The sequence below is a fragment of the Caballeronia grimmiae genome (genome assembly GCF_000698555.1).
GTDB lineage: Bacteria > Pseudomonadota > Gammaproteobacteria > Burkholderiales > Burkholderiaceae > Caballeronia > Caballeronia grimmiae.
In genome coordinates this window covers 1-57,209 of the sequence record NZ_JFHE01000006.1, presented here as the reverse complement: position 1 = coordinate 57,209, position 57,209 = coordinate 1, and the positions used below count along the sequence as shown (strand labels likewise).

At 64.2% G+C, this 57,209-nt stretch carries 54 protein-coding genes (1 of these 54 running past the window's edge); 26 read left to right on the top strand and 28 right to left on the bottom strand.

The window, feature by feature from the left end; all coding sequences use genetic code 11:
• The 9 genes in view from BG57_RS09295 to BG57_RS09255 are tightly spaced (at most 46 nt apart) and all read left to right on the top strand, a layout consistent with a single transcriptional unit that may run on beyond the window.
• Positions 1-1,001, top strand: partial view of an ABC transporter substrate-binding protein gene (locus tag BG57_RS09295; protein WP_035962513.1) — the 3' portion only. The gene continues 55 nt to the left of window position 1, outside the view; only the last 1,001 of its 1,056 coding nucleotides appear in the window; its start codon lies off the left edge, out of view; the stop codon is at positions 999-1,001.
• A gap of 46 nt (positions 1,002-1,047) precedes the next feature.
• On the top strand, positions 1,048-2,127 hold the full coding sequence (locus BG57_RS09290) for an ABC transporter ATP-binding protein (protein ID WP_035962512.1): 1,080 nt from the start codon (positions 1,048-1,050) through the stop codon (positions 2,125-2,127).
• Entirely contained in the window at positions 2,114-2,986 is an 873-nt protein-coding gene (locus BG57_RS09285; protein ID WP_035962511.1) for an ABC transporter permease, read from the top strand. Before BG57_RS09290 ends, BG57_RS09285 begins: the two co-directional genes overlap by 14 nt.
• 16 nt (positions 2,987-3,002) lie before the next feature.
• Positions 3,003-3,800, top strand: a complete 798-nt coding sequence (locus tag BG57_RS09280) for an ABC transporter permease (protein WP_035962510.1) — start codon at positions 3,003-3,005, stop codon at positions 3,798-3,800.
• Positions 3,797-4,933 carry an NAD(P)/FAD-dependent oxidoreductase gene (locus tag BG57_RS09275; protein ID WP_035962509.1) on the top strand — a complete coding sequence of 379 codons (1,137 nt, stop codon included), beginning with the start codon at positions 3,797-3,799 and terminating at the stop codon, positions 4,931-4,933. Before BG57_RS09280 ends, BG57_RS09275 begins: the two co-directional genes overlap by 4 nt.
• Before the next feature lie 7 nt (positions 4,934-4,940).
• Positions 4,941-5,294, top strand: a complete 354-nt coding sequence (locus BG57_RS09270) for a (2Fe-2S)-binding protein (RefSeq protein WP_035962723.1) — start codon at positions 4,941-4,943, stop codon at positions 5,292-5,294.
• Entirely contained in the window at positions 5,284-6,690 is a 1,407-nt protein-coding gene (locus BG57_RS09265; RefSeq protein ID WP_035962507.1) for an NAD(P)/FAD-dependent oxidoreductase, read from the top strand. Before BG57_RS09270 ends, BG57_RS09265 begins: the two co-directional genes overlap by 11 nt.
• Positions 6,683-7,855 (top strand): NAD(P)/FAD-dependent oxidoreductase, encoded by a 1,173-nt coding sequence (locus BG57_RS09260; protein WP_035962506.1) that lies wholly within the window; start codon positions 6,683-6,685, stop codon positions 7,853-7,855. The genes BG57_RS09265 and BG57_RS09260 overlap by 8 nt, the downstream gene beginning before the upstream one ends.
• A 28-nt stretch (positions 7,856-7,883) precedes the next feature.
• The gene (locus tag BG57_RS09255; protein WP_035962505.1) at positions 7,884-8,237 is read left to right on the top strand and encodes a RidA family protein; all 354 of its coding nucleotides are present in this window, start codon (positions 7,884-7,886) and stop codon (positions 8,235-8,237) included.
• Between the two features lie 36 nt (positions 8,238-8,273).
• Here the strand turns inward: BG57_RS09255 and BG57_RS09250 are convergent, their stop codons facing one another.
• From BG57_RS09250 to BG57_RS09235, 4 genes are all read right to left on the bottom strand, one after another.
• Complete coding sequence (locus tag BG57_RS09250; RefSeq protein WP_052005684.1) at positions 8,274-9,227, bottom strand: TauD/TfdA dioxygenase family protein; 954 nt, start codon at positions 9,225-9,227, stop codon at positions 8,274-8,276.
• Positions 9,228-9,266: 39 nt separating this feature from the next.
• The gene (locus tag BG57_RS09245) at positions 9,267-10,283 is read right to left on the bottom strand and encodes an ABC transporter substrate-binding protein (protein WP_035962504.1); all 1,017 of its coding nucleotides are present in this window, start codon (positions 10,281-10,283) and stop codon (positions 9,267-9,269) included.
• A 115-nt stretch (positions 10,284-10,398) separates the two neighbouring features.
• Positions 10,399-11,172, bottom strand: coding sequence for a hypothetical protein (locus BG57_RS09240; RefSeq protein WP_035962503.1), 774 nt, complete (start codon positions 11,170-11,172; stop codon positions 10,399-10,401).
• A gap of 128 nt (positions 11,173-11,300) precedes the next feature.
• On the bottom strand, positions 11,301-11,894 hold the full coding sequence (locus BG57_RS09235) for a nitroreductase family protein (protein ID WP_035962720.1): 594 nt from the start codon (positions 11,892-11,894) through the stop codon (positions 11,301-11,303).
• Between the two features lie 252 nt (positions 11,895-12,146).
• Between BG57_RS09235 and BG57_RS09230 the strand changes: the two genes are divergently transcribed.
• The 4 genes from BG57_RS09230 (at position 12,147) to BG57_RS09215 (ending at position 16,488) form a co-directional block, all read left to right on the top strand.
• The gene (locus BG57_RS09230) at positions 12,147-12,788 is read left to right on the top strand and encodes an NADPH-dependent FMN reductase (protein ID WP_035962502.1); all 642 of its coding nucleotides are present in this window, start codon (positions 12,147-12,149) and stop codon (positions 12,786-12,788) included.
• Positions 12,789-12,793: 5 nt separating this feature from the next.
• Positions 12,794-14,398, top strand: coding sequence for a rhodanese-like domain-containing protein (locus BG57_RS09225; RefSeq protein ID WP_035962501.1), 1,605 nt, complete (start codon positions 12,794-12,796; stop codon positions 14,396-14,398).
• Positions 14,399-14,536: 138 nt separating this feature from the next.
• Positions 14,537-15,364, top strand: coding sequence for a MetQ/NlpA family lipoprotein (locus BG57_RS09220; RefSeq protein WP_035962499.1), 828 nt, complete (start codon positions 14,537-14,539; stop codon positions 15,362-15,364).
• A gap of 134 nt (positions 15,365-15,498) precedes the next feature.
• Entirely contained in the window at positions 15,499-16,488 is a 990-nt protein-coding gene (locus BG57_RS09215) for an aliphatic sulfonate ABC transporter substrate-binding protein (protein WP_035962498.1), read from the top strand.
• 40 nt (positions 16,489-16,528) lie between these two features.
• Here BG57_RS09215 and BG57_RS09210 read toward each other — a convergent pair whose 3' ends face one another.
• Genes BG57_RS09210 through ssuD form a run of 3 tightly spaced genes read right to left on the bottom strand, consistent with a single transcriptional unit; the run spans position 16,529 to position 19,359 of the window.
• Complete coding sequence (locus tag BG57_RS09210; RefSeq protein WP_081850858.1) at positions 16,529-17,320, bottom strand: ATP-binding cassette domain-containing protein; 792 nt, start codon at positions 17,318-17,320, stop codon at positions 16,529-16,531.
• Positions 17,317-18,159: an aliphatic sulfonate ABC transporter permease SsuC gene (gene ssuC / locus BG57_RS09205; protein ID WP_035962497.1), complete on the bottom strand. Its 843-nt coding sequence runs from the start codon at positions 18,157-18,159 to the stop codon at positions 17,317-17,319. Before ssuC ends, BG57_RS09210 begins: the two co-directional genes overlap by 4 nt.
• A gap of 36 nt (positions 18,160-18,195) precedes the next feature.
• Positions 18,196-19,359: an FMNH2-dependent alkanesulfonate monooxygenase gene (ssuD, locus tag BG57_RS09200; RefSeq protein WP_035962496.1), complete on the bottom strand. Its 1,164-nt coding sequence runs from the start codon at positions 19,357-19,359 to the stop codon at positions 18,196-18,198.
• Positions 19,360-19,642: 283 nt separating this feature from the next.
• Here ssuD and BG57_RS09195 point away from each other — a divergent pair, with 283 nt between their 5' ends.
• On the top strand, positions 19,643-20,599 hold the full coding sequence (locus BG57_RS09195) for a sulfonate ABC transporter substrate-binding protein (protein WP_035962495.1): 957 nt from the start codon (positions 19,643-19,645) through the stop codon (positions 20,597-20,599).
• Position 20,600: 1 nt separating this feature from the next.
• Here the strand turns inward: BG57_RS09195 and BG57_RS09190 are convergent, their stop codons facing one another.
• Both BG57_RS09190 and BG57_RS09185 read right to left on the bottom strand, forming a co-directional pair.
• Positions 20,601-21,800 (bottom strand): YbfB/YjiJ family MFS transporter, encoded by a 1,200-nt coding sequence (locus BG57_RS09190; RefSeq protein ID WP_035962716.1) that lies wholly within the window; start codon positions 21,798-21,800, stop codon positions 20,601-20,603.
• Positions 21,801-21,880: 80 nt separating this feature from the next.
• Positions 21,881-22,816 carry a LysR family transcriptional regulator gene (locus BG57_RS09185; protein WP_035962494.1) on the bottom strand — a complete coding sequence of 312 codons (936 nt, stop codon included), beginning with the start codon at positions 22,814-22,816 and terminating at the stop codon, positions 21,881-21,883.
• 111 nt (positions 22,817-22,927) lie between these two features.
• Between BG57_RS09185 and BG57_RS09180 the strand changes: the two genes are divergently transcribed.
• On the top strand, positions 22,928-23,668 hold the full coding sequence (locus BG57_RS09180; protein ID WP_035962492.1) for an alpha/beta fold hydrolase: 741 nt from the start codon (positions 22,928-22,930) through the stop codon (positions 23,666-23,668).
• A 78-nt stretch (positions 23,669-23,746) separates the two neighbouring features.
• Here the strand turns inward: BG57_RS09180 and BG57_RS09175 are convergent, their stop codons facing one another.
• From BG57_RS09175 to BG57_RS09150, 6 genes are all read right to left on the bottom strand, one after another.
• Positions 23,747-24,697 carry a hydroxymethylglutaryl-CoA lyase gene (locus BG57_RS09175; RefSeq protein WP_052005698.1) on the bottom strand — a complete coding sequence of 317 codons (951 nt, stop codon included), beginning with the start codon at positions 24,695-24,697 and terminating at the stop codon, positions 23,747-23,749.
• A gap of 13 nt (positions 24,698-24,710) precedes the next feature.
• A complete protein-coding gene (locus tag BG57_RS09170; RefSeq protein ID WP_035962490.1) occupies positions 24,711-26,072 on the bottom strand; it encodes an MFS transporter in 1,362 nt (453 codons plus the stop codon).
• A gap of 101 nt (positions 26,073-26,173) precedes the next feature.
• Positions 26,174-26,989: an enoyl-CoA hydratase-related protein gene (locus BG57_RS09165; protein ID WP_035962488.1), complete on the bottom strand. Its 816-nt coding sequence runs from the start codon at positions 26,987-26,989 to the stop codon at positions 26,174-26,176.
• Positions 26,986-28,155, bottom strand: a complete 1,170-nt coding sequence (locus tag BG57_RS09160) for a CaiB/BaiF CoA transferase family protein (RefSeq protein ID WP_035962487.1) — start codon at positions 28,153-28,155, stop codon at positions 26,986-26,988. Before BG57_RS09160 ends, BG57_RS09165 begins: the two co-directional genes overlap by 4 nt.
• On the bottom strand, positions 28,152-29,891 hold the full coding sequence (locus BG57_RS09155; RefSeq protein WP_035962485.1) for a hydantoinase B/oxoprolinase family protein: 1,740 nt from the start codon (positions 29,889-29,891) through the stop codon (positions 28,152-28,154). Before BG57_RS09155 ends, BG57_RS09160 begins: the two co-directional genes overlap by 4 nt.
• A gap of 3 nt (positions 29,892-29,894) precedes the next feature.
• Positions 29,895-31,940 carry a hydantoinase/oxoprolinase family protein gene (locus tag BG57_RS09150; protein ID WP_035962714.1) on the bottom strand — a complete coding sequence of 682 codons (2,046 nt, stop codon included), beginning with the start codon at positions 31,938-31,940 and terminating at the stop codon, positions 29,895-29,897.
• A gap of 161 nt (positions 31,941-32,101) precedes the next feature.
• Between BG57_RS09150 and BG57_RS09145 the strand changes: the two genes are divergently transcribed.
• A complete protein-coding gene (locus tag BG57_RS09145; RefSeq protein WP_035962483.1) occupies positions 32,102-33,040 on the top strand; it encodes a LysR family transcriptional regulator in 939 nt (312 codons plus the stop codon).
• Positions 33,041-33,073: 33 nt separating this feature from the next.
• Here the strand turns inward: BG57_RS09145 and BG57_RS09140 are convergent, their stop codons facing one another.
• The 3 genes from BG57_RS09140 to BG57_RS32470 form a co-directional block, all read right to left on the bottom strand.
• Complete coding sequence (locus BG57_RS09140; protein WP_052005683.1) at positions 33,074-33,970, bottom strand: ATP-grasp fold amidoligase family protein; 897 nt, start codon at positions 33,968-33,970, stop codon at positions 33,074-33,076.
• A 400-nt stretch (positions 33,971-34,370) separates the two neighbouring features.
• Positions 34,371-34,634, bottom strand: a complete 264-nt coding sequence (locus tag BG57_RS09135; RefSeq protein ID WP_035962481.1) for a hypothetical protein — start codon at positions 34,632-34,634, stop codon at positions 34,371-34,373.
• A 559-nt stretch (positions 34,635-35,193) separates the two neighbouring features.
• The gene (locus BG57_RS32470) at positions 35,194-35,571 is read right to left on the bottom strand and encodes a hypothetical protein (RefSeq protein WP_152562550.1); all 378 of its coding nucleotides are present in this window, start codon (positions 35,569-35,571) and stop codon (positions 35,194-35,196) included.
• Positions 35,572-36,054: 483 nt separating this feature from the next.
• Here BG57_RS32470 and BG57_RS09130 point away from each other — a divergent pair, with 483 nt between their 5' ends.
• Entirely contained in the window at positions 36,055-37,308 is a 1,254-nt protein-coding gene (locus BG57_RS09130; protein WP_081850857.1) for a glycosyltransferase family 4 protein, read from the top strand.
• 4 nt (positions 37,309-37,312) lie between these two features.
• Here the strand turns inward: BG57_RS09130 and BG57_RS09125 are convergent, their stop codons facing one another.
• Positions 37,313-38,422, bottom strand: coding sequence for a nucleoside hydrolase (locus tag BG57_RS09125; protein WP_035962479.1), 1,110 nt, complete (start codon positions 38,420-38,422; stop codon positions 37,313-37,315).
• Positions 38,423-38,573: 151 nt separating this feature from the next.
• On the opposite strand from BG57_RS09125, the gene BG57_RS09120 reads away from it, so the two are divergent.
• The gene (locus BG57_RS09120; RefSeq protein ID WP_035962710.1) at positions 38,574-38,930 is read left to right on the top strand and encodes a CidA/LrgA family protein; all 357 of its coding nucleotides are present in this window, start codon (positions 38,574-38,576) and stop codon (positions 38,928-38,930) included.
• Entirely contained in the window at positions 38,927-39,661 is a 735-nt protein-coding gene (locus tag BG57_RS09115) for an LrgB family protein (RefSeq protein WP_035962477.1), read from the top strand. Before BG57_RS09120 ends, BG57_RS09115 begins: the two co-directional genes overlap by 4 nt.
• 12 nt (positions 39,662-39,673) lie before the next feature.
• Here the strand turns inward: BG57_RS09115 and BG57_RS09110 are convergent, their stop codons facing one another.
• The gene (locus tag BG57_RS09110; protein ID WP_035962475.1) at positions 39,674-40,633 is read right to left on the bottom strand and encodes an alpha/beta fold hydrolase; all 960 of its coding nucleotides are present in this window, start codon (positions 40,631-40,633) and stop codon (positions 39,674-39,676) included.
• Between the two features lie 119 nt (positions 40,634-40,752).
• On the opposite strand from BG57_RS09110, the gene BG57_RS09105 reads away from it, so the two are divergent.
• Complete coding sequence (locus BG57_RS09105) at positions 40,753-40,956, top strand: hypothetical protein (RefSeq protein ID WP_035962472.1); 204 nt, start codon at positions 40,753-40,755, stop codon at positions 40,954-40,956.
• Between the two features lie 10 nt (positions 40,957-40,966).
• Here the strand turns inward: BG57_RS09105 and BG57_RS09100 are convergent, their stop codons facing one another.
• Positions 40,967-41,392, bottom strand: a complete 426-nt coding sequence (locus BG57_RS09100; protein WP_035962709.1) for a CBS domain-containing protein — start codon at positions 41,390-41,392, stop codon at positions 40,967-40,969.
• Between the two features lie 151 nt (positions 41,393-41,543).
• Between BG57_RS09100 and BG57_RS09095 the strand changes: the two genes are divergently transcribed.
• The 5 genes from BG57_RS09095 (at position 41,544) to BG57_RS09075 (ending at position 48,575) form a co-directional block, all read left to right on the top strand.
• Positions 41,544-42,638, top strand: coding sequence for a glycosyltransferase family 4 protein (locus tag BG57_RS09095; protein WP_035962470.1), 1,095 nt, complete (start codon positions 41,544-41,546; stop codon positions 42,636-42,638).
• A gap of 38 nt (positions 42,639-42,676) precedes the next feature.
• On the top strand, positions 42,677-43,750 hold the full coding sequence (locus tag BG57_RS09090; protein WP_052005682.1) for a glycosyltransferase family 4 protein: 1,074 nt from the start codon (positions 42,677-42,679) through the stop codon (positions 43,748-43,750).
• Positions 43,751-43,765: 15 nt separating this feature from the next.
• Positions 43,766-45,577, top strand: coding sequence for an HAD family hydrolase (locus BG57_RS09085; RefSeq protein ID WP_035962468.1), 1,812 nt, complete (start codon positions 43,766-43,768; stop codon positions 45,575-45,577).
• A gap of 160 nt (positions 45,578-45,737) precedes the next feature.
• Entirely contained in the window at positions 45,738-48,155 is a 2,418-nt protein-coding gene (locus BG57_RS09080) for a glucose/quinate/shikimate family membrane-bound PQQ-dependent dehydrogenase (protein ID WP_035962467.1), read from the top strand.
• Positions 48,156-48,392: 237 nt separating this feature from the next.
• Positions 48,393-48,575, top strand: coding sequence for a hypothetical protein (locus BG57_RS09075; protein WP_035962465.1), 183 nt, complete (start codon positions 48,393-48,395; stop codon positions 48,573-48,575).
• Between the two features lie 245 nt (positions 48,576-48,820).
• On the opposite strand, the gene BG57_RS09070 is transcribed toward BG57_RS09075, so the two are convergent.
• The 7 genes from BG57_RS09070 to BG57_RS09045 all read right to left on the bottom strand — a co-directional run bounded on the left by BG57_RS09070 (position 48,821) and on the right by BG57_RS09045 (position 56,011).
• Entirely contained in the window at positions 48,821-49,987 is a 1,167-nt protein-coding gene (locus BG57_RS09070) for a YihY/virulence factor BrkB family protein (RefSeq protein WP_035962464.1), read from the bottom strand.
• Positions 49,988-50,319: 332 nt separating this feature from the next.
• The gene (locus tag BG57_RS33320) at positions 50,320-50,487 is read right to left on the bottom strand and encodes a hypothetical protein (RefSeq protein WP_167569251.1); all 168 of its coding nucleotides are present in this window, start codon (positions 50,485-50,487) and stop codon (positions 50,320-50,322) included.
• Positions 50,488-50,715: 228 nt separating this feature from the next.
• Positions 50,716-51,750, bottom strand: a complete 1,035-nt coding sequence (locus tag BG57_RS09065) for a type VI secretion system protein TssA (protein ID WP_371875868.1) — start codon at positions 51,748-51,750, stop codon at positions 50,716-50,718.
• Between the two features lie 229 nt (positions 51,751-51,979).
• Positions 51,980-53,869, bottom strand: a complete 1,890-nt coding sequence (gene tssF / locus BG57_RS09060) for a type VI secretion system baseplate subunit TssF (RefSeq protein WP_035962461.1) — start codon at positions 53,867-53,869, stop codon at positions 51,980-51,982.
• A 47-nt stretch (positions 53,870-53,916) separates the two neighbouring features.
• The gene (gene tssE, locus BG57_RS09055) at positions 53,917-54,468 is read right to left on the bottom strand and encodes a type VI secretion system baseplate subunit TssE (protein WP_035962460.1); all 552 of its coding nucleotides are present in this window, start codon (positions 54,466-54,468) and stop codon (positions 53,917-53,919) included.
• Positions 54,465-55,340 carry a type VI secretion system accessory protein TagJ gene (locus BG57_RS09050; protein WP_035962459.1) on the bottom strand — a complete coding sequence of 292 codons (876 nt, stop codon included), beginning with the start codon at positions 55,338-55,340 and terminating at the stop codon, positions 54,465-54,467. Before BG57_RS09050 ends, tssE begins: the two co-directional genes overlap by 4 nt.
• Entirely contained in the window at positions 55,337-56,011 is a 675-nt protein-coding gene (locus BG57_RS09045) for a TagK domain-containing protein (protein ID WP_035962458.1), read from the bottom strand. Before BG57_RS09045 ends, BG57_RS09050 begins: the two co-directional genes overlap by 4 nt.
• Positions 56,012-56,479: 468 nt before the next feature.
• Here BG57_RS09045 and BG57_RS09040 point away from each other — a divergent pair.
• A partial coding sequence (locus tag BG57_RS09040) for a Clp protease N-terminal domain-containing protein (protein WP_035962456.1) occupies positions 56,480-57,209 on the top strand: 730 nt, incomplete at its 3' end.

Below are 57,209 nucleotides of genomic sequence, written 5' to 3'. Positions count from 1 at the left end.
CGCTTTCGCTGGCTGCCCCGCTTCTCGCACACGCCGAAACCACGCTCTACGTGGCGAACGTCGGCGGCTCGAACGAGCAGTTGTATCGGCAGAAGGTGATACCGCCGTTCGAGAAGGCGCATAACGTGAAGATCGTCTACGTCGCGGGCAATTCGAGCGATACGCTCGCGAAGCTGCAGGCGCAGAAAGGGCATCAGCAAATCAACGTCGCGGTGATGGACGACGGCCCCATGTATCAGGCGATGCAGCTCGGCCTGTGCGCGAAGGTCGAAGACGCGCCCGTGATGAACGATCTTTATCCGCTCGCGAAGCTCGGTCCGACGGCGGTCGGCGTCGGCATGGTGGCGACGGGCATCGGCTACAACGAGGAAGCGTTCAAGAAGGCGGGCCTGCCGCCGCCCGATTCGTGGAAGGTGCTGTCGGACGCGCGCATCAAGGGCAAGCTGGGCGTGCCGCCGATCACGAACACGTATGGCCTGCATACCCTCGTGATGCTCGCGCGCATGAACGGCGGCGGCGAAAAGAACATCGATCCCGGCTTCAGCGCGATGACGAAGCAAGTCGCGCCGAACGTGCTTTCGTGGGCCCCGACGCCCGGCGAAATGGACGGCCACATGCAATCGGGCGACGTGATCCTGGCGCCGTATGGCAGCGGCCGCGCGGTGGCCCTGCAAAACACGGGCTTTCCGCTCAAGTTCATCTACCCGAAGGAAGGCGCGGTCGCGTTGCAAGTGGCCGCATGCACGCTAGCCGAAAACGCGCAGCCGCAACTGTCGCAGCAATTCGTGCAATACCTGCTGACCCCGGAAGTGCAGACGATGCAGGCGCAAGCCATCGGCCTCGGTCCGGTCAACAAGACGGTCAAACTCACGCCGGAGATCGCGGCGCGCGTGCCTTACGGTCCCGAGCAGATCGCCAAGCTGACCGCGATGGACTGGACGAGCATCAACCAGCATCGCACGGAATGGACGGAGCGCTGGAATCGTTCGGTCGAACGCTGATTCCCCGCCCGCCTCGTGCACGTGACTCGATGAAGGAGCAAGGCGCATGGCCTTCCTGACTTTGCAGGGCATTTCGAAACGCTACGGCGATTTCACCGCGATCGAGCAGCTCGATCTTTCTGTCGAACGCGGCGAACTGTTGTCGCTGCTCGGGCCTTCGGGCTGCGGCAAGACGACGACGCTGCAAATGGTGGCGGGCTTCGTGACGCCGACCACGGGCCGCATTCTGCTCGATGGCCGCGACATCACGCACGAGCGTCCGGAGAAGCGCGGCATCGGCGTCGTGTTTCAGAGCTATGCGCTCTTTCCGCACATGACGGTGGCGGGCAACGTCGGCTTCGGACTCGAGATGCGCAAGGTCAAGCGCAAGGAGCGTGAAGCCCGCGTGGCCGAGGCGCTCGCGCTCGTGCGCCTCAACGGCCTGGGGCATCGCTATCCGAAGGAACTGTCGGGCGGTCAGCGGCAGCGCGTGGCCATTGCCCGCGCGATTGCGATGGAGCCGGAGCTGCTGCTGCTCGACGAGCCGATGTCGAACCTCGACGCGAAGCTGCGCGAAGAGATGCATATCGAGTTGCGCGGTATCCAGAAGCGCCTCGGCATCACGACGATCCTCGTCACGCACGATCAGGTCGAAGCGATGACCATGAGCGATCGCATCGCGGTGATGCATCGCGGCACCATCGCGCAACTGAGCACGCCCTACGACGCCTACGAACGCCCCGCGACGCCGTTCGCATCGACGTTTCTCGGCCGCACCAACGCGTTCGCCGGCGAAGTGCTGCGGCGCAATCCGCGTTGCGCGGAAGTATCGGTTGCGGGCGCGACGCTGCACGTTCCGCACGAAGGCCGTCATGTCGATGGCGCGGTGAACGTCTACATCCGCCCCGAAAAACTGCATCTCGCCAATGGCGATGCCCGCGTGCGCGGACGCATCGCGACGCGAGTGTTCGTCGGCAATCAATGGCTGCTCGAAGTGGAGACGCACCTCGGCAAGCTGCGTGTCGCGCAGCCGAATCACGGCGCGCCGCCGCCCGAGGAAGGCGATGAAGTCGGTCTCGACTGGACCGACGACGACTTGCGCGTGCTCACGCAAGACACGGCCGGAGGCGCTCATGGCCACGCTTGACGACGCCCGTCCGGGCGCCGCGCCCTGGCTGCTGTCCGGTCCCGCGCTGCTGCTCTTCATCGGCCTGCTGCTGGTGCCCCTGCTGCTCACGCTGATGCTCTCGTTTCGCGTGTTCAGCGATACCGCCGGCGTCCAGAGCGGCTTCACGCTGTCGAATTACTGGGAAGTCGTTAGCGATCCGTACTATGGGACGATCTTCCTGCGCACCGCCGGCCTCGCATTCGCCGTCACGTTGCTGTCGATCGTGCTCGGCGTGCCGGAGACTATCGTGCTTGCGCGCATGAGGCGGCCGTGGCAGTCGCTGTGCCTGCTCATCGTGCTTGGCCCGCTTCTGATCTCCGTCGTCGTGCGCACGCTCGGCTGGCAGATTCTGCTCGGCAACAGCGGCGTGCTCAACAACGTGTTGCAGGCGCTGCACATCACGGACGAACCGATCCGCCTCGTCTTCACGATGACCGGCATGATCATCGCCCTGACACATGTGCTGGTGCCGTTCATGGTGATGTCCGTGTGGGCGAACATGCAGAAGCTCGACAGTCAGGTCGAATGGGCCGGCCGCTCGCTCGGCGGCTCGTCTTTCGCGGTGTTCCGCCGCGTGGTGCTGCCGCAGATCATGCCGGGCGTGCTGTCGGGATCGATCATCGTGTTCGCGCTGTCGGCATCGGCTTTCGCGACGCCTGCGCTGATCGGCGGACGACGCCTGAAAGTGGTCGCCACCGCCGCGTACGACGAGTTCCTCGGCACGCTCAACTGGCCGCTCGGCGCGAGCATCGCGGTGCTGCTGCTGATCGCTAACGTGGCGATCGTGATGGGCTGCAGCCGTCTCGCGGAACGCCGCTTCAAGCACATCTTCGACTGAGCGCGAGAGGACTCCCATGAAACAGAACGGCATACTTGGCCTCGTCTATAACGCCTTCTTCCTCTCGTTCATCATTGCGCCGCTCGCGGTCGTGATGCTCGTCGCGTTCACCGACAAGGGCTTCATTTCGATGCCCTTCGAAGGCGCGTCGCTGCGCTGGTTCCGCGCGATCATCGAGAACGGCGACATCGTCGCGGCGTTCTGGCTCTCGGTGCGTCTCGCCTTCGCGGCGGCGACCATCGGCGTGCTGCTCGCGGTGCCCGCCGCGCTCGCCATCGCACGCTATCGCTTTCCGGGCCGCGCCGCGCTGACGAGCTTCTTTCTCTCGCCGATGATGATTCCAGCCGTCGTGCTCGGCATCGCGTTTCTGCGGTTTCTGTCGCTGCTGCACCTGTCGGGATCGTTCTGGTCGCTGGTCTGCGCGCACGTGATCATCGTGCTGCCGTATGCGCTGCGGCTCGCGTTGTCGTCGGCGGTCGGGCTGGATCGCGATGCCGAACGCGCCGCGCTGTCCTGTGGCGCGAGCCGCTTCACCGCGTTTCGCCGCGTGGTCCTGCCGATGATCCGCACCGGCGTGGCGGGCGGCTGGGTGCTGTCCTTCATCCAGAGTTTCGATGAACTGACGATGACCATCTTCGTCGCGACGCCTGGCACCACCACGCTGCCCGTCGCGATGTACAACCAGATCGCGCAGACCATCGATCCGCTGGTCGCCTCGGTATCAGCCGTGCTGATCGTCGGCACGGTGCTCCTGATGGTTCTGCTCGACCGCATGGTCGGACTCGACCGCATTCTGATCGGAGAAGCGCGATGACACACACAAGCACCGCCAGCGCCGACGTACTGGTTCTCGGCGGCGGCCTCGTCGGTTCGGCCGTGGCCTACGGGCTTGCCCGCGAAGGCGCACGCGTGACCGTGCTCGACGAGGACGACGGCGGCTTTCGCGCCTCGCGCGGCAACTTCGGTCTCGTCTGGATTCAGGGCAAGGGCTACGGGCTGTCGCCTTACGCACGCTGGTCGCGCAGTTCGGCCACGCGCTGGCCGGCGCTCGCCGAGGCGCTGTTGCGGGAGAGCGGCATCGACGTGGCGTTGAAGCAGCCGGGCGGCTTCCATTTCTGCTTTAGCGACGACGAACTCGCCGAACGCGAGAAGCGCCTCTCGACGCTGAAGGCCGAGCTTGGCGACTATCCCTACGAAATGCTCGACGCCGCCGATGTGCGCGCGCGCATCCCGCAAGTCGGCCCCGCTGTGCTCGGCGCAAGCTATACGCCGATGGACGGCCACGTGAACCCGCTCAAGCTCCTGCGTGGGCTGCATGCCGCGATGCAGGCGCGCGGTGTCAAGCTCATATCGGGCGAACGGGCGGAGCGCATCGAGCCGCAGGCTAACGGCTTCGTCGTGCACGGCAAGCGCGGCACGTATCGCGCGGCGCGCGTGGTGCTCGCGGCGGGCCTCGGCAATCGCACGCTCGCGCCGTTCGTCGGGATGAATGCGCCGGTCGCGCCGAATCGCGGGCAAGTGCTGGTCAGCGAACGCGTCGCGCCGTTCCTTCATTACCCGACGCTCAACGTGCGGCAGACCGACGAAGGCAGCTTGCAGTTCGGCGATTCGATGGAAGAAGTCGGCTTCGACGACTTCACGACGACGCACGTGCTCGCGGACATCGCGCGTCGCGGCGTGCGCGCCTTTCCGATGCTGCAAAACGTGCGGCTGGTCCGCATGTGGGCCGCGCTGCGCGTCTACAGCCCCGATGGCTTCCCGATCTACAACGAATCCGAAGCGCATCCCGGCGCGTTCGTCGTCACGTGCCATAGCGGCGTGACGCTCGCCGCCGCGCATGCGATGCGCATCGCGCCGTGGGTCATGGGCGCGCCGATGCCCGACGAACTGCCCACGTTCTCCGCGCGCCGTTTCGAAAGCGCCGAGCAGCTGACACTTGCACATTGATCCCGACATGACTTCACATACAACGTTGTTCAAGCCGCTGAACGCCGAAGGCGCGCCTATCGACATCTGGTTCAACGATCAGCGTTTGTCCGTGCCGGGCGGGCGCTCGGTGGCGGCCGCGTTGCTGGCGGCGGGCGTGTCGCGGTTTCGTGCGACGCCGGTCTCGGGCGCACCGCGCGCGCCGTACTGCATGATGGGCGCGTGCTTCGAATGCCTCGTCGAGATCGACGGCGTGCCGAGCCGCCAGAGCTGCATGGTGGAAGTGAAGGCCGGCATGCGGATTCGCTCGCAGGAAGGCGCACGCGATCTCCCGCCGATGGATCTGACCGATGCTCCACTGGAGAACGCGCATGGCCGCTGATTTCGCATCCGAAGCCGTCGATGTCGTCGTGATCGGCGCGGGCCCCGCTGGCATGAGCGCGGCGACCATCGCGGCGCGCGCAGGTCTGAGAACCGTGTTGCTCGATGAACAGGACGCCGCCGGCGGGCAGATTTATCGCGGCATCGTGAAAGCCGACGCGCAGCGCAAGCAGATACTCGGCCCCGACTACGCGGCGGGCGCATCCATCGCGCAGGCCTTCGCGGCTTCCGGCGCGCGCCACGTGACCAACGCGACCGTGTGGCAAGTCACGCGCGAGCGCGGCGTCAACTATCTGAAGGACGGCAAGATCGGCAGCTTCGACGCGCAGCGCGTGATTCTCGCAAGCGGCGCGCTGGAACGTCCGTTCCCGATTCCCGGCTGGACGCTGCCGGGCGTGCTGACGGCGGGCGCGGCGCAAATCCTTCTGAAAAGCGCGGGCGAAGTGCCCGCCGCGCCGCCCGTGCTCGCGGGCTGCGGGCCGCTGCTCTATCTGCTCGGCTGGCAATACGTGCGTGCCGGCGTGCCGATCCGCGCACTCGTCGATACGACGCGCCATGAGGATCGCTGGCGCGCGAAGCGTCACATGCTGTCGGCGCTGCGTGCGTGGCCGTTCCTGTCGAAAGGGCTGCAACTGATCCGCACCTTGCGCGAAGCCGGTGTGCCGATCTTCGAAGCCGCCGACGATTTGCGCGTGGAAGCGCGCATCGGCACGGACAACGTGGAGCGCGCCGCCGCACTGAGCTTCACGACGCAGGGCGCCGCGCATCGCATCGAAGCCGATGTGATCCTGCTGCATCAGGGCGTCGTGCCGAATACGCAGTTCACGCAGGCATTGCGCGCATCGCACCGATGGGACGAGGCCCAGTTGTGCTTCACGCCCAAGGTCGATGAATGGGGCGAGCTGGATGTGCCCGGCATCTTCGTCGCGGGCGATGGCGCGGGTATCGGCGGCGCGCAGGCGGCGGCCTTGCAGGGCACGCTCGCCGGCTTGGCCGTGGCCGCACAGCTCGGCGCGGTCGGCCACGCGAAGCGCGATGCGGAAGCCATCGCGATCCGGCGTGCGCTGGCGGGCGTGCTGCGCATCCGGCCGTTTCTCGACAGCCTCTATCGTCCGCGCGACATCAACCGCATTCCGCGCAACGAAACCATCGTGTGCCGCTGCGAGGAAGTCACCGCCGGCGAGTTGCGCAAGTTCGTCGAACTGGGGTGCGTCGGGCCCAATCAGGCGAAATCGTTCGGGCGCTGCGGCATGGGGCCGTGCCAGGGCCGCATGTGCGGTCTAACGGTGACGGAAGTCATCGCGGATGCGCGGCGTGTATCTCCCGCCGATGTCGGCTATTACCGCATTCGTCCGCCGATCAAGCCGCTCACGCTGGGAGAACTCGCCGGTGAATGACCCACGCGCGGTACAGGAAGCGGATGTGCTCGTGATCGGCGGCGGGCTGCACGGCACGAGCAGCGCGTTCCATATGGCGCGGCGCGGCGCGAAGGTCATCGTGCTCGAAGCGGACTACGTCGCGCGGCATTCGTCAGGCGTGAATGCAGGCGGCGTACGCACGCTCGGGCGTCCGCTGCCGGAAATACCGCTTGCGCTGATGTCGCGTGAGATATGGCATGACATGACGGAACGCATCGGCGAGGACGGCGGATTCGTTCCATCCGGACAACTGAAGATCGCCGAAACCGACGATGAACTCGAAGACTGCCGCAAGCGTGTTGCGCTGCTGGAATCGCACGGTTTCACGCATGAAAAGGTGATCGACCGCGAGACCGTGCTGGATCTCGAACCGGCGCTCGCGCGGCACGTGACGGGCGGCATATGGGTCGAGCGCGACGGCTATGCACTGCCCTTTCGCACGACGACGGCGTTCCGGCTCGCGGCGCAACGGCTCGGCGTGCGCTTTCTAGAAGGCACGCCGGTGCGCCGCATCGAACAACGGGGCACGCGCTGGTTCGCTCACACGCCGCAGGGCGCCTTCAGCGCGGAGAAGCTGCTCGTCACGGCGGGCGCGTGGTCGGGCGAGCTGGCGAAGCAAGTCGGCGAATCGGTGCCGGTGCATCCGGAAGGGCTGATGCTGATGGTCACGCATCGCGTGGCGCCGTTCTGCCGCGCGACGCTCGGCGCAACGGGCAGGCCGCTATCGTTCAAGCAGTTCGACAACGGGACGGTGGTGATCGGCGGCAAGCTGATCGGGATTGCGGAACTGGCGAACCGGCATGGCGAAGTGGATTTCATGCGCCTCGTGCGCAGCGCGCAGACGGTCACGGATTTGTTCCCGCATCTGCGTCATCTCGGCGTGAACCGCGCATGGGCCGGCGTCGAGGCGTTCACGGAAGACGAACTTCCGGTGATATCCGCGAGCCGCAAGGCATCGAATCTCTATTACTCGTTTGGCTATTGCGGCAGCGGCTTCCAACTGGGACCGGGCTGCGGACAACTCGTTTCCGAACTGATGCTCGACGGCACGCCGTCCATTTCGCTCGATGCCTTCGCGGTCGATCGCTTCGATCGGCATGAAACGGCATCGGCGGCAAGCGCGCGCCATCTGGCGACTCACTAACTCAACTACTCTTTAACGGAGAGCATGCATGACCGACATCCAACGTATCGAAACGAACCAGCGCATGAGCCGTGTCGTCAAGGCGGCGGGCCTCGTGTTCATCGGCGGCCAGACTTCCGCCGATCACACGCCCGATGTGAAACTTCAAACCGCAAAAGTGCTGGACAAGATCGACGCGTTTCTGGAGAAAGCCGGCATCGACAAGACGCGCCTCGTTTCCGCGCAAGTGTGGCTCGCGGATATCGACCGCGACTTCGCCGGCATGAACGAAGTGTGGGAAGCATGGGTGCCGCAAGGCCACGCGCCGACCCGCGCGACCGTGCAGGCCAAGCTCGCGGCGCCTGAGTTGCTGGTCGAGATCGCGGTCATCGCGCTGGCCTGATGTCAGGCGATGAACACAGGCGCGACAGCAACGCGTCTAGTTCATCGCCACCGCAGCCGCGGCGCCGACCGGCGATCCTTCTATCGCGACGGACGCCTTGCCATCCGGCCCGACCGGCACATCGCCAACGAGCGTCGTGCGATAAAGCTGGCGGTCGAAGTCGAGATCGAAGATATCGGACGGCGCGAGATGCGCGGTCGCGCGGTTGTCCCAGAACGCGATGCTGCCCGCCTCCCACTTGAAGCGCACCGTGAACTCCGGGCGCGTCACGTGCTCCCACAAGAGTTCGAGCAAGACCTGGCTTTCACGCGGCGAAAGCCCGACGATCTGCTTCAGGAAACTCGGACTCACATACAGCGCCCGCTCGCCCGTCTCGGGATGCACGCGCACGAGCGGATGCTCGCTCACCAGCGTGCGATCGTCGACGGCCTTCGAGAACGCTTCGGTGCCGCTCGCGCCTTGCGGCGGCGCGAAGCGATGCAGGCCACGCAAGCCATCGACGAATGCGCGCAACGGCGCCGACAGCTTTTCATAGGCAATGACGAGATTGGTCCACTGCGTATCGCCGCCATAGGGCGGAATGGTCACGCCGCGCAGTATCGACGCAAACGGCGGATTGACGGCCGCCGTCACATCCGTATGCCATCCGGTCCACGGGCGCAGCAACGCCTGCCCTTCGAATCGCGTCGCCTTGCGAAACTTGGAGATGGAGTAAATCTCCGGATGTCCTTCGACATGACCGAACACCGGATGCCCGATGGTCAGCTCTCCGAACTGTGCAGAGAACGCGACATGCTGTTCGTGGCTCAGGAACTGCTCGCGGAAGAATACGACACGCCACTTCAATAGCGCGGCGCGTATCGCCTCGACCTGCGCGCGCGACAAAGCCTTCCTGAGATCGACCCCGCTGATTTCCGCACCGATGTGCGCGGAAAGCGGACTGACTTTCAAACCGGCTACATGCTCATTGACGACAACGGCTGCATTCACGAATGTGTCTCCCTTCGAATGATGGACAGGCGCCCGGCTTCAACTGCCCTGCGCGGCGGGATCGTCGGCGAAGAAGTAATCCCGCCACGACTTCGGTTCGTGCCGGATCACGCCGACCTTGTAGAGAAATGAGCCCAGCGGTAGCGTGTTGTTCGGCGTCGTGGCGAAGCTGACTTCCTTGTCGTTGAGAATGCGTTCGACGAATGCGGGCGAGAGCTTCGAGCCGTCCTCACGAATGTAGATCGCCGCCGCTTGCGTCTTGTCGGCTTCGATGAGCTTCGCTGCGTCGGCAAGCGCCGCGCGCACGGCGGCATAGGTTTTAGGATTGTCGCGACGCCACTTGTCCGATGTGACGGCGACACTGCTCGTCGCGAGTCCGCCGAGTATGTCGGTGGAGCTCAGCACCTTGTGGATCTTCGGATCGTCGAGTTCCTGGTACTGATACGGCGCGTTCGAGAAGTGCAGGTCGATGACGGAACTGCCCGAGAGCATCGCGGTGGTAGCGTCCGCATGGGGCATGTTCACTTCGAAGCGATCGAGCCGCGCGTAGTGGTCATTGCCAAACGCCTGCGCCGCCGCCATCTGCAAGAGGCGGCCTTGCTGCGATACCGCGACGGACACAACGGCAATGCGGTCTTTCTCGCCGATATCCTTGATGCTGCGGATGCGCGGATCGTTCGATACGAGATACACCGGCACCGCGCTTTGCGCCGATAGCGCGCGAAAATCCTGATGCCCGCGCGTGCGATCCCAGATGGTCATGAGCGGACCGATGCCGAGCGTCGCGACATCCGCCGCGCCGGACAGCAGCGCTTCGTTCACGGCCGCGCCGCCGGAGAGCGTGGTCCATTGCACGTCGATGGCAAGGCCCGCGCGTGCGCCCTGCTTCTCGATCAGCTTTTGATCCTTCGCCACCTTCAGCAGCAAAGAACCGATGCCGTATTGATCGACGATCTTCACACTGCCTTCGGCCTGAGCATGGCTCATCGGCCAAACGAATGCCGCAACCAGTGCGATCAGCGAAGGGAAACGCGTGAGCCAGAGAGATAACGTCATACAGTGACCGTCCAGGCGATATGCGCCAAGAGGATTCACTGTACAAGCGGCATCCTTGCTTCCCAACGAAGAAAGGATGCTACGGATATGCAGTCACGCGAAAAGCGGGCGTTGCTTACTGGGCGGAAAGATAGAACGCGGCATTGCGTTGCGGCGTGACGCCGACGACCGTGAGCAGGCCGTTGACGACCGTCGCTTCCACGGCGACCGATACGTTGTCGAGATAACACGCCGGGCCTGAAAATTTGAGCGTGCCGTCGAGCAGATGCTTGCCCGCAGCGCGCGGCCTGAAGCTGCCGGCGAACGCGCACGTGCCGCGCGCGTCGGCGGCTGTGCCATTGGCGGTGCCGTCGGCGGCGACGGTGATCGTCGCTACCGGCGATACGCCCGATGCGCTGGTCCACGTGCGGGCGACGTCGCTGATCGCGAGCGGCGTATCGTAGGCCGTGCTGTAGTTGCCGTTAAAGGCGGTCGCGGCCGTGTCCGGCAACACGTAGAGGCTCGTGGATGCTGCGAGCGTGCTCTTTGTCGAGAAGTTGCCCGACAGCGAGCCGGCGCGTATTACGTTCGATATCGCGCCGACCGTCGCCTGATCGGAGAAGGCGCCGTTCGACGCTGTCATCGTGCCTTCGATCATCCAGGAGAACGAGCCTTGCCGCGTGAACACGGTGTAGTACTGCCCCGTTTCCAGCACGATAGTCTGCGCCGCCACGGACAAATCGTTGTTTGCCGCGCCGTACCAGATGCCCTCGGGAACCGCGTGCGAGACGCAGGTCTTTTGCAGGTTGCTGAGATCGGAGACACAGGTTTTGTCGTCACCGCCGCCGCCACCGCAAGCGGCGAGCACGACGGGCAGCGCGAGCAGCATCGATCTGAAAAGCAGTTTCATGAGGCGTCTTCGTTGTCTGATGGGAGATCGTGGCTGCCGCGTCTTCAACGTGCCTATGTGCTTCACGTCCTCTGCGGCCTGCCGACAACGGGATAACGGTTCGACGCCGGAAATCTTGAATTGCCCCGTTATGCGGGATCGCCCCACGCGCCGAACCGTGCAATCTCGTCGAGCGGCAATCGCGCACGAGGCGCAAGCTCGCGTTCGGCCAGTTCGGCGGGCAATGCCTGCGCGTCGCCGTGATGCGCCACCGAAATCATGCTCAATGCGGCGTAGCGCTCGGGAATCGCGAAGGTCTCGGTCAGGCCGCTGCCGTCGAAACCGCCCATCGCGTGCGCGGCGAGGTCTTGCGCGTGGGCCTGAAGCAGCAGCGCCATCGCTGCCGCGCCCGCGTCGTAGCTCGCGCTCGGATTGACCGTGCCTTTGGCGGTGAGGGTATCGGCGAGCACGGCGATCAACACTTGCGCGTGCTCGTTCCACTTCTGATTGAAGGGCACGAGCAAGGCGAACGCGCGATCGAACGCCTCTCGATCCTGCGATTTCTCGAACACGAGAAAGCGCCACGGCTGCACGTTATATGCCGACGGCGCCCAGCGCGCCGCCTCCAGCAACGCGACGACCTGCGCGTGCGCGACGGGACGATCGGCGTAGGCGCGCGGGCTCCATCGTCCGGCGATCAGCGGGTGAATGGCGATATCGGTCGGTGCGGGACGGTGTGTCATAAGCCTCTCGTGATGGATGTGAATGGCGGGTTCGAGCATACCGCGCGCAAATACGTCCGCAGAACAGGCATCGAACGAATGGTTTGCGATATGCAATTCACGATTGGCGCTATCGCCGCGCGCCGAGCGTACGCTGCCACACCGATGCATATCCTTAGCGGAATTCGTGCGTTCCGGTGCGCGTGCGCGCTCGTTATGATGGCTGGCTCGGGGCTTGCAACATTGCCGATATCATCCCAAGGGAGCCTGATCTTGACTCAGATTCAATCACCGCGCAGACCGCTCGTCGTCGGCATTGGCGGCACCACGCGCCCGGCGTCATCGACTGAACGCGCGCTGGCTTTCGCATTGAAAGGCGCGCAGGAAACCGGCGCGCGCGTGCAATTGTTCGGCGGCGCGTTCCTGCACAGCCTGCCGCACTACGCGCCCGAAACACGCGAACTGACCGATGAACAACACGAACTGATCGAAGCGGTGCGCGCCGCCGATGCGTTGATCATCGCGACGCCCGGCTATCACGGCGGCATCTCGGGCCTGGTCAAGAACGCGCTCGATACGCTCGAAGAACTGCGGCTCGACGATCGCCCGTACCTCGATGGCCGCGCGGTCGGCAGCATCGTGACGGCCTATGGATGGCAGGCCGCAGGCACGGTGCTTACGTCGCTGCGCTCGATCGTGCACGCGCTGCGCGGCTGGCCGACGCCGTTCGGCGCAGCCGTCAACACGCTCGAAACGCGCTTCGAAACCGCCGATACGTGCTCGGACCCGAAAGTGGTCGAGCAGCTTCGCACCGTCGGGCGGCAAGCGTCGACGTTCGCGCTGGCGTTCGGCGCGCATGCATCGTCGGATGCGTATCACGCGGTCGAGCATCGCGTGGCTGTCGCGCAGAGTTGACACGCATGAGCCAGACTCAATTCGCGGTGCGGACGTATCAGGACGTGCGCGAGGCGCTTCTTGAGAAGCGCGAGATCGCGCTGCTCGACGTGCGCGAGGAAGACCCGCACGCGCAATCTCATCCGCTGTTCGCGGCGAATTTTCCGCTGGCGCGCATTGAACTCGATGCTTATACGCGCCTGCCTCGCCGCACTGTCTCCATCGTATTGCTCGATGACGGCGAAGGGCTTGCATTGCGCGCCGCGCAGAAGTTCGCGGAGCTGGGCTATACGCACGTCGCGCTGCTGAAAGACGGCCTCGCCGGCTGGATTCGAGCAGGCGGCGAGGTGTTTCGCGACGTGAATGTGCCGAGCAAGGCGTTCGGCGAATTCGTCGAAGCGCGGCTTCATACACCGATGCTGTCCGCTCCGACACTGCACGAGTTGCAGAAAAATGGCGATGACGTCGTGGTGCTCGATGCGCGCCGCTTCGACGAATATCGCACGATGAACATTCCGGGCAGCATCAGCGTGCCGGGTGCGGAACTGGTGCTGCGTGCGCGCGCACTCGCGCCGGATGCGGCGACGCGCATCGTGGTCAATTGCGCGGGGCGCACGCGCAGCATCATCGGTGCGCAATCGCTGGTCAATGCGGGCTTGCCGAACCCGGTGGCCGCGCTGCGCAACGGCACGATCGGCTGGACGCTTTCAGGGCAGGCGCTGGAACACGGCAGCGAACGGCGCTTCGATACCGATGCGGGGCGCGATGCGTCGTCGCTCGACGCATCGCGGAAGGCGGCGCACGCGCTTGCCGATCGTGCGGGCGTGCGGCGCACGTCGCTCGAAGAGGCGTCACGATGGGCCGAGGATGCGGCGCGTACGGTCTATCGGTTCGATGTGCGAACGCCGGAAGAGTATGAGGCGGGGCACGCGCCGGGATTTCAGAACGCGCCGGGCGGCCAGCTCGTGCAGGAAACCGAGATGTTCGCGCCGGTGCGCGGCGCACGCGTCGTGCTTGTGGACGACGACGGCGTGCGTGCGAACATGACGGCGTCGTGGCTGGCGCAGATGAACATCGAAACGTATGTGGTCGACGGCGTATCGTCAGGATCGCTAAACGAAACGGGCCCGTGGCGGCCTGATCGGCCTCAGCCGCCGAGCGTTCCTTCGCTTGCGCCCGCTGAACTGTCGGCGCTGCTAGCTGATCCGGACAGTGGCGTCGTGTTGCTCGATGTTGCGCCGGGCGCGAGTTTCGTGAAGGCCCATATCATCGGTGCGCGCTGGATTTTGCGATCGCGTCTTACGCCGGCATACGATCATTTGCCCGATGCGAAGCGTTACGTGGTGACATGCGGCACGAATGCGCTTGCACCTTATGCCGCCGCCGACGTTGCTGCGTTGACGGGCAAGCCGGTGCATGTGCTGGAGGGCGGAACTTCGGCGTGGGTGCGCGCGGGATTGCCCACTGAGGGCGGCGAGAGCGGGATGGTGTCGCCGCGTATCGACAGGTATCGGCGTCCGTATGAGGGCGTGGATAACGCGCGGGAAGCGATGCAGGCGTATCTCGAATGGGAGTACGGGCTGGTCGCGCAACTGGAGCGTGACGGCACGTGCGGATTCTTCGTGGTTTGAAGTCACCGAGGCCGCGCCAATAGACCGGCGCGAAACCAACAGCCGCACGTATAACCATATCGCCCGATATTATTTGCCCCTTGCGCCCGCGCTAATTAGCATCACGACTTCCATACCAAGTCGCGGAAACCGCAAACCATGAAGCTAAAAGCGCCCATCAAAACCGCCCTGTTCTCCGCATTGATTGCATTGGGCATCGCAAGCGCACAACCGGCGCTCGCCGCGGACAAGACAATCCGCGTAGGCATCATGTCGGGCGAAGACGAAGACGTGTGGCGCGCAGTCGCTGCCAATGCCGCGAAGCAGGGCATCAAGGTGAAGGTGACGACGTTCTCCGACTACACCCAGCCCAACGAGGCGCTCGCGCAACACGACCTCGATGCCAACTCGTTCCAGCACAAGCCCTATCTCGACGCACAGATCAACGCGCGTCATTACGACATCGTGCCGGTCGGCTTCACCTATGTGCAGCCAATCGGTCTCTATTCGCGCAAGGTCAAATCGGTAGCGGAATTGCCGCAGAACGCCGCCATCGGCGTGCCGAACGATCCGAGCAACGAGGGCCGCGCGCTATTGCTGTTGCAAGCGAATGGCATCATCAAGCTGCGTGAAGGCGTCGGCCAGCTGCCGACGGCGCGCGATATCGCAAGCAATCCGAAGCATGTTCAGATCAAGGAACTGGATGCGGGCATCGTCGGACGCGCGATCGGCGATCTCGACGCAGCCGTCGTCAACACTGACTGGGCGATCAAGGCCGGCATCAAGATCCCGCAGGAACGCATCGCGCAGGAGAGCGTGAACGGCAATCCGTATCGCAACTTCATCGCGGTGAATGCGAAGGATGCGCAAGCGCCCTGGGTCAAGACGCTGGTGCAGAGCTATCAGCAAGCGAACGTGGCGTCGGCGATCCTGACTGTCTATCACGGTGCGACGCTGCCCGCGTGGGACGGCGCACCGCAGCACTGAACGCACGCCACGGGTTGTCCGCACGCTTATCGCCGTGCGCGGGATCGATAGCTGAATCCGTCAGTTAGCGCGGGATCGTCGCATTGCTACGATGACGATCCCGCGACCTCGCACACGACGAAAGGACACCCGCAATGGCGCCGATGACCCGACGCACCTTCACCCGCCTCGCGCTCGCTTCCACGCTCGGCGCCGCGCATTCGTTCGCGTTCGCGCAGGCATCGCCGCAAGTGCTGCGCATCGGCTATCAGAAGTCATCGACGCTCATCACGCTGCTCAAGACGCGCGGCTCCCTCGAAAAGGCGCTCGCGCCGCTGAACGTGCGCGTATCGTGGAACGAATTCGCAAGCGGTCTGCCGCTGACCGAAGCGCTCAACGTGAACGCCGTCGACTTCAGCGCCGATGTCGCCGACACCGTGCCGATCTTCGCGCAGGCCGCCCATGCGAGCTTCGTCTATGTCGCGCAGGAAGCGCCGTCGCCCCACGCGCAGGCCATCATCGTGAAGAAGGACGGGGCTGTCCGTTCGCTCGCGGATCTGAAGGGCAAGCGCATTGCTGTGACGAAGGCCGCCGGCAGCCATTATCTTTTGTTCGCTGCACTCGCACGCGCCAAGCTCGAACCCGCCGACATCAAGACCGCCTATCTCACGCCGGCCGACGGACGCGCCGCATTCGAGCGCGACAGCGTCGATGCGTGGATCACGTGGGACCCGTATGTCGCTTCGGTGGAGAAGACGAACGATGCGCGCGTGCTCGTCGACGGCGCAGGGCTGGCCTCGTATCAGCGTTACTACCTCGCATCGCGTTCGTATGCCGCTGCGCATCCGCAGATCGTGCAGACCGTGTTCGACCAATTGAGAGGCGCCGGCGAGTGGCTGCTCGCCCATCAGCAGGATGCCGCGAATGCGCTCGCGCCGGTGTGGGGTCTCGATGCCGCGACCATCGAACGCGCGAATGCACGCCGCAGCTATGTCGTGCGCGCGGTGACGGCGCAGAACTTCGGTGAACAGCAGACCATCGCGGACACGTTTCATCGCAACGGCTTGCTGCCCGCGCGTGTCGACACGAAAGAGTCGCTCGTATGGGATTTCGCCGCGAAGCAGGCCAAAGCCATCGCGGCGTAACTGCGTTGCGGGCCTTCAGCGAAGGCCCGCCTGTTTCCCTTTAACCCTGCTTCAGAATCCGGCGCAACACGCGCTCTTCGAGTGCCGACGCTTCCGCCGATGCCTGCTTGCGCGGCCGTGCCAGTGGCACGGGCTGATCCAGCGCGATACGCCCTTCCTCGATCAACAGAATGCGGTCACCGAGCACGACCGCCTCATGCACGTCATGCGTCACGAGCAGCGCGGTAAAGCGATGCTCGCGCCACAGCCGTTCGATCAACGCATGCATTTCGATGCGCGTGAGCGCATCCAGCGCGCCGAGCGGTTCATCGAGCAGCAGCAGTTGCGGCCGATGCACCAGCGCGCGCGCCAGCGCCACGCGCTGTCTCTGGCCACCCGACAGTTGCGACGGCCAGTCGTTCTCGCGTTCCAGCAGCCCGACTTCCGCCAGCACCGCCCGAGCCTGATCGCGTGCGCCGCGCTTGAGGCCGAGCATCACGTTTTGCAGCACGGTCTTCCACGGCAACAGCCGCGCGTCCTGAAACATGATGCGCGTGTCGAGCGCCTCGCCGTTGCTCGCGCGCATCGACAGCGCGCCGCCGCTGGGCGTTTCGAGGCCAGCGATGAGCCGCAGCAGCGTCGACTTTCCGCATCCGCTGCGTCCGACGATCGTCACGAAGCTGCCCTGTTCGATCGACAGGTCCAACGCCGACAACACCGTGCGATCGCCATAACGCTTCTCGACGCCGCGCAGCTCCACCGCGACATCGTGCGCAATCCGCGCATGCGGTTGCGCTCGCTCGATCGTCGAGCGCTCGTCCACTCTGAACGACACAGCAGCAGTCGCGCTCATGCCTTCTCTCCTCGTTGATACGCCGGATGCCAGCGCAGCGCCGCGCGTTCGATGCCTTTCGCGAGCACGTCCGCGAGCTTGCCGAGCACCGCATAAAGCAGGATGCCGACGACCACCACGTCCGTTTGCAGGAACTCGCGTGCGTTCATCGTCATATAGCCGATGCCCGATTGCGCCGAGATGGTTTCGGCGACGATCAGCATCACCCACATGAGGCCGAGCGCAAAGCGCACGCCGACGAGAATCGACGGCAACGCGCCCGGAAAGATCACATCGCGATACAGCGCGAAGCCCTTCAGGCCATAGCTGCGCGCCATCTCGATCAGGTTCGCATCGACGGAACGGATGCCGTGGAACGTGTTGACGTACACCGGAAAGAACACGCCCAGCGCGACGAGAAAAATCTTCGCTTCCTCTTCGATGCCGAACCACAGAATGACGAGCGGAATCATCGCGAGCGCGGGGATGTTGCGGATCATCTGCACCGTGGAATCAAGCGCGACTTCGAACGGACGAAAGAGTCCGGTCCAGAGTCCGAGCACCAGCCCGACGCCGCCGCCGATAGCCAGGCCCAGCAACGCGCGCCAGGCGCTGACTTTCACGTTCGCCCACATATCGCCCGACTGAATCAGCGCCCATGCCGATTTGACGACGGCAAGCGGCTCGGGCAGCACGCGCGTCGAAAGCACGCCGGCACGCGTCGCATATTCCCAGAGCAGCAGGATGGCAATGGGCACGAGCCACGGCGCGATCGCCGCGCCGATCCGCCTGAAAATGAGAGCGCCGTATCGCTTGTTCTGCGCTGCGGCGGGTATCGCCTGAGTGAGGGCATCGGCCATGCTGCTAGTTCCTCCGATGAGATTGCGATTGCATGTTCAGCTCTGGCTCGCGTTAGGCAGATAGCTATTGCCGACGATTTCGCCGAACGGTCCCGACAACGGACCGGACTTCTTCTCGGCCTGCACCCCGCGCTCGCCGAGAAGCGGGAACACGAGTTCGGCGAACCGGTACGACTCTTCGAGATGCGGATAGCCGGAAAGAATGAACGTCTCGATGCCGAGGTCCGCATATTCCTTCATGCGCGCCGCCACTTGTTCCGGATTCCCAACTAATGCCGTTCCAGCGCCACCGCGCACGAGGCCCACGCCCGCCCAGAGGTTCGGATAGATCTCGAGCGTCTCGCGGCCGCCGCGCTTGCCGCCGTGCAACTGCGCCATGCGGCGCTGGCCTTCCGAATCCATCTTTGCGAAGGCAGCCTGCGCACGCGCGACCGTCTCATCGTCGAGATGGCTGATCAGGCTGTCGGCCGCCGCCCATGCTTCCTCTTCGGTCTCGCGCACGATCACATGCAGGCGGATGCCGAAGCGAATCTTGCGACCCTGCGCTTGTGCGCGGGCGCGTATATCGTCGAGCTTCTTCCTGACCGCTTCGGGCGGCTCGCCCCAAGTGAGATAGGTATCGATATGGGTCGCGGCGATGTCATGCGCCGCCGCCGACGAACCGCCGAACCACAGCGGCGGATGTGGCTTCTGCACCGGCGGATACAGCACCTTGCCGCCCTTCGATTGCAGATGCTTGCCATCGAACTCGATGGCTTCGTTCGTATGCGATGCGCTCAGCAGATTGCGCCAGATATGCAGGAATTCATCGGTGATTTCGTAGCGCGTGTCGTGATCGGCGAAGAGGCCGTCGCCTTCCAGCTCGGCTGCGTCGCCGCCCGTCACGACGTTGATCAGCAGACGACCGCCCGACAGTCGATCGAACGTGGACGCCATGCGCGCGGACAATCCCGGCGACGACAAACCCGGGCGGATCGCGACGAGAAACTTCAGCTTCTTCGTGGCCGCGATGAGGCTCGATGCGACGACCCATGCGTCTTCGCACGAACGTCCTGTGGGAAGCAGCACGCCTTCATAGCCGAGCGTATCGGCGGCGGTTGCAATCTGCTGAAAATACGAGAGGTCAGCGGCGCGCGCCCCTTTCGACGTGCCCAGATAGCGGCTGTCACCGTGGGTCGGGATGAACCAGAACACATTCATGCGCTATTCCTCTTTGCCTTCGTTGAGCGTTTTTTGACGGCGATGCCGTCGCAGACGAGTAGGCCAGTTTAAGGACGCGCGTGACTGCCGCGAACGATGGAATTCAGCTTTGGTTTTCTGCTTTAGTGCTTTGCAAGCGGGAGCGGCGCGTCTATCGCCATGACGGTGATTTGCTTAGTCGAATAGATCATTTCACGGCGCTCGTGCGCCTCGTTAGCATGGCGGACCGGCCGTCTCGCTGAAGCAGGCGGTCGCGTCACTCATATGCCGGAGGCTTTGCACCATGAATCGCACGACATCGAAAAGCCGCCGAATTTTCCTGGCCGCGCTCGCCGGAACGCTCGGAGGAATGGCGGCGCCGTCCTGGGCGAAGTTCGAGAACGATCGCTTCAGAATCGGTTATCAGAAGGCCGCGAGCACGCTCGTGTTGCTCAGGGCGAACGGCACGCTGGAGAAGCAGCTCGCGCCGCTAGGCGTAAAAGTGACGTGGACCGAATTCCCCGCTGGCCCGCAATTGCTCGAAGGGCTGAATGTCGGCGCGATCGACTTCGGCTATGTCGGCGAAGCGCCACCCGTGTTCGCGCAAGCGGCGGGCGCGGACTTCGTCTATACCGCCTACGAAATTCCGACGCCGCACGCAGAAGGCGTGATCGTCCCGCAAGACTCACCGATCAAAAGCGTCGCCGATCTGAAGGGCAAGAAAATCGCCTTCAACAAGGGATCGGATGTGCACTGGTTCATCGTCGCGTTGCTGCGCAAGCACGGGCTCGCCTATACCGACGTTCAACCCGTGTTTCTCCCACCCGCCGATGCGCGCGCCGCGCTCGAACGCCGCTCCATCGATGCCTGGGCGATATGGGACCCGTTCCTCGCGGCGGCGCAGGCGCAGAGCAATGCGCGTCTGATCGCGGATGCAGACGGCGTGGCGAGCCATCATCAGTTCTTCCTGAGCCAGCGCGAATTCGCCCAGAAGCGCAAGGACGTGATCGGCATCGCGATGGATGCGCTCGGCAAGCAAGGCCAATGGGTCAAGCAGAATCCGGCGGAAGCCGCCGCGCAGCTCGCGCCGATTCAAGGGCTCGACGCCGCGATCATCAAGACCGGACTGGAGCATTACGAGCATGTGTATCGTCCGATCGATTCATCCGTGCTGGACCAGCAGCAGCGCATCGCGGATACGTTCTATGAACTCAAGCTCATTCCGCGCAAGATCGTGACGAAGGACGCGGCGCTGGCCTGATTCACTTCGACCGCGCCACCGCAACGACATCGACCACGAACGCGACGCCGAGCGCCGCCGCGCCGATCGCGAACAGCAGGCGGTAGTCGCCGCCGCTGTGCGAGAACAGGAACGACAGGCCATAGGCGGATGCAGCCTGCATCACGGCGAAGCTCGTCGTCGCGGTGCGCCAGGCGCGTTTTTGCGCGGCGGGATGATGCGCGAGCAATTCGTTCACGCGGCCAAGCACGAGCGGCACGATGCCCGGCGTGAACGCGCCGACGACGACACTCGATACCATCAGCAGCGCCGCGCCCGATGCGATCACAGGCAGCACGACCGCGACGAGCTGAAGCACGAGCGCGACGCGCAACGCACGGCCAAAGCCCGCGCGATCCGCGAGATGCCCGCTCAACAGCGGCCCCGCAATCGCGCCGAGTCCATACAGCACCCAGTATTGCGCGCCCGCATCGACACCCTTGCCGAGCCCGCGTGCGACGTAATCGACGAGAAAAATCATGTGCGGCACGAGGCCGACCGCGTTCAGCCCGTACTCCGCGAAGAGCGCGCGCAACGCGGGCGCCGGCGGCGATTTCGCTTTCGGTTGCTCGTTGACTGGCGATGACGGCGCATCTTGCGCAGGCCATCCATTCCACGCGATGACCGTCAGCAGCAGCGACACCGCCGCAAGCCCGAGCCACGTCTGTCGAAGCCCTTCTCGCAGCAACAGCGGCACGATGGTCCCCGATGCGGCGATGCCCAGGCCGATGCCGGTGAAGATCGCGCCGCCCGCGAAACCGCGCCGCGACGGCGCGACGTGCGCGAGGATCGTCGGTGCGGCGAGCACCATCAGCGCGCCGCCGGATATCCCTGACGCGAGCCGCCACACGAAGAACCACGCGAACGACACCGGAAACGCGCACGCGATGAACGCGATGGTCGCGAGCAGCATCATCGCGCGCAGCACGGTTGCCGGACGCGCATGACGAACGAGCGCGCCCGCCGACAGCGCACCGACCAGATAGCCGCCGAGATTCGCCGCGCCGAGGTAAGCCGCCGTCGATGCGGGGAACCAGTGCGCGCCGATGATCGCCGGCAGCAGCGGCGTATAGGCGAAGCGAGCGAGCCCGATGCCGACGAGACTCGCGCTCGCGCCCGCCAGCACGCCGCGCCACACCTGAAACGTCGCGCCCTCCGGTTGATTCGACACTGCGTATCGCATGCTCCCTCCGTACCATTGCATGCAGTTTATATTCGCGCGATTCGCGAGAGAATCGGCGGGATACGGAAGAGACTCTTTCGCTAAACGGTCGACTGTCGCCGCGTGGCGATCCGCAATCGCTTGAACTGGCGGCGCAAACGCGGCGTCGCGAAGTCGACGAACGCGCGCACTTTCGGCACGGCGAGCCGTCCTTGAGGCGTCAGCAAATGGACCGGCAACGGCGCGTGCTCGCTGTCGGGCAGCACGATGCGCAGCGCGTCGTCCTGTACTTCCTTCGCGACGTGATACGAAAAAAGCCGCGTCACGCCCTGCCCGTCGACGGCGGACGCCACCGCCGCCCACACCGTGTTGACGATGATGCGCGGCGCGAACTGCACGACCTGCGGAATCGCGGAGCCGCTCGATGCGGGAAAGCTCCACGAATCGAGGCCGAAATGCGTCATCGAGATGATGCGATGCTGCGCAAGATCGGCGGGGGTATTGATAGGCGGATGGGCGTCAAGGTATTCCGGCGACGCGGTCACGACCCGCCGCACTTCGCCCACGGGAATCGCGATGAGCGTCGAGTCCGCGAGATGCGCGATGCGCAGGGCGATATCGATGCCCTCGTCGATCAGGCTCACGGGCCGGTCGAGCAATTGCAGGCGCACGGATACGGCGGGGAAGCGCGCGAGGAAGTCGTCGAGCATCGGCGCGAGCAACGCTTCGCCAGCGGCCACGGGCGCGGTGATCGTCAGCAGGCCGCGCGGCGCGGAGCGTTCGTGCGCGACGAGCAGGTCCGCTTCCTCGAGATCGGTCAGGATGCGCCTGCACGCGGACGCATAACGTTCGCCCGCTTCACTCAGCTTGATGGTGCGTGTGGTGCGATGAAGCAGCGCGGTGCCGGTATGCGCTTCGAGAAAGGCGATGGCGCGGCTGACGGCGGCGGGCGAACGTCCGAGCCGCCGCCCCGCGCCCGCGAGACTGCCTTCGTCGAGGGTGGCGATGAAGACTTTCATCGCGTCGATTCGATCCATGAAGTGTGCGGGCGATGGTTGAGTGATGCACGAAGTCTAACCGCGCACTGCACGCATCCGCCGATGCGTTGTACGATGCTTCACCATTGCGCATTCACGGAGCATGACCGCATGTCGTCCACGCACGCAAGCCCGGCAAGAACCTTCGTCCTGATTCACGGCGCATGGCATGGCGGCTGGTGCTGGCGCTTCGTCGCGGACCGGCTAACGGCGCGCGGGCATCGCGTGTTCGCGCCTTCGCTGACGGGTCTTGGCGACCGGCGTCATCTCCTGGGCGCGGCGACATCGCTCGATGTGCCGATTGCGGACATCGAGAATCTCATCGAATCGGAAGAACTCAGCGATGTGGTGATCGTCGGTCACAGCTTCGGCGGGCTGGTGGCGTCGGGGGTGGCGGACCGCAGGCCGCAGGCGATACGCTCGCTCGTCTTTCTGGATAGCCTGCTCGTCGAAAACGGACAGGCCGCGTTCGATGTGCTGCCGGCCAATGTCGTGAAGGAGCGCTTGGACTCGGTCGAAGCGAGCGGACAGACGCTTGCAATGCCCGTCAACGGACTGGCGGGCACGGCCATACCCGACGATCACCCGCTCGCGGACTGGGTGCGCCGCCGCTTGACGCCGCATCCTGTTGCGACGTATCGCACGCCGTTGCATCTGAAGCATCCGCTCGGCAATGGCTTGCCCTGCACGTACGTGCATTGCGCGAATCCTTCTTATGACACGCTAGCGGCGGTGCGGGAACGGGTTCGCGCGCTGCCCGGCTGGGGATGGGAATCGATCGATACCGGGCATGATGCGATGATTCTCGCGCCCGACTTGCTGGTGGAAGTGCTGGAGAGGCTGGCGGGCTGAGCCTCCCCGCATGAGTGCCGCGAACGCAAGTTTTCGCTCGCCCGGTATCCGCCCAGTGTGAGCGGATACCGGGCGGCTTCACGCGACCACCGCCTCCCTCGTCCGAAACGTCTTCGGCACCCCCGCCCGCGCGATCGCACCGGTAAAGGCCTCGCCCGGCAACCATTGCGCAAGCGTCTCGCGCATCGCCAGCAGCTTGTCCAGGTCGATACCCGTCTTCAGCCCTTCGGCTTCCAGCAGGAACACCGTGTCCTCGGTATTGATGTTCCCCGTCGCGTTCGGCGCGAACGGACATCCGCCCAGTCCGCCAAGCGACGAATCGAACACGCGCACGCCGGCATCGAGCGCGGCGAGCACGTTCGCCAGCCCCAGGCCGCGCGTATCGTGGAAATGACACGCCACCGGCACCGCGCCGGCCAGCGCGCACACCTTGCTCATCAGCGCACGCACTTGCCCGGGATTCGCATAGCCGACGGTATCGGCGACGGTGATCTCGTCCGCGCCCGCCTCGATCAGCTTGTCGACGAGACCGAGGACCACGCTCTGCTCGACCTTGCCCGCGATGGTGCAGCCGAACGCCGTCGCCACGCCCGCGCCCAGCACGACGCGCGGCGCGCGATCATCCCGCTCCGCGACGATGCGCCCGAAGTCCTCCAGCGACTCCGCCGTGCTGCGGCGCACGTTCTTGAGATTGTGCGCATCGCTTGCCGACAGCACGTAATGCACTTGCGCGACGCCCACATCGAATGCACGCTGCGCGCCCTTCAGGTTCGGCACGAGCGCCGACGCGTGCAGGCCGTCGATCGCGAGCGCGCCGCGCGCCACATCGACCGCATCGGCGAACTGCGGCACGACCTTCGGCGGCACGAACGACGTGACCTCGATGTCGCGCACGCCCGCATCGACCATGCGGCGGCACCAGTCGAGCTTCTGCTCCGTGGTGAGAATCTTGCCGACCATTTGCAGGCCATCGCGCAAGCCGACTTCGCGCACACGGACAGCGGGCGTTCCAATCACTGCATCGTTCATCTCGATGTTCCTTTCAAAGCGTCGCATCCGCGACAGTCGCGCCGCCTTCGGCACGGCTTTCTTCCTTCGCGGCCGCCGCCGATGTCACCGGTGCCAGGCGCACCGCCGCAATCGCGCCGAGCACCATCAGCAGCGCAATCGCACCGAGGCCGCCGACCATGCTGTTCGTGAGCGTCTTGATGGAGCCGATGATCATCGGGCTCACGAAGCCGCCGAGCAGGCCGAGGCAGTTGATCATCGCGACGCCACCGGCCGCGCCGCTGCCGCGAATGTAGTCCGTGGAGATCGCCCAGATCAGCGGATTCGGCGCGAGAATGCCCGCCGTCGCGATCGAGAGCGCGACAAGCGACAGCGCGAGGTTGCCGGTCGTGAACGCCGCGATGACGAGGCCCGCCGCGCCGCACACCATCGGGATCGCGCAGTGCCAGCGGCGCTCCATCGTGCGGTCGGAATGGCGGTTCAGCGTGACGAGCGCAACCCAGCTCACGAAGTACGGAATCGCCGAATAGCAGCCGATGGCAAGCGAACTCGTCACGCCCGCGCTCTTGATGAGCGTCGGCAGCCAGAACCCGATGGCGAACACGCCGGCGATCTGCGTGAACCAGACGAAGCCCATCACGTAGACGCGGAAATCGCGAAGCGCGCGGGAGAACGTATGCTCCGCGTGCGTCGCGGAAACACTCGACGTCTTGCGGATATCGCGCAGCACGAGGTTCTTCTCGGCTTGCGTGAGCCACTTCGCCTGCTCGGGGCCGTCCTGCAGATAGAAGTACGCCATCACGCCCAGCACGCTTGCCGGCAAGCCCTGCACGATGAACATCCACTGCCAGCCGTGCAGCCCGGCATAGCCATTGAAGTAGGTCATCAGCGCGCCGGAAAGCGGCCCGCCGAAGAGACCGGCGATACCCGTCGCACACGTGAAGATCGCGATGACTTTCGCGCGGCGCTCGACCGGATACCAGCGCGTGAGATAGAAGATCACGCCGGGATAAAGACCCGCTTCCGCGAGCCCGAGAAAAAAGCGCACGGTGTAGAGATGCGAAGGCAGCGTGACGAAGGCCGTCCCCGCCGCAATCACGCCCCACAGAATCATGATGCGCGAAAACGTCCGCTTCACGCCGATGCGCGCCAGCAGCAGATTGCTCGGCACTTCCATCAGCACGTAGCCGAGGAAGAAGATGCCCGCGCCGATGCTGTAGGTGAGATCGCTGAAGCCGACATCATGCTTCATGTCGAGCTGCGCAATGCCGATGTTGATGCGATCCAGAAACGCGAACACGTAGCACAGGAACAGGAACGGAATCAGCCTGCGCGTGATCTTGCCGTAGGTCTGTTCCGCGTCGGGCGCGTCGAAACTGCCAGGGTTGGGGGTCATGTCTGTCTCCTCCGGTGAGTCCGGGTGTCGTGCCGGCCAGTCGATGCCGGCCGGTGCTTGCTTCATGCCGCTTGCTGCGTGCTGCACGTGGACATCGGCGGTCAGCGGCCCTTGAACGCGGGCGTGCGCTTCTCGTTGTAGGCGCTGATGCCTTCCTGCCTGTCCGCCGTCGGAATCAGGCGGTTGTACGCCTCGATCTCGACATAGAGGCCCGTGCGCAGATCGCCCTGAATGCCGAGGTCGATGGCCTTCTTCGCCTGCGCGACGGACAGCGGCGCGCTCGTGCAGATGTCGCGTGCGGCTTCGATGGCATCGGCGAGCACGCGGCCGCGTTCGCACAGCCGGTTGACGACGCCCCACGCGAGCGCTTCATCGGCGGTAAAGCGCGCGCCGCGGAAGATCAGCTCTTTCGCGCGCCGCGTGCCGATGGTGCGCGGCAACTGCTGCGTGCCGCCGCCGCCCGGCATGATGCCGCGCTTGACTTCAGTGAAGCCGAAGACCGCATCCTTCGCGGCGTAGGCGAAGTCGCACGCGAGCAGCAGTTCCAGTCCGCCCGCCACCGCCGATCCGTTCGCCGCGCAAATCAGCGGCAGCGGGCAGTACGTGATAGCGCGGTTCATGCGCTCGAAGAGATAGTGCTGCACGCCGAAGTCTTCATCGGTCATGCCTTCGCGCTGCTTCAGGTCCGCGCCGCCGCAGAATGCGCGATCGCCCGCGCCCGTCAGGATCACGCAGCGATACAGCGACGGATCGGCCTCCAGCGCGCCGAACACGCGGATGATCTCGTGGCCCATCGCCGTGCTGATCGCATTCGATACGGCCGGACGGTTGAGCGTCACGACCAGAATCTGCTGATCGATTTCTTCGAGCTGCAGCGTTTCGAGCGGCGTATGGCCGAGTTGCTTTGCCAGTTTCAAGGTGTCTCCAATGGCGTCTTGGCCAGCAGATGATTGTGTTCGCCGAGCCGGGGCGTGCGTCCGATGTGCGCGGGCCGCGCGCCGCCGAACGAAATCGGCACGCCGACGACCGTTGCCGCGCCATCGTCGGTGGTCCGCAGCAGGTCGAGCGCCTTCGTCTGTTCGTGCGCGACGACCTGATCGATCGTCTGAAGGGGGCCGCTCGGAATGCCGGCGGCGTCTAGCGCGGCAAGCCAGTGCGCGCTGCCCGCCTTGCGGAACTCGGCGTGCAACAGGTCGATCAGCTCGACGCGATTCTGCACACGCGCGCCGTTGGTGGCGAAGCGCGTATCGGCGGCGAGCGCGGGGACGGCGAGCACGTCGCACAGCCGGCGGAACAGGCGGTCGTTGCCGGCTGCGACCATGATCGTGCCGTCCGCGCATTCGAACGCCTGATGCGGCACGATCGCGGCCGTGCCGGAGCCCCAGCGTCCCGGCAGCACGCCCGATGCGAGATAGTCGGCGATCTGGATGCCAGCCCAGCTGATCGCCGTCTCGTACAGCGATACCGAGACCACTTCGCCCTCGCCCGTGTGCTGCCGCCGGAACAGCGCGGCCAGTACGCCGATGGCGGCCCACAGTCCGGTGCCCATGTCGTTCACCGAAACGGGGATGCGGCTCGGCGGCTCGCCCGGCTGCCCGAGAAAGCTCATGAGGCCCGACAGCGCCTGCACGAGCGGATCGTAGCCGGGCTTGTCGCGCAGCGGCCCCGACGTCCCGAACGCGCCGAGATTGCAGTACACGAGCGACGGTTTCATGCGCAGCATCTCGTCGGCGCCGAGACTGTACTTCTCGGTGCCGCCCGCCTTCAGGTTTTGCAGCACGACATCGGCGCGGGTGCGGATGAGCGCGCGAAGCGCATCGGCTTCATCCGGGTTCGACAGCGACATCGCGATGCTCGACTTGCCGTGATTCACCGCATGAAAGAGCGCCGCCGCGCCGTCGATGAACGGCGGACCCCAGTCGCGCGCATAGTCGCCGCCGTCCGCGCTTTCGATCTTGATGACCGTCGCGCCGAGCGAGCCGAGGATCATGCCCGCATACGGCGCGGCGAGGCTGTGGCCGATCTCGACCACGCACACGCCTTCGAGCGGCAACGGCTTTGCCATGTCGTCGCGCGTGCTCATTCGGCGGTCACCGCGAGCGCGGGTTCGTCGTGCGCCACGGTCTCGCCGTAACCGTAAAAGCGGTGCGCGGCGTCTTCGCTGATATAGCCATCGGCGATATCGGCGGCCACGCGTTCACGTTCGCGCGTCGCGGGATCGCCATATCCGCCGCTGCCCGCGGGCTGGACCGTCACGCGATCGCCGCGATACACCACCGTCTGCCCGCCCTTCGCGGCCACTTTCTGTTCGCTGCCGTCCGCGCGCTGCACCGTGCACTGGAAGCGCGTGCCCGGCAATCCGCCGAAGTGGCCTTCGGGCGCGGAGCGGCCGCGTTCGCCGGATACCGTGAAGGTCGCTTCGTCGTATTCGATGCGATACACGCGCCGCGACGTGAGCCCGCCACGCCGGCGCCCCGCGCCGCCGCTATCGGTGACGAGCGACCATTCCTCGACGATGAGCGGCGAGGTCGCTTCGATCATCTCGATCGACTGACTGCCCGCATTGCCGACATACACGCGCACGCCGCTCACGCCGTCCTTCTCGGCGCGCGCGCCCATGCCGCCCGCGTGGACGTCGTGCATCGTGACGAAGGCCTGGCCCGTCTGCGCGACGCGCGCCGCGTCGGTATCGCGTCCGCTGAAGATGCCTGCGCACGACGCGCAGTTGCTCTGGCCCGTGATGCGTTCCGGCACGGCGGGCGCGAGCGCCTTCAGCAGCAGGTCGATCACGCGCGGCGAGGTCTCCGTATTGCCCGACACGACCGAGGCCGGGTACTGGCAATTCAGCACGCTGCCTTCGGGCGCGATGATGGTCACCGGGCGATAGCAGCCCTGGTTGATCTGGATCGCCGGATCGGTCAGCGCCTTCACGGTGAACCACGTGCTGTTGCAGGTCACGGAAAGCGGGCAATTAATGCCGCCGCGCACTTGCGGACCGGTGCCGGTGTAATCGAAGGTGATGTGATCGCCTTCGACCGTCACCTTCACCTTGAGGAGAGGCCGCTCCTGCTTCCAGCCGGGCGCTTCGATCGGATCGAGATACTCTTCCGCTTCGTAGACGCCGTCCGGAATGCGCGCGATCTCCGCGCGGATCAGCTTCTCCGAATGATCGAGGCTCTGGCTCATCACTTCGGCGAGCGCGTTCGCGCCATACTTCGCGACGAGTTCGCCGATGCGCCTGTCGCCGACGAAGGTGCCCGCATATTGCGCCTGAATGTCGAGCAGCAGCTCGTGCGCGTTGCGGCTGTTCTTCGTGAGCAGGTTCAGCATGTCCTTCACCGGCTCGTCGTTGCGATACAGCAGCACCGGCGGAATGCGGATGCCTTCCGCGAAGATGTCCCAGGTCGTGACGGTATAGCTGCCGGGCGACTGCCCGCCGATATCGGTCCAGTGGCCGCGCGTCATCACGAACGCGACGATCTTGCCGTCCGCGAACACAGGGCGCGTGAACTGCACGTCCGGCTGGTGGTTGCCGCCGCCGACATACGCGTCGTTGCTGACGATGACATCGCCGGGGCGCAGGTTCTCGCGGCCCACGGCTTCCACCGATACGCGCGTCGAGATGACGGCCGAGCCGAGCATCGTCGGGATGTCGTTGCCCTGAGCGACGAGCTGCATGTCGGCGTCGAAGATCGCGGCGGAGGAATCGCCGCTTGCGTGCATCAGCGGGCTGCCCGCGGTGCGCATCATCGCGATTTTCATTTCGCGCGCAACGGCGAAGAGACTGCTGCGGATGATTTCGTAGGTGACGATGTCCATGAATCAGGCTGCCAGTTCAATGACGAGGTTGAGATCACGATCGACGCGCGCGACGTGCGACGCTTTCAGCACCGCGCAACTGCTGTGCTCTTCGATCACGGCCGGCCCTTCGATCGCCGCGCCCACCGGAATCTCGGTGCGGGCGAACACGGGCAGCGTGCGGACGTTGCCGTCGAAGTACACGTCGCGCGTGCGGGTCGGTGCGGGCATCGCGCCGCCGTTGCGTTGCGCCGCGCTGCCGCGCCAGCCGGTCGACGTGACGAGTTGCAGCCGCACGTTCGCAACCACAACCGGCTTGTCCTTGCTGACGAAGTTCCATTGCCGCAGATGCGCCGCCTCGAAGTTCGCCGCGAGCGCATTGCACACGCCTTCGGCTCCGTCCTGCACTTCGACGGTGATGACATCGGGCTGGCCGGCATAGCGGCAATCCGCGAGACGCACGACCTTCACGCCTTCTGCATCGACGCCATGACGCTGGAGTTCTTCCATGCCTTGTGCGCGCAGATCGTCGAGCGCACGGTTCAGCGTGGCGTCGTCGATCTTGGCGAGATCGCTTTCGAGGGGACGCTGATAGTCGTACTGCTGATCGGCGACGGTCATGCCGAACGCGCTGAACAGTCCCGGCAGCGGCGGAATCACGACGCGGCGAATCCCCATCTCCTGCGCGAGATCGACTGCGTGGACCGGGCCCGCGCCGCCGTAGCAGATGTAGCTGAACTCGCGCGGATCGTAGCCGCGCTCGACGGTCATGATGCGAATGGCCTGCGCCATCAGCGCGTTCGCCACCGAGCGCACCACTTGCGCCGCTTCGGGCACGGAAAGACCGAGCGGCTTCGCGATCACCTCCTCGACGACACGCCACGCGGCCTTCGCATCGAGCTTGAATTCGCCGCCGAGGAAGCTGTCCGGATCGATATAGCCGAGGACGAGATTGCAGTCGGTGACGGTCGGGCGCGTGCCGCCGCGTCCGTAGCACGCGGGGCCGGGATCGGCACCCGCGCTTTCCGGTCCGATCCGCACGCCGCCGCCCGCATCGATCCACACGATGGAGCCGCCGCCCGCGCCGACTGAATCGATATCGATGCTCGGCGAGCGCACCGTGTACGTATGCAGCACGCTCTTGTTGCGCAGTTCGGGGCGGAAGTCGCGGATCAGCGAGACATCGAACGTAGTGCCGCCCATGTCGCCGAGAATCGCGTTCTTCAGTTCGCTCTTCTCGCAGTTGCGAATCGCCGCCGACACGCCGCCCGCCGGTCCTGATTCGAGCAGCACGATGGGCCGGTCCGCGACCATCGCCGGGCTCGCGAGGCCGCCGTTCGATTGCATGAACAGGAATTTGCCCGCGAAGCCCAGTTGCGCGAGCGCATTGATGAGCCGGCCGATATAGCGGCCGCAGACCGGGCCGAGCATCGCGTTGATGACGGTGGAGCTGGCGCGCTCGTACTCCATCGCTTCCGGATTGACTTCGTGCGATGCGCAGATGAAGCGGTCCGGCAACAGGCGGCGCAGCGCATCGACGGCCTCGCGTTCGTGCTGCGGATTCACGTGCGCGTGCAACAGGCAGACGGCGACGGCTTCGACGTCCGATTCGCGAATCTGCGCAGCGATGCTTTCGAGTTCCGCGTGATCGAGCGGCGTGGCGACGATGCCGTCATAACGCATGCGCTCGGTCACTTCGAGCCGCCAGCGGCGCTCGACGAGCGGGCGCGCGTTATCGAAGAGCAGATCGTAGAGGTCGGCGCGGTCGTGGCGCGAGACGCGGCGCAGTTCGAGGATGTCGCGGAAACCGTGCGTCGTGACGAGCGCGGTTTTGGCGCCGGTGCCTTCGACGACCATGTTGGTCGCCATCGTCGTGCCGTGTCCGAGGAACGATACGTCCGCGCTCGCCGTCCCCGACAGTTCGAGAATCTTGCGAAAGCCTTCCACGGTGCCGACGACGCGATCCTTCGGCGTCGTGGGAACCTTGGTCGACCAGATGCGGCCCGTTTCGTCATCCACCATGACGACGTCGGTGAAGGTGCCGCCGACATCGATACCGATTCGTTTCAATTGCGTCTCTCCATGTACGTTGTGCTGTTTGAGCGCCATGCGCGTTGCGGCTATGATCTGCCGCACTGAAGGCATCGGGCATCGACGGACTCAGTGTAGAGAGACATGGCCCGGCCAGATAATGAAACGTTCCGATCAGGTGAATCAGTGGAGTTATATCGGTGATAACCAGTATCGACGCGATCCTGCGGCGCTTGCGCGGGAACCATGTGGCGCTGTTGATCGCGCTCGACGATCACGGCTCGCTTCGCCGTGCGGCGCAGCAGGTCTCGCTTTCTCAGCCCGCGACGACGAAATCGCTGCGCGAAATCGAAGCGATGTTCGGCGCGGAACTGTTCGCGCGGTCGCCGCGCGGCATCGTCGCGAATGAGCTGGGGCGCTGCGTGATCCGCCATGCGCGTGCGGTGCGATCGGAGATCGGCGCATTGCGCGATGAACTCGCGGCGATCATGCGTGGCGGCGGCGGGACGCTTGCCATCGGCGCGGTCATGGGCAGCATGCCCGTGTGGCTGACGCCGATCCTGCGCTCATTGCGCGAGGTGCAGCCGGACATATCGGTGGAAGTGTGGGAGGACAACAGCGCGCGGCTTTTGTCGATGCTCGATCAGCGCCTGCTCGATCTGGTTATCGGCCGGCCGAGCATCAGCGTGCATCCCGATGCTTACGACTTCGTGCCGCTCGAAGCGGAGGAAGTGTGCTTTGTCGTGGACGGCGCGGACCCGCTTGCGAAGGTGGAGCGCATCGAGCTTGCCGATCTGACCGGCAATCCGTGGATCGTGCCGCAAGCCGCGCTGCCGATGCGCTCCTTGCTCGAACAACTCTTCGACGACAGGCAGTTGCCGTTTCCGCGCTATGCGATAGAAACGTCATCGACATTTGCGACCTTGTCGTTGCTGCGCTCGGGAAGCGGGACGGTCGGCCTCGTGCCGATGAAGGTGGCGCGCTACTTCGAGGAACACGGGCTGGTTGCCGTGCTGCCGATCATGATCGACCGGCGCGGGCCGCCGTATGGCATCGCGACCCGGCGGGGCGCGACGCTGCCGCAGCCGGTGCAAAGGTTCATCGATCTTTGTCTCGCGAAGCGTGATGCCGATGCTTGATGCTTGATGCCGATGCTTGATGCGCTAGCGTGATCACGCTTTCTCGGTGGCCCACTCCTGGCGGATCGTTTCGAGCATGCGGCCCCATTCGTAATCGACGCTATCGGGGGACATCCGCAACACGCCCGCGCCCGGCGTGAAAGTAAGCTCGCCGAAGTAAATGTGTTCTCTCAGCGAGTACAGATCGACGCGCACGTACTCGAAGTCTCTTGCTAGTTCACCGGCCGTCTTCAGCAACGCATCGAGATTCGCGGGACGCGGCACGGGTTTGTCGCTCGGCTTGTAATGGCCGAAGCGAATGTTCTGCAGGTTCCAGTTTGCATCGAAGGTGTCGCCGTGCGGCGTTTCGCCGAAGCGATCCGATATCACGAGGACGTAGATCGTCTGCTTGCCGGACTTCTCGTTGAAGACGTGGAACTTGAGATCGGGCGGAACGGTGCCGGTATCGTCGAGCAGCAGCTCTTCGAAGAAGATGCGCGGCTTGATCGCGCGATAGTGCCGCTCCCGCGCGATGCGATAAAAGTCCGTCGATAACCACGACTGCGCGAGTTGCGACAGTTCCTCGAAGGAGGTCGTCGATTTGTCGCGGACCACCTTGACGAAACCACTGCCGTGATTGGCCTTCATCACGAAGGCGTTAGGCAGTTCGTCGAAGACAGTCTTCGTGAAGACCGATGGGGCAGCGAGCAATGGAATCAGATATTGCGGGCCGATTTTTCTTGCGATGTAGTCGCGGACCGCGAGCTTGTCGCTCAAGTCGACATAGCGCGGATCGGGGTGCAGACAGCGCCGAAGGATCTGCTCGTTGAACGTCAGGGGACGCCGCAGATTCGGGAATCGCCCAATGCGCCTGCGATGAACGAAGCTCAGGAACACATCGTCCGGCAACCACACCTTTGCGCTGTCAAAGAGCCGTTTCGAAAGCGACATCCGGTATTCTCCGTGTGACTAATTTTGTAATCTTGGTCGTAGCTCAAGCCCCGTTTCGTTAGCGAGCGCCTGACGTCGTTCACCGGTGCGGTGGACTCGAAATCGTCCCAAGCCGCCGATGCCCCGACCGTGCGGCAACCAACAAAACGAAACCAAAAGACTTGCCTGCCGATTTTGCTTGTATTAAGCGGCTGGTAAAGCGCCGCTCCTCGTTGAACGAGCGTAGCAGACGCTTAGTGGGAACCGGAGCGCGTTTCCACACGCTGTGGGGCATATTTTCGTCTTGACGGTGCATTAGCAAGACAAATTCCCGGCGGATGTGCGGGTGCGCGGATGTGTCGGCTGTCGCGACGTTAGGGGTTCGAAAGGTTTAGCAAGAGCGGTGGCCGTGGGTGACCTGTTAGTCCGCCAGGTTGCTGAAGAGGTCGGGCGTGGCGTCGCTCGCGGGCTGCCTGCGCTGTAATGAGCCGCCGCGCGCTTGCTCGAGCATGTCCGGCGGCAACCACGTTTCTTCCATCTGAGCGATGCCGCGCTCGATCATCTGCTGCAGGAAAAACGACTGCTTGTGTCCCGTTACTTCTGCCAATAGCCGCAATCGCTGTTCGATCGCCGGCTCGACACGTACCGCGACCACCTTCAACTTGTTTTCGGCGGTCCTTCTCACGTTTGCTCCTTTTGCTGCCTTGTTAGTGCTACGGTTCGCGCCGGTTGGGACGCGGATGCAGCGGAGCTTCTACCATGAAGGTTTGGTGTGGGCAATGATTTTTTGGGCGGGGGTGGGGCTGTTCGCGTTCGGAGCGGCTTCTTGAGGTGCTTTTTGCAGCCCAGTTCGGCGATGCCGGGCGGTAAAGGCTTCGCAAATAAAGTAGTTCGTGAATCAAATACGCAAGATCGCTGGGGCATCGATGATCAGTCTAGTGACTCGATGGGATCGTCGGTCATCCCGTTTATTCGTTGCCGTTTTTCAGACGCGTTGCAGCGATGGCTGTCGTGTCAGCCGGTACCTTTGTCAGATTTTCGAGACCCTGACCGCCCTGCAAATGACGCGCAATTCTACGCAACCAGAACAGGCACAACAGGTTCGTCGCGTCATGCTCGACACACTCATGGTTTCACAGTGTGATCGTGCGCGTCACCGAACGAAAAGCGACACCCCCATGCAGAAGGTAGAACAAGTAGTGAAGCACCGTTGTACGAGACGCCAAGGCCGTGAGTACGTCGCGTTAATGCGCGGCCACCGCACGAAACGCGTTAAGACAGCCCACAGTCATGGCGTATCCACATGTGACTTGGCTACGATGGCTGATAAAGACGCCCGGGAGATAACGCACGTCGCTCGGATGCTTCTTCGGAACTGACCAACTGCCTTTTCGGCACACGGTCACGTTCTTCAGATATAGGTAGTACATCGTAATATCTGGTTTCGTGCTGACGAAGCGTCGTTTGGACGCTCCAGATTGCGGCCGATGCTTTTGCTCCCGTTGAGGAAGCCGCTCCGACACCGCCGCAAATTCGCTTGCCCAGGCGATAAATGCCACGACATCGTGCAGCGGATACACGCCGTCCCCCGACAGATCCGACCGTCCGACGACACCTACCATGAATCCGCCTCGACCCGGGGGTGTCAAAGAACTGGCAGCACGGCTGCAGCGTCTGCCGGCCCCGACCTCCCAACTGACGAATAGCGGTAGTCACCCCCGCATGTGAACCCTTCGTCGCAACTACACTCAAACGAGATTCATGACGTTTGGAAAAACCGCGAGAAGCACACGTAACTAATTCATTACGCCGGCACTAAGCCGGCAATATTTGCAGACGAATCGCGTCACTAATTCAAGCTGATTCACAAACGATCGAATCAAAGCTAGCATTGCATTTGCTTACGTTTCGCTTTGCGCCTTCTCAAGCATTTTGGCTTATCCTAAACTCCTGCTTACCGGCTGGAGCGATGCCGCAACTACGCTGTCATGTTGTGCTTCTAATCCGAGATGGCTGCAGCGGTGCACCCCTTGCCTTCTGGTAACTGTCTTCGGGCCGACAGCGAGGGTGCCTTATCGTAGGACGACGACACTACTTCAAACGCCGTGAAAATACTCATCGTCAACACGTTGTACTATCCGGACAAGATCGGCGGAGCTGAGGTATCGACGCAACTGCTCGCCGAGGGGCTCGTCAGGGCAGGCATGGACGTGTGCGTCGCCTGTGCAACGGGAACAGGCAACGATAGCGTCACCGAATTCAACGGGGTCAAGGTTTATCGTCTGCGCTCGGCCAACCTCTATTGGCCGCATGCGCCCAAGAAGCGCTCACGTGTCGCCAGGTTCATCTGGCATGCCATCGACGTCGTCAATGTCGTCATGTCGCGCAAGCTGCGCGAGATCATCGCGCGGGAAAAGCCGGACATCATTCATACGAGCAATCTCGCATGTCTGTCCGTCGACGTGTGGCGCGCTGCGCGTGCCGCCGGCGTGCCGATCGTTCATACCGCACGCGACTACTATCTGATGTGCCCGGCAACGACGATGTTCTCTGACGTCGAGCCCTGCAAACGGCAGTGCGGTTCCTGCGCGTTGTATTCCGCGCCGAAAAAGGCAGCGTCGACGCGCGTTCAGGTCGCCGTGGGCGTCAGCCGCTTCGTGCTGCAAAAGCATCTGAACAGCGGCTATTTTCCCGAAGCGACACGCACGGCGGTCATTAACAACTGCTATGTCCCGAGCCAGGACGCCGTTACGCACATGAAGCCACGCTACCAGGGCGGCCCTGTCCGTCTTGGCGTGCTTGGCCGCGTGGCGCGAGACAAAGGCTCGGAGGTCGTGCTCGAACAGCTCGCCGCCGACAACACGCTCGACTGGACGCTCGTCTTCGGCGGCAAGGGCGACCCGGATTACATCGACGGCCTCAAACGCAAATTCGACGACCCGCGCGTGCAGTTTCTCGGTCACGTGAAGCCCGAGGACTTTCTTCGCAGCATCGACATTCTGATCGTGCCGTCGATCTGGCATGAGCCGTTCGGCCGCGTGATCGTGGAAGCCTATTCGTATGGCTTGCCGGTCGTTGGTGCAAATCGCGGCGGCATTCCGGAAGTGATCGAGCCGCGCTCCAATCTCGTCTTCGACATGGAGCGTCCGCACACGCTGATCGAAAAGATTCGCGAAGCCATCGAGTTGCTGAAGGAACCGTCCGTGCACGACAGGCTGCGCAAGCACGCCGATACGTTCAGCCCCGACTCGATGGTCAACGCCTATCTCGACGTCTATCGCAGCGCGCTCGGCAACGCCATCAAAAGAACCGTCGAACCCGTCACGCCCGCGATAGCGCCGAAAGCCCGAATGGACTGAGCCGTTACTGGAACTTCACCGGCACCGGACTCGTTAGCAAGCCCACGTAGAAATCAAAGAAGCGGTCGTTGTCATACCGTGTCACGTAAGTGATCTTCTGCGGCGACGCGCCGGCTGCCGGCGCGTCGGGATACACACGCACATGCCCCTGATCTTCGCCGGGCGTCGTATCGATATCGAGGTAGGCGCTCTGCGTCTCTTTGGCATACGTGGGATCGAGAAAATATCCGATGGTCAGCGTGTCGTAGATATTCGTATTGCTCGCAAATGCGCCCGCATTCGCGATGGCATAAGCCTGCGTGACCGGCGTCTGTCCCGTCGGCGGATTGACGATCTGGTTATAAACGCTCTCCGTTAATGGAACCGTATTCGTTACATCGAGCGGAATAACCCGCTGCGGAATGGTGGTTTGCAACAGCGTGCGCACCGCCACCGGATCGAACCACCAGTTCAGTTCGCCCACTGCATTCGCATTGCCGGGCACGTTCATCGCGCCGCCCATATACACGATCTCCTTGATGAGCGGCACGATCTCCGGCGCTTTCTTCACGGCTGTCGCGAGATTCGTCGGCGGTCCGACTTCGATGATGGTCACCTGATTCGGATAGCGCTTGATCGTATCGATCATGAAATCGGCGGCGGCTTCGGCCTTGAGCGTCGTCGATTGCGCGAAGCCGTCGGGCGGCGCCGTCAATTGCGACGACTGCGTCGGCTCCGGACGCATCCACGCGCCGAAATAGCCATTCGGATTCGCGGCCTGCTGCGCGCGAATGCTCGCGACGTCGTATTGCAGCGGATAATTCGCGCCGGCATACACGCCGACCTTGTCCTGCACGCCCATGCGCTCGACGGCCTTCAGCGCATCGGCCTGTTCCTGCAGCAGCCAGTCGTTGCCGGTGACAACACAAAGTCCCAGCAGGTTGACCTTGCCCTGCCCCATCAACTGCGTCGTCATTGCAAAGAGCTGGCCGTCGTCGCCCATCGTGTTGAAGTCGGAATCGATGATGACCTTCGGTGCGTCGTTGTAAGCATCGTGATGATCCGAGCCGCCGCAGCCGGCGACGATGCCGGCCACCACGACTGTGACGAGTCCTGCTGCATTGCGAGGCGCCATCGTTGTCTCCTGAGTCGTTCGACTTATCGTGCGAATCGTGGCCGCCGATGTCAGCGGCTTCTTCATTCTAGGAGCATTCCGTGCAATCGTCGGCTGGACTATGATTGGCTCGCGCGGCTTGCCGCTCGGAACAATGAACACAGGACTTGCGATGCTTCTCTCACTGACCGTGCTGCTGCTCTTCCAATGTCTTGGCGAGGGTCTTTCGTATCTCTTCCGGCTTCCAGTGCCCGGCCCGGTCGTCGGCATGTTGCTGCTGCTCGTATTTCTGATGGCGCGTCCGCGCGCCGCCGATGCGATCGAACCGACCGCGAACGAATTGCTGCGCCATCTCTCGTTGCTGTTCGTGCCGGCAGGCGTCGGCATCATGGTGTCGGCGAGCGCGTTGCGCGGCAATCTTCTTGCGATCGTGCTCGCGATCATCGTCAGCACGACGCTCGGCATCGCCGTGACCGCGCTCGTCATGCGCGCGCTGATGCAGCGTTATCGTGAAGGGAGCGCGAGATGACAGCGTTTCCGCAAATCAATGCGATATGGGTCTATCTCGCCGCATCGCCGCTGCTTGGGTTGACGATCACGCTTTTCGCGTATCTCATCGCGCAGTGGATCTACGCGCGCTGCCAGTTCAATCCGCTGGCGAACCCGGTGTTGATCGCGGTCGCCATTCTGGTGGCCGTCTTGCAGATCAGCCGCACGCCGTATCCGACTTACTTTGAAGGCGCACAGTTCGTGCACTTTCTGCTGGGACCCGCAACGGTCGCACTGGCTCTGCCGCTTTATCGGCAACTGGGGAATCTGCGCAAGCTCGCCGCGCCATTGATCGTGGCGCTCGTTGCCGGGTCGATGACGGCGATCGTGTCCGCTGTCGCGATCGCATCGTGGCTCGGCGCATCGAAGCAGACGATCGCCTCGCTTGCGCCGAAGTCCGCGACGACGCCTATCGCGATGGCCGTCGCCACGTCCATCGGCGGCATTCCATCGTTGACCGCGGTGCTCGTGATATCGACCGGCATCTTCGGCGCGGCATTCGCACGCGTGATCCTCAACGCGTTGCGTGTGACAGAACCGGAAGCGCGCGGCTTCGCGCTCGGCGTGGCATCACACGGCATCGGCACGGCGCGGGCGTTTCAGGTCAGTCAGCAAATGGGCGCGTTCGCCGGCCTCGGCATGGGGCTGAACGGGATACTGACGTCGATACTCGTGCCGCTCGTCGTGCCGATGCTCACGGCCTGGCTCTGAGCGGCTCGCGCATCACTCGATCGCCATTGCTTCGACCGCATCGCCGATGCGGCCGGCATCGTCGTAATGAACCATGTGTCCGCCATGCCGGATCACCGATAGCACGCTCTGCGGAATGTCCCGCGCAAGACGGCTGGAATGCGCTTGCGGATCGACCACGACATCGTCTTCGCCCGCGAAAATGCGCACGGGGATATCCACCTCTCGATAGTGCTTTGACAACTCGCTCGCCGCCGGCACCATGCACGCCGCATCTTCGCCGATGGCCCGCATCTGCGACGGGCGAAGCACGATCTGGCGCTGCACGTAATGACCGAACTCGGGCGGCACGTCGGAGGGCGCGAACATCGCACGCACGTTCTGGTCGAGCAACAGGCGTCCCATGACGGGCGACACGGTATAGCGAATGACGTCGCCGACCACTGGAATCGCAGCGGGCGCGGTGAGCAGAACGTCGTATCGCGCGGTCGGATAGTAATAGCCCGAGATGAGCGTCAACCCGCGAATGTCGATGCGCGGCTCGATGGCCATTGCCAGTGCGATGAGGCAGCCGAGCGATTGCCCGACCACGACCGCGCTCGTCAGACCCATGCGCCTGAGCGCGTGTTGAAAGAGCGCGGCCTGCTCCTGCGGCGTCCAGACGCGATCGCGCGGGCGCGTGCTGAAGCCGAAGCCCGGACGATCGAACGCAATCACCCGATGACGCTTCGACAGGCGCGCCACCAGCCCGCTTGCGATGAAGTCCTGCAGCGTGACGAGATTGCCGTGCACGAGCAGCACCGTGGGGCCTTCGCCTTCATCGATGTAATGAAGGCGGACGCCGTCGACGTCGATGAACTGACCGATGGGCGGATGCTCCCGTTCGGCGCGTCGTCCACGCCACGCGGCCCACGCCGCAATGCCGACGGATGCGGCCGCGATGCCGGCGAGAAGTGAGGGCGATGAGGAAGCGCTGGATCGTGATGGACGCATAGTGGAGAGATAGAAGGCGGAGGACGAGCCAGCGAAGCAAGCAGCCGGCGTGCCACGCATCGGAACATCGCTTGCTCGATGAGGCTAGGCACATTGCTCACACTGACGAGGCACGCGCGATGAACCAGCAAGATCACATCGAAGGTCAACCGGTTCCCGGCCATACCGAGAACATCCCGACCAATCCAGCGGACGCGCCGCCACGCGGCCCGACCGAGGACCGCGCGCCTGACGCGACGCCCGACGACAAGCCCGGCACGCCGCCCGGCACGCAAAGCGAGAGCGACCGCCTGAAGACGCCCGAGGACGGCAATCCGGTCTGACTTGCGCGTGCTACCGGTCGGGCACGGACGGCGTGGAGATCGCCTGTATCGTCGATGACACTTCGCCGTCTGAGTAGACCGCGATATCGCCCAGCGCGAGCATGCCGACGAGTTTCCCCTCGCTGTCCACGACAGGCATGCGCCGGATCTGCAACTGCTCCATCCTCTGCATGGCGGACTCGATCTCGTCGGTCTCCCGGCACCACTCCACCGGCTCGCTCGCGATTTCCTGCACCGTGCACGACGCGTCCTTGCCCGCCGATACCGCACGCACGACGATATCGCGGTCCGTGATGAGCGCCTTGAGCCGCTCGCCCTCGCATACCGGCAGCGCACCGACGTTGAGTTCGTCCATCAGTTCGGCCGCGCGGCGAATGGTGTCGCTCGGCGCGATGCTTTGCACGCCGCGTGTCATTACTTCAGCAACCTGGGTCATGACGTCCTCCGTTGAATCGTGGATGGACATCGAATGAGCATGCGGCATGCCGTCGATACGCCGCGCAGCGATCGTCGGCCCGGAGATTGCTCACTGAGCGCATCGAACGACACAAACCATGCATCGGCGTGGCCGACACCGGAATCCATCGATGAAAATCGCACAGGTCGCACCGCTCTACGAGAGCGTCCCTCCTATCGCATATGGCGCCACCGAGCGGATCATCTCTTACCTGACCGAAGCACTCGTCGCTCTCGGGCACGACGTCACGCTGTTCGCCACCGGCGATTCGCGCACGCGCGCCCGCCTGATAAGCGGCACGCCGACTGCGCTATGGCGCGACGAACGCGTATGGGATACGACGAGTCATCACTTGCGCCAGCTCGATGCGGTCATCAAACGTTCATCGCAATTCGATGTAATCCACTTTCATACCGAGCCTTTGCATCTGCCGATGCAGCGCCTGCTCGCATGTCCATCCATCACGACGATGCATGGCCGTCTGCTCCCCGCCGATCACGGCCCGCTCTTCGATACCTTCAGCGATGCGCCGCTCGTCGCCATCTCCGATGGTCAGCGCAGCGAAATGCCCGACGCAAACTGGCGCGCGACCATCCACCACGGTCTCGCGCTCGACGAAATGCGGTACTCGCAGGAAGGCGGCGACTATCTGCTCTTTGTCGGACGCGTGATGCCGGAGAAGCGCATCGATCGCGCAATCGAGATCGCACGCCGCGCCGGCTTGCCGCTGAAAATTGCCGCCGCCGTGCATCCGGGTGAGCGTGCGTACTTCAAGGAGCAAATCTGCCCGCTGCTCGAAGCGTCGCAATCGTTCGTGGAGTATCTCGGCGAAGTCGGCGGCGAAGCGCGGCGCGCGTTGTTCGCGCATGCACGTGCGCTCGTTTTTCCGATCGACTGGGAAGAGCCGTTCGGCCTCGTGATGATCGAAGCGATGGCGTCGGGCACGCCGGTCATCGCGTTCAGGCGCGGCGCGGTGCCGGAGGTGATCGAGCATGGCGTGAGCGGCTTTATCGTCGATGATGTCGATGAAGCCGTGCAGGCGGTACGCGATATCGGCGCGGTCGATCGCGCGCGCTGCCGCAAGACCTTCGAGCAGCGTTTCTGCGCCGAGCGGATGGCGCGCGATTATCTCGCGGTCTATCGCGATCTCATCGAATCTCACGCGCCCGCCCCGGCTGCGAATGCCGACGCCGCCAATCTCGACACCGGCGCGCTACAGGCATAGGGAATGCACCGCATCGATCGTCCTTTCATCGAATAGTCATGCGCATCGCCCAGGTATCGACGTTATATGAGAGCGTGCCGCCGCAGCGTTATGGCGGCATCGAGCGGATCGTGTCCTATCTCAGCGAGGAACTCGTGAAGGCGGGCCACGATGTCACGCTGTTCGCGAGCGCGGATTCGCACACGAGCGCGAAGCTGGTCGCGGGAAGCGATTGCGCGGTGCGGCTAGTCGAAGACACCGCCGACCCGCAAGCCTTTCACTTCGCGATGCTCGAAGATGTCGTCGCTGCGTCGAAGCAGTTCGACATCGTCCACTTTCATACGGACTACCAGAGTTTTCCGTTCGCGCGGCGCATGCAGTGCGCGCATGTGACGACCCTGCACTGGCGGCTCGACGTGCCCGGCCTCGAGCCGATGTATCGGCGCTTCGCGGACATTCCGCTCGTCTCCGTCTCGGATGCGCAGCGCGCGCCGCTGCCGTGGCTTTCGTGGGCGGGCACGGTGCATCACGGCTTGCCCGCCACGCTGTACCGCTTCCATGAACGCGCGGGCGAGCATCTCGCGTTCGTCGGCAGGATCGCACCGGCCAAGGGACCGGATGCCGCCATCCGCATCGCGCGCCGTGCGAACGTGCCGCTTCGCATCGCCGCCAAGGTGGACGAAGCCGATCGCCCGTATTTCGAACGCGCCGTCGCGCCGCTCGTGCAGGCGCCGCTCATCGACTATGCGGGCGAACAGGACGATACCGGCAAGAGCCGGCTCATCGGCCATGCGCGCGCATTGTTGTTTCCGATCGACTGGCCGGAGCCGTTCGGGCTCGTGATGATCGAGGCGCTTGCCTGCGGCACGCCGGTGATCGCGTTCGGGCGCGGCTCGGTGCCGGAGATCATCGAAGATGGCGTGAACGGCTTCGTCGTGCGTAACGAGGACGAAGCGGTCGAGGCCGTCGCGCGCCTGCCGCAAATCAATCGCCACCGCTGCCGCGAAAGTTTCGAGCGGCGCTTCACGGCCGAGCGCATGGCGGGCGATTACGTCGATGTTTATCGGCGCCTGCTCGATGCGCGCGCCGCCCGTCGCGCGCCGCCGCCGCATCTGGTGGCGCACGACGCTTAACCGAGGGAGACCGCTATGCGATGCATGGTGCTTGCCAGCGATTACGACAACACGCTCGCCGAAGAAGGCCGCGTGAGTGATGCGACGTGGGAAGCCGTCGACCGGCTGCGCGCGTCGGGGCGTCATATGGTGCTCGTGACGGGCCGTGAACTCGACGATCTGCTCACGCTGTGCGATCGCGTCGATCGCTTCTCACTGATCGTCGCGGAGAACGGCGGCGTGATCTACTCACCGGCGACGCGTGAGCGCACGCTGCTCGCGCCCCCGCCGCCGCCCGAGTTCGTCGAGGCGATGAAGGCCAGCGGCGTGCGGCATCTCGGCGTGAGCCAGACGCTCGTCGCGACCGTGAAGCCCTACGATGAGCAGGCCCACGCCGCGATCCGCGATCTCGGTCTCGACCTGCACGTCGTCTATAACGGCGACGCGGTAATGGTCCTCGCGCCCGGCGTCAGCAAGGCGAGCGGCCTGCTTGCGGCGCTCGAGAAAATGGCGCTGTCGCCGCGCAATGCGGTCGGCGTCGGCGATGCGCAGAACGATCACGCGCTGCTCGATGCGTGCGAGATATCGGCCGCCGTCGGCAACGCGATCGATGCGCTGAAAGCGCACGCCGATATCGTGCTGGATCGCGAATGCGGCGCCGGCGTGACGGAACTGATCGAAGCGATCCTCGAAGACGATCTCGCCAGCGCGAGCGAACATCTTACGCGACGTCACCTCGTGCTCGGCGAGCGCGTGAAGGCGGAGGACGACAAAAGCGATCAAAGCGGCGACACAGAAACGCTCGCGCCGCAAGACACGGTCGCGCTGATCGCGGGACAATCCGGCGGCGGCAAGTCGACACTCATCACCGGATTGATGGAGCGGTTATCGGAGTCGGGCTATCAGTTCTGCGCGCTCGATCCCGAAGGCGACTTCGACAGCCTCGAAGATGCGCTTCCCATCGGCGACGCGGAAACCGCCCCGAAAGCCGATGATGTCACGCGGCTCATCCATCAGCCGAGCCAGTCGGTCGTCGTCAACTTGATGCGCGTGTCGTTCGCGGAGCGGCCGACCTATTGCGCGACCGTGCTCGCGCACATGCAGAAGACGCGCGCGCTCACCGGGCGTCCGCACTGGATGATCTTCGACGAAGCGCATCACTTCTTTCCCGCGAGCATCAACGCCGCCGATGAAACGCTGCCCGACCAGCTCGCGCCCGCGCTGTTCGCAACCGTGCATCCGAATCAGCTTTCTGCGCGGCTGCTCGACCGCGTGACGGTGTTCATCGGTGCGGGTCCGGGTGCGCAGGAAACGCTGCAGGAGTTCGCGCAGGCAGCGGGCATCGACGAACCCGCCGGACTTCCCGATGCGATCGAGACAGGCGAGGCGCTCGTGTGGCGTCGCGATCGCGAGGGACACTGGGGCACACCGATCGTCGTGCGAATCGAACCGGCGAAAACGCAGCGCCGGCGGCACGTGCGCAAGTATGCGGAGGGCATGCTGATCCCGGAGCGCAGCTTTTATTTCCGCGGCCCCGATGACAAGCTCAACCTGCGCGCACACAATCTCGTGCTGTTTCTCGAAATCGCGGAAGGCGTCGATGAGGACACCTGGCTCTTTCACTTGCGCCGGGGCGATTATTCGACGTGGTTCCGCGACGTCATCGGCGATGCCACGCTCGCCGACGAAGCGCGCGAGATAGCAGCCGACGAAGCGCTTTCGGCCGCTGACAGTTTTGAAGGAATCCGAAAGGCTGTCGAGCAGCGTTACACTCAGCCGGAGAATCCGGTGCTGCCCAATATCCTCGCGCCGGGAGCAAACAACGGCAGTGGCACGTCAAGTGCTTGACGGGCGCCGGTAGCGACGTACGTCCCGCATTTGGCGAATGCTTCGCCAACGCGTTACGCTTGTCCTCCGCCTGCTCGCGTCGCATGCGTATCCAGTCGCATGCGACGCTTCATGCTGGCCGCATGATCCATTACTCATAGTTGCAAACAGAGGTGTGTGAATGAATACGAACTCCCCGCCGGCGCGGCCGTCCACCGGCTCGCCGTCGCCCGTCGTCAAGTGGCTCACCATCGCGTTCCTCGCGATATCGGGCCTATATCTTGGCGGCGTCGGCATATGGCTCGTCGCGATCGGCGGATCGCCCTATTACGTCATTGCGGGCCTGCTCATGCTGGCGGTCGCATGGCTCATCATGCGGCGCAATCCAACGGCGCTCTTCGTCTATGCGCTGCTGCTTTTCGGCACGCTGATATGGGCGATCGCCGAAGCCGGCTTCGATTTCTGGGCGCTCGCGCCGCGTCTCGACGTGCTCGTGTTCGTCGGCATATGGCTGCTGCTGCCGTTCACGTATCGCCTGTATGCGAGCCCGGTTCGCAGAGGCGGGCTTGCGATCGCGGCGGCGCTCGTGCTGACGGGCATCGCGCTCGTGTATGCGGTGCTCAACGATCCGCAAGAGATCAACGGTTCGTTCGCGCGTCAGGGATCGGGCACGCCCGCCGCCACGGCTGGCCGTCCGGGCGACTGGCTGGCATATGGCAACTCGCAGGGCGGCACGCGCTACTCGCCGCTTACGCAGATCGACGACAAGAACGTCGGCGATCTCAAGGAAGCGTGGAGCTTTCGCACCGGCGACATGAAAGGCCCGAACGATCCCGTCGAAATCACCGATGAAGTGACGCCGCTCGCGGTCGATGGCACGCTGTTCTTCTGCACGCCGCATCAGAACGCGATCGCGCTGGACGGCGCGACCGGCAAGGAGAAATGGCGCTTCAATCCGGAGCTGAAGCCGGACCCGAGCTTTCAGCACGTGACCTGCCGGGGCGTCTCCTACTATGAGACGCCGGCCGCCGCACAGGCGCGCCAGGCGAACAAGGCCGCTTCACTGCCGATGTGCGCGCGCCGCATCATCCTGCCCGTCAACGATGGCCGCCTCTTCGAGCTCGATGCCGCCACCGGCCAGCGCTGCGCCGGCTTCGCGGTCAACGGCGTGCTGGACCTTCAGCATTTGCAGCCGGTCAAGACGCCGGGCCAGTACGAGCCGACATCGCCGCCAGTCGTGACGTCGAAGGTGATCGTCGTTGCGGGCGCGGTGACGGACAACTACGGCACGCGCGAACCGTCGGGTGTGATTCGCGGCTTCGACGTGGATAGCGGCAAGCTGCTGTGGGCCTTCGATCCGGGCGCGGCGAATCCGAACGCGATTCCGGACGATCAGCATGCCTACACGTTCAACTCGCCGAACTCATGGGCGCCCGCCGCCTACGATGCGCAACTCGATCTCGTCTATCTGCCGATGGGCGTCACGACGCCGGACATCTGGGGCGGCAACCGCACGCCGGAACAGGAACGGTACGCGAGCGGTCTGCTCGCGCTCAACGCAACGACGGGCAAGCTCGCGTGGTTCTATCAGACCGTGCATCACGACCTGTGGGACATGGACCTGCCTGCGCAACCGACCATCGCGGATATCAAGGATGCGAGCGGCAACATCGTTCCGGCCATCTACGCGCCTGCCAAGACGGGCAACATCTTCGTGCTGGACCGCCGCACCGGCAAGCCGATTATCCCCGCGCCCGAACAGCCGGTGCCGCAGGGTCCGGCCAAGGGCGACCGGCTTTCGCCGACGCAGCCGTTCTCGGAACTGACCTACCGGCCGCAGAAGAACCTGACCGGCGCCGACATGTGGGGCGCGACGATGTACGACCAGCTCGTGTGCCGCGTGATCTTTCATCGGCTGCGGTATGAGGGGCCGTTCACGCCGCCGTCGGAACAGGGCACGCTCGTGTTCCCCGGCAATCTCGGCATGTTCGAGTGGGGCGGGCTGGCTGTCGATACGGATCGACGGATTGCGATTGCGAACCCGATCGCGTTGCCGTTCGTGTCGCGGCTCATTCCGCGCGGGCCGGAAAATCCGATCGAGCCGCCCCAGGCAGGGCGGGCCGGCACGGGCACGGAAGTCGGCGTTCAGCCGCAATACGGTGTGCCGTTCGGCGTCACGCTGAATCCGTTCCTGTCGCCTTTGAACCTGCCGTGCAAGCAGCCTGCATGGGGCTATGTGTCGGCGCTCGATCTGGATACGCACAAGGTGATCTGGAAGAAGCGCATCGGCACGACGCGCGATTCATCGCCGATTCCGCTGCCGTTCAAGATGGGCATGCCGATGCTGGGCGGGCCGATGACGACGGCGGGGCGCGTGTTTTTCATCGGCGCGACGGCGGATGACTATATCCGCGCGTTCAGCACCGATACCGGCAAGGAGCTGTGGCACGCCAGGCTGCCGGCGGGCGGACAGGCCACGCCGATGACGTACGAGGCCAATGGCAAGCAGTACGTGCTGATCGCGGCGGGCGGGCATGGGTCGTTCAATACCAAGCTCGGGGATTATGTGATCGCTTATGCGTTGCCGGGCGGGCGTTAAGGGGTGTTTTGGCTTGGCGCGTTGCTGCCTTCTCCGTCGGCTGGATGGCGGAGGGCGGCGATGCGCTGGATTGGAGGGGCGGAAGGTCGGTCGTCTTGCCGTGTCTTGCTTGAATTGCAAGCGAGCGGCCCGCAATCGGGGACCGTCGAAGATTCGATGTCGATGGGGTGATCGCCGCTCGGATCGATGCCGCCCGGTTCTAAGCACCTTTTCGTCGAGTAGGCCATCGTCGCGAGCATGGCGAAGGCGGCGCTCGGCGACCGTTTTTTCCACTGGCGCGAATCGGCCGGGATTGAAGCCGAAGCGCGCGATTTGATCGAAGCGGTTTCTCCTGACTTCGACCGCTTCAGCGAGCGCAAACAGGATCGCGGTAGTTGTTGCTTCTTGAAGGCGCGAGTATCGATGGCACACGCCGGGTAGATGTACGCGATTCAATCCGCAAAGTCGCGCGCCTTCGTACACGGCGATACCTGTGCTGCTTACGCTCGGTCGAGGCGGATCGCGAGGAGCGTCGATGCGCAAACGTGACGCCAGCGATGAACCTAGCGACAAGACAGCGGCGCTGTGACGGCTGAAGCATCAGCGCATCGGCTGAAGATGGGACGCCGTCGCTAACGTCGCGACGGCACCCCAACGCGCGAGGAACGGCGCCCGCCCGCGCCTTCTCAAGCCTTCACCGACCGATGCCTTCCGTGCGTCCGCTGCGATCCCTTGGTGAACAGGAACAGACCCGCCCCGGCCGCCGCGATCGCGATGCGGCTCGGATTGGACTTCAGCGCATCCATACCTTTCGCTAGAGCCAGCGCCCACGACGATGACGGCGTTGCAATCACGCGCTCGTCAAGCGGCGCGGGCGTCACATCGTCGAGATGCTCGACGCGCACGACAGGCGCAGGCATCGGCATGGCGCTGTTGCCTTTATCGGCAACTGAGGGCGCATCGGCGGCACCCGCGTTGGCCGCGCTGCTACCTTCGCGCACCTCGACTCGCGTAGCCGCGGCTTCCGCGCCGAGCAGCACCACGGCTGCCGCGAAGTACAGCCACATCAGCAGAACCGCGAGCGAGCCGGCCGCGCCGAACGCGTTGGCGGTCCCCGCGTGCGTCAGGTAGAGCGCGAACAGCTTCTTGCCGACGGAGAACAGCACGGCCGAGATCGCGCCGCCGACAAAGGCGTCGCGCCACTCGACCTGACCATCGGGCAGGTATTTCAGCAGTGCGGCGAACGCGGCGGACAGGATCACGAGCCCGAGCACGAACTGCACGATATCGCCGATGATGACGAGCGGCGACTCGCCGAACACCCACTTCCCGGCGGCCTGGACGGCGGTATCGAGAACGAGCGAGACGATCAGCAGGAACGCGACGCCCATTACGAGGCCGAAGGAAATTAGCCGCACTTTGACCAGAGTGGCGACGCCGGATTTCTCCTTTTTCTCGGCGGGCCAGATAATCGACAAGGCCGTGTTCAGCGATGAAAACGTCGCCGACGCGCCGACCGCCAGCAGCACGAATGAAATGATCGCCGCGATACCGCCCCCGCCACTGCGATGCGCATGCTGCACGATCGTCTGCACGCTTTCGGCGGCATCCTTGCCGAGCATTCCGCTTATCTGATGGAAGAGCTGCCCGCGCGCCGCTTCTGCGCCGAACACGAGCCCGGCGATGGCGATGACCATCACGAGCGTCGGCGCGAGCGAGAACGCCGAGTAGAACGCGATGCTCGCGGCCATCGGCGCGGCGCGGTCGTCGCTGAATCGCTTGAACATGCGAACGGGCCACGCGATGGCGCGGCTCATCAGGGATTTGGAATCCCGGGTGGGGGTCTTGTCCATCGCTTCCTCCTTGTTGGCTAGCTGAAGGCTTATAGCATCGGGAATGCCAGGGGGAGGGGCGGCTGGGTTGAATGACGGGGGGTGGACCGTCCAGCGCGCCCCGGCGCGTGACGGTTAGCGTGTTCCGACCGCACGGGACATGGGGAGCGCGGCTTTGCGGTCCTCCGACAGCGCGTGACGAATCAGTGGCTCGGATCGACCATGAGCACGCTGCCGGGCTTGAACGTCTCTCGTACGCTTGTAGGCTCTGCTAGAACTGCAGATCGCGTCCGTTTCGGGCACGCCTTCAGTGCCGGCCCCGGCGTGCCCGCACGGCCTCTCGCGACGGGAAATCAGCCGTCTGCACCCGGCTTGGACAAATCCGGCGTGCTGCGGACAGGCTGCTGATCCGGCTGCAAGTCGGTGTCCGGCAAGGTCGCGGGCGTGCGCGCGGGCGGCGTGCCGCGCGCTATCTCCGCTTGCGATGGATCGGGCGTTTGCGGGTCGGAAGCGTCGGGCATGACTGTTCTCCTTTGCGGATCGTAGGGAAGCACCGACGTGCGCTGCTTCTGGAAATGCGCGATGGACGTCGGGTTCCTCAGATTCGTAGCAATGAGTGTGCTTGCAGTGTCCCGCGCCGGATTGCCATGCGAGATCCTCCCGGCCGACCATATCAACTGGTCGCGCGAGTCATCGTTTCAAAGCATCTGACGAGTTCTCTTCGTTATGTGGCAGCGACCACCAACCCCTCACCCCATCGAATCATCGCTATCCCACTGCGCAAGCATCTCCGGGCTGATCGCTTTCACGACTTCGGCGTATCGCTTGCCGACGAACTGTTCCGCACGCCGCAGCAACACGGGGATCGGGCTGCTCGGCTCATGCTGCTCGAACCAGTGACGCGCCTCGCGTATCAATTCAAGCGCAGCATGACGATCCACGGCGCCCGTGCGCACCATCCTCACAGGCTCAACGACCGTCGTCTCGTTGGGAACGATGAGCTGACTTGGAGTATCTGCATCGGGCGCGGCGACATCGATGTCATCGGCAGTCGCCGCTTCGTCGGCCGGTTCATCCATCGCAACAGGAACAACGCGCACGCCCGTCGACACCACCCGGTCCAGCAGACGCGCAAGCTGCGCAAACTCAGGCACATACGCGCCCAGATGCTCGCGGCTCCATGCTTCGATGGCTTTCAGGCTGTCGGCCGCCGCGTCGAAGCCGGCGAGGACGTTGGGCTGCTGCATGCGCAAATCTTCGATCTGACGCGTCACCGATTCTGGCGCGAGCGCGTCGCTCGGACGCGGATGCGCAAACGCACGCTCGACATCGCGCATTTGCAGCCGCGCAGCGCTCGAACGCGTAAGCGCGATTTCACGCACATCCGACAGCAGGCCATCGGTGTCAGTCAATCCTTGCAGCGCGTTCATGCGGATTTCGAGCGCGGCGTCCTCGTCGTCATCCACGCCCTGCCGCGGATGAATCGTATCGGGGAAGGCCGCGAGCCACGCGGCCAGCAAGCCCAAACCCTCGGCAAGTCCCGGCGCGCCGCCCAGCCGGGTGCGGCAGCGCGTGAACAGCACGGCAAGCCGCATGTCCTTGCTGCGCATCATGAGACGACGGCAATCGCGGTCGACGTCGCTCCAGTTCACCGGATCGGGCACGCCGACGAAATCGCCATATTGCGCTTCCATGCGCGCGGCAACCTGCGACGACAGGACCACGAACTCCGGGTCATATTCGAGATCGACGCCGCACGGGACCGCGGCATCGACGGGCGCCATCCAGTCGTGCGACGCGACCTGGCCGGTCTTGCCGGCGGAGGCCTTCTTCCCGGCCTGATTCTTCGTATTGCTCATGTGTTGACATCCTACGTTCGTCTGTCTTGTCGCATGCCGTCATGCGATGTCTGTGAGGTATCGCCCGGGGTCGACGCGCGGTCCTCTCATCGGCTGCGCGACCGGTTCGACCGGCGGCAATCGCACCGCATGGAACTCGCGGCCGCGCGTTGCATCACCTCGATCCGCGCGCGCCCATGCGAACCGGCCATCGCACGAGGCGGCCGCGTTGCATCGAGTGAAGCTCGGTCTGCGTGAACGTGTTGATCGACACGTGGCGCATCAGGAAATGCTCGAGAATGAGGCCGAAAAGATAGGGACTGACGCCGGAGAAACCCGACTCGTCGACGGTGAGCAGACACTCGATGCCGCGTCCGAATACGAGCGGCCCCTTGCCCGGCAGCTTGCGCGAAACCGGTTGCGTCTTCACGCCGACGAGACTTTCGATCTGCCGCTGATGGATCTTGTCGTCGCCCGCGACGAACAGCCTCAGCATGTCGCGCATGCCCTGGCCGCCCTGCCGGTGATCGATTTCCTCGAGCGGCAGGTAGTTGAAATTCAGGTGCCGGATCAGCCGCCACGCCGTCTCGCGTTCCGCAAACGGTTCGCGCGGCGCGCTCGGCGCACGCACGAGTCCGATACTGGCCACGGGCGCATCGAAATCGATGAACAGATCACGCACGCCGTCGCGCGGAACGAGGCTCGGCAGATCGCGATTGGTCAGCCACGCATCGACGGAAAGATAGCGAATGTCCTCCGGGTACGGCGCGTCATGCTGATCGACGAGCGACACGTACACTTCCGTTCCCGCATAGGGCGTGCGCGATCCATAACGCCGTGTCGCCTCGGAATGAAGCCGGCTCTCGCGCCGCAGCGAGAAATAGCGGCCGTAGTTGCCCTCGTCGCTGTTGCGCGTCTGATAGAGCGGGCGGAATTCCAGCCCGGCGCCGCCATTGCCGCGATGACCGGCGAGCGCATCGACCGCGAACACCTCATAGTCGAGCGGCGCGAGACGCCTCGGCACCAGATGAAATTCCGACGCTGACTGGTTCACCTCGATACGATCGGTGCGGCTTGGAAACAGGTTGATAACCGGCGCGCAGAACAGTGCGAAGCGGGAAGCATCGACGAGGCCGCTCAGACGATCGCTCGAATGACTAAGCAGCACGACGATCTCGACTTCGTCGCCTTTCACGCGGCGCAGCGCGTCTTCAAGGCCCGTCAGCGTGAAAAAGAAGAAGCGGCTCGGGCAGGAGAAGTACTCCTGCAGCAGGTTGTGTCCATGAAACTTTGACCATGTCAGCGGCAGCAAGCCCTGATCGACACCGAAGCCTTCATGCGCCACCGCGTCCGATACGACCACCGAAAGCGGACGGTCCTGCTTCGCCAGATCGTCCGGCGCGCCGATGATCGTCGCGATGCTCGCGCAATGCAGCAGTTCGAACAGGTGCGACGCAACCTGCTCATCGCCGCTCAGATACACGGGCAGCCGATCCAGCCCGCGCAGATCGGCGATGCTCGCCCCGTTGGTCGTGCGAAGGCGCAAGCGCAATGCGTCGCGCGCACGCGTATGGTCTGGAACGTAGCGATCGAGCCCACGGATGTCTCGCGGCACGCCGGTCAGGCTCGCGCTCGTGATGGTGAGCGGATAGAGCACGACATCGTGGCCCGTACGGAAGGTGCAGGCCGTCTTCTCGCCCGGCGCGGTGCGGCTCTTGACCGGCGTTCCCCGGGCGATCCTAAAGCCTCCGGCTAGTTTGTCCGATGCCGCATCCGGATGAAACTGCGCCACCGCCATCGACGGCGTCGGCGCGGTGTAATTCGGGTACATCACTTCGAGCAGGCGGCCGGCGAAGCGCGGGAACTCCGCATCGAGCTTGACCTGCATGCGCGCTGCCATGAAACAGAACGATTCGACGAGCCGTTCCACGTAGGGATCGACGGCTTCGCCGGGCCGGTTCACGAGCCGGTGTGCGATCTTCGGATGCGCCTTGGCGAACTCGCCGCCGAGGTCGCGCAATGCGACCAGTTCCTGGTTGTAATACTCGAGCAGCCTCGGGTCCATATGATGCCTGGGTTATGCGCACGGCGTGATTGCGCCGCCGCGCTGATTCAGCCGCCGCGCCGCGCCGTCGCGTGCAGCCGGCTCGTCTCGAGATCGAGCGAGCTTTGAACCATGAACTCCAGCGGATACGGGTCCATGCGGAGCATGCCGCGGATCTCGAAGGCGAGGTTGTTGTATTGACCGTTGCCGTCGACGCCGCTGAGCGGCACGATGGACAACGTGTCGCGCATCAAGCGAGGCTCGAATTCTTCGATAGCCCGCTTGATCTTCTGCTCCATATCCGACCACCGGTGCGATGCGACGAAATCGCCCGCGAGCGGCGGGACGCCGAAGTTCACCGTCGAGGCCGCCGCCTCGGGATACCGCGTGCGGTCGATCTGGTCTTCGATGCTGATCGCGTTGAGCAGATACGCCAGATCGCGCTGGATGATCTCGCGCATCTGCGATCGCGTCACCGTGTACTCGCCCGCCACTTCGGTCTGGCGCTGCGGCGCGTCGTCGCGCAGCCGGTCGAGCAGGGTCGGCATCAGATGCGAATCGGCGCGGCGCGGCGCCTGCGCACCGGCCCCAGATGGCGTGCGGCGGTTCGTCCTGTTCACGCGGCCGGCTCCTCGTCTGCGTCCTCGTCGAGGCCGGCTGCGTCGGCTGTTGCCGCATCGCCGAACGCGCACGTCGACAGTTCGAACACGCTGAAGTCGCCCGCGGCAGTCGACCACGTCTTGCGGCCAAAGCCGATCACGCCGGTGCGGCCGACTTCGCGCCAGATCGTCTCGCGGCCCGTCTGCAGCGCTTCGGCGTCGTCCGTCTGATTCTCTGTCGGCAACGGATAACGCGCGGGCACGAAGCCGTGCAGCGTGCTGCCGTCATTGAGTGCGAGCGTGCACGGTGTCCACACCAGATCGATCAGCGCGGCCGGCTGACGCACGCGCCACCCGGCGAGATCCGCCAGCGCGACCCAGCGATAACTGCCCGCCGCGATGAACTCGCAAACCGGTCCGAGCCGCGAATCGCTGTCGCCGATCCACTCGAAGGTCTCATCGTTCGCGCGGCCCGCGACAAGCGGCGCGGCATCGAGCGCGGCTTCGCGCGCACGATCGGCCGCATCGAGATCGCCCTTCGCCGTCAGCTTGAGTGCCTCGACGAGCGATTGCATCCATGCGGCGGCATCGTCGTACACGAAGGCGGGCGCGCGCTTGCCGGCCATCACTTGTTCGCGCCAGCGTTCGGCGCGAATCAGGTCGCGATACGTGTGGACGACACGCTCGGCGTCACTGTCGAGTTGTCCGTAGACCTGCAATTGCTGAAGCGCCCGCCCCCACTCGCCGGTCACGCAAAAGCATTGGAACAGCGACCAGCGATGCGCCGCGACCGAAGGCTCCTTGCGGATTTTGGCCACGAGGTCCGCAATGGCTTCGCCCGGCGCGGGTGCGGCTTGCTTGCCGCCGGTCGAATTCAGGGTGTCGGTGCTCACTGGGTCGGCTCCTGCTCTCTGCTATGGGGGGTGTTCAATGGCCGCACGGGACTATCGATGGATAACGTGTGGTGTTCGCGCCGCACGAGCGACGGCAGTATCGGTCCCGGCTTGCGCGACAACGCCGCGCCATACTCCGGCGGAGCGAAAAGGCGCAGCACTTCGGGGACGTCGTCGGAAGCGGCGGCCGAATGCGACGAATGACCGAACATGGGCCCGAAGGCCTGCTCCAGGTTGTAGATGTCTCCGAGCACGTCGGCAATCGGGCTGATGGTCTCGTCGCCCCAACGGCTTCTTGTCTGATGCTGTTCGCCGTATGAGAGATCTTCACCGCCGGGCGCGGGCACCCACGTATCCGCTCGCGGAGTGAGCGGAGAATCGAGCGCCTGACAGTACTGCTCGTATAAGGAGCCGAAGAGCGCGTCGGTGGCCGTGCTGGCCGTATCGTCTCCGGTCTTGACCGTGAAGCGTGCGGAACTGGCATCGGCGATGCCGCCGATCAGATCGAGAACGAGGCTGTCCGCATACGCCGATGAATCGGCACGCGCACCCCGGCCATCGAACCCGGACGCGGCCTCCTGATTCGCCGGACCTGCCGGCGCCTGCCGGTCGCGCGGTTCGATGCGCGGTTCATCAGACGGGCTGGCGCGAAAGAGTCTTGCAAGTTTCATCAAGTCTCCGATCCATCGATAAAGAGTTGTCCGGATTTTCTAAGATCACTTGGCTAAAGGCGGGACGGGGCCGGATTAGAACACGGCGCAAATGCAGTGTCCATAGCATTTAATTTGAGACAAAGGGCATCGGCTTCACACGAGATCGGGACAACTCGAGTCCTGATTTGCAAACTTATCCTCGCTTGGATTTTCATCGAATGTCGTTAGTTATTCTTAAGTCCTTGATGCGCTTGAAGGATTGTTCATTGTGCATGCTTATCGAATAGCCCAGGCCTGCATTATCGAGATGAATTTAACCTGAACGATCGTTGACTCGCGAACCGCGGCGTGGATAATCGCTTCGGCCGCAGCAATCGACAATCGGAAACCGAGGCAAGAAACACGACGACGTGGCCTGCTGGCAAGAAAGAAAACGAATCGTGACGCGCACGCTTGTTTAGTACAGCGTTCTAATACTCAAGAATAATGACCGTCTCACGCCAGGCACTCTTTGGTAAGCTCGGGGCCACGCTGTTCCGAAGCATCGAATCCGCGACCACCTTTTGTAAGCTCCGCGGCAATCCTTATGTCGAGCCCGTGCACTGGCTGCATCAGCTGCTGCAACTTCCCGATAGCGACCTTCATCGCATCGTTCGGCACGCAGGTATCGACATCGACGTACTGGAGCGCGACCTTGCGCGCGCCCTGAACGCATTGCCTTCGGGCGCAAGTTCGATCAGCGATTTTTCTCACTACATCGAACTCGCGATCGAACGCGCATGGGTGCTCGCGACGCTCGAATACGGCGACCGCCGCGTGCGCGGCGCGTGGCTGATCGCCGCACTGGCGAGCACACCCGAGTTGCGGCGCGTGCTGCTGTCGGCGTCCTCCGCGCTGAGCCGGCTGCCGGCGGACTTGTCCGGCGATACGCTCGTCGCGTGGGTCAACGGCTCGCCCGAAGGCGACGACGCGCCCTATGACAACAGCGATTTCTCGTCGGCGGTGCCGGGTGAGAGTTCAGGCGCGATGCGCCAGGCCGGCGCGGGCTCGCCGCTCGATCAGTACTGTCTCGACCTGACGGCCCGTGCCCGCGCGGGCGAAATCGATGCGGTCGTCGGACGCGACCACGAGATCCGCACGATGATCGACGTGCTGCTGCGCCGCCGCCAGAACAACCCGTTGATCACGGGCGAAGCGGGCGTCGGCAAGACGGCGG

What these genes read in the sequence shown, in the direction of transcription:
- BG57_RS09185 (WP_035962494.1), bottom strand. Translation starts at nt 22,816, where the DNA reads ATGGATCGAATCGACGCGATGAAAGTCTTCATCGCCACCCTCGACGAA.
- BG57_RS09240 (WP_035962503.1), bottom strand. Translation starts at nt 11,172, where the DNA reads ATGAAACTGCTTTTCAGATCGATGCTGCTCGCGCTGCCCGTCGTGCTC.
- BG57_RS09070 (WP_035962464.1), bottom strand. Translation starts at nt 49,987, where the DNA reads ATGGACAAGACCCCCACCCGGGATTCCAAATCCCTGATGAGCCGCGCC.
- BG57_RS09110 (WP_035962475.1), bottom strand. Translation starts at nt 40,633, where the DNA reads ATGCGTCCATCACGATCCAGCGCTTCCTCATCGCCCTCACTTCTCGCC.
- BG57_RS09225 (WP_035962501.1), top strand. Translation starts at nt 12,794, where the DNA reads ATGAGCCAGACTCAATTCGCGGTGCGGACGTATCAGGACGTGCGCGAG.
- BG57_RS33320 (WP_167569251.1), bottom strand. Translation starts at nt 50,487, where the DNA reads ATGCCCGACGCTTCCGACCCGCAAACGCCCGATCCATCGCAAGCGGAG.
- BG57_RS09095 (WP_035962470.1), top strand. Translation starts at nt 41,544, where the DNA reads ATGAAAATCGCACAGGTCGCACCGCTCTACGAGAGCGTCCCTCCTATC.
- BG57_RS09170 (WP_035962490.1), bottom strand. Translation starts at nt 26,072, where the DNA reads ATGACCCCCAACCCTGGCAGTTTCGACGCGCCCGACGCGGAACAGACC.
- BG57_RS09195 (WP_035962495.1), top strand. Translation starts at nt 19,643, where the DNA reads ATGAATCGCACGACATCGAAAAGCCGCCGAATTTTCCTGGCCGCGCTC.
- tssF (WP_035962461.1), bottom strand. Translation starts at nt 53,869, where the DNA reads ATGGACCCGAGGCTGCTCGAGTATTACAACCAGGAACTGGTCGCATTG.
- BG57_RS09245 (WP_035962504.1), bottom strand. Translation starts at nt 10,283, where the DNA reads ATGACGTTATCTCTCTGGCTCACGCGTTTCCCTTCGCTGATCGCACTG.
- ssuC (WP_035962497.1), bottom strand. Translation starts at nt 18,159, where the DNA reads ATGGCCGATGCCCTCACTCAGGCGATACCCGCCGCAGCGCAGAACAAG.
- BG57_RS09215 (WP_035962498.1), top strand. Translation starts at nt 15,499, where the DNA reads ATGGCGCCGATGACCCGACGCACCTTCACCCGCCTCGCGCTCGCTTCC.
- BG57_RS09105 (WP_035962472.1), top strand. Translation starts at nt 40,753, where the DNA reads ATGAACCAGCAAGATCACATCGAAGGTCAACCGGTTCCCGGCCATACC.
- BG57_RS09160 (WP_035962487.1), bottom strand. Translation starts at nt 28,155, where the DNA reads ATGAGCACGCGCGACGACATGGCAAAGCCGTTGCCGCTCGAAGGCGTG.
- BG57_RS09270 (WP_035962723.1), top strand. Translation starts at nt 4,941, where the DNA reads ATGACTTCACATACAACGTTGTTCAAGCCGCTGAACGCCGAAGGCGCG.
- BG57_RS09090 (WP_052005682.1), top strand. Translation starts at nt 42,677, where the DNA reads ATGCGCATCGCCCAGGTATCGACGTTATATGAGAGCGTGCCGCCGCAG.
- BG57_RS09120 (WP_035962710.1), top strand. Translation starts at nt 38,574, where the DNA reads ATGCTTCTCTCACTGACCGTGCTGCTGCTCTTCCAATGTCTTGGCGAG.
- BG57_RS09265 (WP_035962507.1), top strand. Translation starts at nt 5,284, where the DNA reads ATGGCCGCTGATTTCGCATCCGAAGCCGTCGATGTCGTCGTGATCGGC.
- BG57_RS09285 (WP_035962511.1), top strand. Translation starts at nt 2,114, where the DNA reads ATGGCCACGCTTGACGACGCCCGTCCGGGCGCCGCGCCCTGGCTGCTG.
- BG57_RS09045 (WP_035962458.1), bottom strand. Translation starts at nt 56,011, where the DNA reads ATGAAACTTGCAAGACTCTTTCGCGCCAGCCCGTCTGATGAACCGCGC.
- ssuD (WP_035962496.1), bottom strand. Translation starts at nt 19,359, where the DNA reads ATGAATGTGTTCTGGTTCATCCCGACCCACGGTGACAGCCGCTATCTG.
- BG57_RS09180 (WP_035962492.1), top strand. Translation starts at nt 22,928, where the DNA reads ATGTCGTCCACGCACGCAAGCCCGGCAAGAACCTTCGTCCTGATTCAC.
- BG57_RS09175 (WP_052005698.1), bottom strand. Translation starts at nt 24,697, where the DNA reads ATGAACGATGCAGTGATTGGAACGCCCGCTGTCCGTGTGCGCGAAGTC.
- BG57_RS09155 (WP_035962485.1), bottom strand. Translation starts at nt 29,891, where the DNA reads ATGGACATCGTCACCTACGAAATCATCCGCAGCAGTCTCTTCGCCGTT.
- BG57_RS09100 (WP_035962709.1), bottom strand. Translation starts at nt 41,392, where the DNA reads ATGACCCAGGTTGCTGAAGTAATGACACGCGGCGTGCAAAGCATCGCG.
- BG57_RS09235 (WP_035962720.1), bottom strand. Translation starts at nt 11,894, where the DNA reads ATGACACACCGTCCCGCACCGACCGATATCGCCATTCACCCGCTGATC.
- BG57_RS09065 (WP_371875868.1), bottom strand. Translation starts at nt 51,750, where the DNA reads ATGGCGCCCGTCGATGCCGCGGTCCCGTGCGGCGTCGATCTCGAATAT.
- BG57_RS09210 (WP_081850858.1), bottom strand. Translation starts at nt 17,320, where the DNA reads ATGAGCGCGACTGCTGCTGTGTCGTTCAGAGTGGACGAGCGCTCGACG.
- BG57_RS09115 (WP_035962477.1), top strand. Translation starts at nt 38,927, where the DNA reads ATGACAGCGTTTCCGCAAATCAATGCGATATGGGTCTATCTCGCCGCA.
- BG57_RS09140 (WP_052005683.1), bottom strand. Translation starts at nt 33,970, where the DNA reads ATGTCGCTTTCGAAACGGCTCTTTGACAGCGCAAAGGTGTGGTTGCCG.
- BG57_RS09075 (WP_035962465.1), top strand. Translation starts at nt 48,393, where the DNA reads ATGGCGAAGGCGGCGCTCGGCGACCGTTTTTTCCACTGGCGCGAATCG.
- BG57_RS09275 (WP_035962509.1), top strand. Translation starts at nt 3,797, where the DNA reads ATGACACACACAAGCACCGCCAGCGCCGACGTACTGGTTCTCGGCGGC.
- BG57_RS09190 (WP_035962716.1), bottom strand. Translation starts at nt 21,800, where the DNA reads ATGCGATACGCAGTGTCGAATCAACCGGAGGGCGCGACGTTTCAGGTG.
- BG57_RS09125 (WP_035962479.1), bottom strand. Translation starts at nt 38,422, where the DNA reads ATGGCGCCTCGCAATGCAGCAGGACTCGTCACAGTCGTGGTGGCCGGC.
- BG57_RS09290 (WP_035962512.1), top strand. Translation starts at nt 1,048, where the DNA reads ATGGCCTTCCTGACTTTGCAGGGCATTTCGAAACGCTACGGCGATTTC.
- BG57_RS09080 (WP_035962467.1), top strand. Translation starts at nt 45,738, where the DNA reads ATGAATACGAACTCCCCGCCGGCGCGGCCGTCCACCGGCTCGCCGTCG.
- BG57_RS09280 (WP_035962510.1), top strand. Translation starts at nt 3,003, where the DNA reads ATGAAACAGAACGGCATACTTGGCCTCGTCTATAACGCCTTCTTCCTC.
- BG57_RS09220 (WP_035962499.1), top strand. Translation starts at nt 14,537, where the DNA reads ATGAAGCTAAAAGCGCCCATCAAAACCGCCCTGTTCTCCGCATTGATT.
- BG57_RS09085 (WP_035962468.1), top strand. Translation starts at nt 43,766, where the DNA reads ATGCGATGCATGGTGCTTGCCAGCGATTACGACAACACGCTCGCCGAA.
- BG57_RS32470 (WP_152562550.1), bottom strand. Translation starts at nt 35,571, where the DNA reads ATGGTAGGTGTCGTCGGACGGTCGGATCTGTCGGGGGACGGCGTGTAT.
- BG57_RS09255 (WP_035962505.1), top strand. Translation starts at nt 7,884, where the DNA reads ATGACCGACATCCAACGTATCGAAACGAACCAGCGCATGAGCCGTGTC.